55 protein-coding genes (1 of these 55 cut by a window edge) are annotated in these 56,911 nt (G+C 71.8%); 41 read left to right on the forward strand and 14 right to left on the reverse strand.

All coding sequences use genetic code 11. The annotated features are described in order from the left end of the window. From rho to ABD841_RS23845, 9 genes are all read left to right on the forward strand, one after another. Positions 1–1,338: transcription termination factor Rho (rho, locus tag ABD841_RS23805; RefSeq protein ID WP_344975886.1), on the forward strand; the 1,338-nt coding region annotated here is incomplete at its 5' end. A gap of 288 nt (positions 1,339–1,626) precedes the next feature. Beyond that, positions 1,627–2,946 (forward strand): sensor histidine kinase, encoded by a 1,320-nt coding sequence (locus ABD841_RS23810; RefSeq protein ID WP_344975889.1) that lies wholly within the window; start codon positions 1,627–1,629, stop codon positions 2,944–2,946. Between the two features lie 11 nt (positions 2,947–2,957). Continuing rightward, positions 2,958–3,602 carry a response regulator transcription factor gene (locus tag ABD841_RS23815; protein WP_344975892.1) on the forward strand — a complete coding sequence of 215 codons (645 nt, stop codon included), beginning with the start codon at positions 2,958–2,960 and terminating at the stop codon, positions 3,600–3,602. 282 nt (positions 3,603–3,884) lie between these two features. Beyond that, the gene (gene rpmE, locus ABD841_RS23820) at positions 3,885–4,103 is read left to right on the forward strand and encodes a 50S ribosomal protein L31 (RefSeq protein WP_344975895.1); all 219 of its coding nucleotides are present in this window, start codon (positions 3,885–3,887) and stop codon (positions 4,101–4,103) included. A gap of 110 nt (positions 4,104–4,213) precedes the next feature. Continuing rightward, positions 4,214–5,266 (forward strand): peptide chain release factor 1, encoded by a 1,053-nt coding sequence (gene prfA, locus ABD841_RS23825; RefSeq protein ID WP_344975898.1) that lies wholly within the window; start codon positions 4,214–4,216, stop codon positions 5,264–5,266. An 8-nt stretch (positions 5,267–5,274) separates the two neighbouring features. Further along, positions 5,275–6,129: a peptide chain release factor N(5)-glutamine methyltransferase gene (gene prmC / locus ABD841_RS23830; protein ID WP_344975901.1), complete on the forward strand. Its 855-nt coding sequence runs from the start codon at positions 5,275–5,277 to the stop codon at positions 6,127–6,129. A 132-nt stretch (positions 6,130–6,261) separates the two neighbouring features. Next, entirely contained in the window at positions 6,262–6,939 is a 678-nt protein-coding gene (locus ABD841_RS23835; RefSeq protein WP_344975904.1) for an L-threonylcarbamoyladenylate synthase, read from the forward strand. Beyond that, positions 6,936–8,162, forward strand: a complete 1,227-nt coding sequence (locus ABD841_RS23840; RefSeq protein WP_344975907.1) for a carboxylate--amine ligase — start codon at positions 6,936–6,938, stop codon at positions 8,160–8,162. Before ABD841_RS23835 ends, ABD841_RS23840 begins: the two co-directional genes overlap by 4 nt. A 133-nt stretch (positions 8,163–8,295) precedes the next feature. After that, complete coding sequence (locus ABD841_RS23845; RefSeq protein ID WP_425582030.1) at positions 8,296–9,768, forward strand: sugar transferase; 1,473 nt, start codon at positions 8,296–8,298, stop codon at positions 9,766–9,768. A gap of 14 nt (positions 9,769–9,782) precedes the next feature. On the opposite strand, the gene ABD841_RS23850 is transcribed toward ABD841_RS23845, so the two are convergent. Next, positions 9,783–10,793: an LCP family protein gene (locus ABD841_RS23850; protein WP_344975912.1), complete on the reverse strand. Its 1,011-nt coding sequence runs from the start codon at positions 10,791–10,793 to the stop codon at positions 9,783–9,785. 122 nt (positions 10,794–10,915) lie between these two features. On the opposite strand from ABD841_RS23850, the gene ABD841_RS23855 reads away from it, so the two are divergent. The 5 genes from ABD841_RS23855 to ABD841_RS23875 are packed head-to-tail and all read left to right on the forward strand — an operon-like array spanning position 10,916 to position 17,112. After that, on the forward strand, positions 10,916–12,073 hold the full coding sequence (locus tag ABD841_RS23855) for a glycosyltransferase (protein ID WP_344975914.1): 1,158 nt from the start codon (positions 10,916–10,918) through the stop codon (positions 12,071–12,073). 8 nt (positions 12,074–12,081) lie between these two features. After that, positions 12,082–13,131, forward strand: coding sequence for a glycosyltransferase family 4 protein (locus ABD841_RS23860; protein ID WP_344975917.1), 1,050 nt, complete (start codon positions 12,082–12,084; stop codon positions 13,129–13,131). After that, positions 13,128–14,426 (forward strand): hypothetical protein, encoded by a 1,299-nt coding sequence (locus tag ABD841_RS23865; protein WP_344975920.1) that lies wholly within the window; start codon positions 13,128–13,130, stop codon positions 14,424–14,426. Before ABD841_RS23860 ends, ABD841_RS23865 begins: the two co-directional genes overlap by 4 nt. Further along, positions 14,423–15,679: an MATE family efflux transporter gene (locus tag ABD841_RS23870; RefSeq protein WP_344975923.1), complete on the forward strand. Its 1,257-nt coding sequence runs from the start codon at positions 14,423–14,425 to the stop codon at positions 15,677–15,679. Before ABD841_RS23865 ends, ABD841_RS23870 begins: the two co-directional genes overlap by 4 nt. Then, on the forward strand, positions 15,676–17,112 hold the full coding sequence (locus ABD841_RS23875; RefSeq protein ID WP_344975926.1) for a tyrosine-protein kinase domain-containing protein: 1,437 nt from the start codon (positions 15,676–15,678) through the stop codon (positions 17,110–17,112). Before ABD841_RS23870 ends, ABD841_RS23875 begins: the two co-directional genes overlap by 4 nt. Here ABD841_RS23875 and ABD841_RS23880 read toward each other — a convergent pair. Both ABD841_RS23880 and ABD841_RS23885 read right to left on the reverse strand, forming a co-directional pair. After that, a complete protein-coding gene (locus tag ABD841_RS23880; protein WP_344975929.1) occupies positions 17,075–17,635 on the reverse strand; it encodes an arsenate reductase/protein-tyrosine-phosphatase family protein in 561 nt (186 codons plus the stop codon). The genes ABD841_RS23875 and ABD841_RS23880 overlap by 38 nt on opposite strands. Before the next feature lie 10 nt (positions 17,636–17,645). Further along, positions 17,646–18,368 (reverse strand): polysaccharide deacetylase family protein, encoded by a 723-nt coding sequence (locus tag ABD841_RS23885; RefSeq protein ID WP_344975932.1) that lies wholly within the window; start codon positions 18,366–18,368, stop codon positions 17,646–17,648. Positions 18,369–18,461: 93 nt separating this feature from the next. Here ABD841_RS23885 and ABD841_RS23890 point away from each other — a divergent pair, with 93 nt between their 5' ends. From ABD841_RS23890 to ABD841_RS23970, 17 genes are all read left to right on the forward strand, one after another. Further along, complete coding sequence (locus ABD841_RS23890; protein WP_344975935.1) at positions 18,462–19,349, forward strand: glycosyltransferase family 2 protein; 888 nt, start codon at positions 18,462–18,464, stop codon at positions 19,347–19,349. 81 nt (positions 19,350–19,430) lie between these two features. Beyond that, positions 19,431–21,659 (forward strand): hypothetical protein, encoded by a 2,229-nt coding sequence (locus ABD841_RS23895; protein WP_344975938.1) that lies wholly within the window; start codon positions 19,431–19,433, stop codon positions 21,657–21,659. Positions 21,660–21,890: 231 nt separating this feature from the next. Beyond that, positions 21,891–22,271: a hypothetical protein gene (locus ABD841_RS23900; RefSeq protein ID WP_344975941.1), complete on the forward strand. Its 381-nt coding sequence runs from the start codon at positions 21,891–21,893 to the stop codon at positions 22,269–22,271. 115 nt (positions 22,272–22,386) lie between these two features. Then, entirely contained in the window at positions 22,387–23,652 is a 1,266-nt protein-coding gene (locus ABD841_RS23905; protein ID WP_344975943.1) for a serine hydroxymethyltransferase, read from the forward strand. 57 nt (positions 23,653–23,709) lie between these two features. After that, entirely contained in the window at positions 23,710–25,296 is a 1,587-nt protein-coding gene (locus ABD841_RS23910; RefSeq protein WP_344975946.1) for an undecaprenyl/decaprenyl-phosphate alpha-N-acetylglucosaminyl 1-phosphate transferase, read from the forward strand. Between the two features lie 152 nt (positions 25,297–25,448). Further along, positions 25,449–25,874 carry a Cg1360 family ATP-synthase-associated protein gene (locus ABD841_RS23915; RefSeq protein ID WP_344975949.1) on the forward strand — a complete coding sequence of 142 codons (426 nt, stop codon included), beginning with the start codon at positions 25,449–25,451 and terminating at the stop codon, positions 25,872–25,874. Positions 25,875–25,952: 78 nt separating this feature from the next. Continuing rightward, positions 25,953–26,168 carry an AtpZ/AtpI family protein gene (locus tag ABD841_RS23920; RefSeq protein WP_344975952.1) on the forward strand — a complete coding sequence of 72 codons (216 nt, stop codon included), beginning with the start codon at positions 25,953–25,955 and terminating at the stop codon, positions 26,166–26,168. A gap of 67 nt (positions 26,169–26,235) precedes the next feature. Next, entirely contained in the window at positions 26,236–27,027 is a 792-nt protein-coding gene (gene atpB / locus ABD841_RS23925) for a F0F1 ATP synthase subunit A (protein WP_344975955.1), read from the forward strand. Positions 27,028–27,106: 79 nt separating this feature from the next. Continuing rightward, a complete protein-coding gene (gene atpE, locus ABD841_RS23930) occupies positions 27,107–27,334 on the forward strand; it encodes an ATP synthase F0 subunit C (RefSeq protein WP_155347320.1) in 228 nt (75 codons plus the stop codon). Between the two features lie 34 nt (positions 27,335–27,368). Continuing rightward, complete coding sequence (locus ABD841_RS23935) at positions 27,369–27,917, forward strand: F0F1 ATP synthase subunit B (RefSeq protein WP_344975958.1); 549 nt, start codon at positions 27,369–27,371, stop codon at positions 27,915–27,917. A gap of 85 nt (positions 27,918–28,002) precedes the next feature. After that, positions 28,003–28,812 (forward strand): F0F1 ATP synthase subunit delta, encoded by an 810-nt coding sequence (locus ABD841_RS23940; RefSeq protein WP_344975961.1) that lies wholly within the window; start codon positions 28,003–28,005, stop codon positions 28,810–28,812. 23 nt (positions 28,813–28,835) lie between these two features. Then, the gene (gene atpA, locus ABD841_RS23945; RefSeq protein ID WP_344975964.1) at positions 28,836–30,485 is read left to right on the forward strand and encodes a F0F1 ATP synthase subunit alpha; all 1,650 of its coding nucleotides are present in this window, start codon (positions 28,836–28,838) and stop codon (positions 30,483–30,485) included. A 3-nt stretch (positions 30,486–30,488) separates the two neighbouring features. After that, complete coding sequence (locus ABD841_RS23950) at positions 30,489–31,388, forward strand: F0F1 ATP synthase subunit gamma (protein ID WP_344975967.1); 900 nt, start codon at positions 30,489–30,491, stop codon at positions 31,386–31,388. Position 31,389: 1 nt separating this feature from the next. After that, entirely contained in the window at positions 31,390–32,817 is a 1,428-nt protein-coding gene (gene atpD, locus ABD841_RS23955; protein WP_344975970.1) for a F0F1 ATP synthase subunit beta, read from the forward strand. A 65-nt stretch (positions 32,818–32,882) separates the two neighbouring features. After that, the gene (locus ABD841_RS23960; RefSeq protein ID WP_344975973.1) at positions 32,883–33,290 is read left to right on the forward strand and encodes a F0F1 ATP synthase subunit epsilon; all 408 of its coding nucleotides are present in this window, start codon (positions 32,883–32,885) and stop codon (positions 33,288–33,290) included. 41 nt (positions 33,291–33,331) lie between these two features. Then, entirely contained in the window at positions 33,332–33,745 is a 414-nt protein-coding gene (locus tag ABD841_RS23965; RefSeq protein WP_344975976.1) for a DUF2550 domain-containing protein, read from the forward strand. Between the two features lie 230 nt (positions 33,746–33,975). Beyond that, positions 33,976–34,692, forward strand: a complete 717-nt coding sequence (locus ABD841_RS23970) for a DUF642 domain-containing protein (RefSeq protein ID WP_344975979.1) — start codon at positions 33,976–33,978, stop codon at positions 34,690–34,692. Positions 34,693–34,959: 267 nt separating this feature from the next. Here ABD841_RS23970 and ABD841_RS23975 read toward each other — a convergent pair whose 3' ends face one another. Then, positions 34,960–35,553 (reverse strand): cob(I)yrinic acid a,c-diamide adenosyltransferase, encoded by a 594-nt coding sequence (locus ABD841_RS23975; protein ID WP_344975983.1) that lies wholly within the window; start codon positions 35,551–35,553, stop codon positions 34,960–34,962. Between the two features lie 66 nt (positions 35,554–35,619). Between ABD841_RS23975 and ABD841_RS23980 the strand changes: the two genes are divergently transcribed. From ABD841_RS23980 to ABD841_RS24005, 6 genes are all read left to right on the forward strand, one after another. Further along, complete coding sequence (locus ABD841_RS23980) at positions 35,620–38,790, forward strand: S41 family peptidase (RefSeq protein ID WP_344975986.1); 3,171 nt, start codon at positions 35,620–35,622, stop codon at positions 38,788–38,790. 91 nt (positions 38,791–38,881) lie between these two features. Further along, the gene (locus tag ABD841_RS23985; RefSeq protein ID WP_344975989.1) at positions 38,882–39,940 is read left to right on the forward strand and encodes an ABC transporter ATP-binding protein; all 1,059 of its coding nucleotides are present in this window, start codon (positions 38,882–38,884) and stop codon (positions 39,938–39,940) included. A 91-nt stretch (positions 39,941–40,031) separates the two neighbouring features. Continuing rightward, a complete protein-coding gene (locus tag ABD841_RS23990) occupies positions 40,032–40,829 on the forward strand; it encodes an ABC transporter permease (protein ID WP_344975992.1) in 798 nt (265 codons plus the stop codon). Positions 40,830–40,869: 40 nt separating this feature from the next. After that, entirely contained in the window at positions 40,870–42,078 is a 1,209-nt protein-coding gene (locus tag ABD841_RS23995) for a sensor histidine kinase (protein ID WP_344975994.1), read from the forward strand. A gap of 73 nt (positions 42,079–42,151) precedes the next feature. Continuing rightward, complete coding sequence (locus ABD841_RS24000) at positions 42,152–42,745, forward strand: response regulator transcription factor (protein ID WP_344976102.1); 594 nt, start codon at positions 42,152–42,154, stop codon at positions 42,743–42,745. A gap of 195 nt (positions 42,746–42,940) precedes the next feature. Next, positions 42,941–43,258 (forward strand): STAS domain-containing protein, encoded by a 318-nt coding sequence (locus ABD841_RS24005; RefSeq protein WP_344975997.1) that lies wholly within the window; start codon positions 42,941–42,943, stop codon positions 43,256–43,258. 151 nt (positions 43,259–43,409) lie between these two features. Here ABD841_RS24005 and ABD841_RS24010 read toward each other — a convergent pair whose 3' ends face one another. From ABD841_RS24010 to nucS, 8 genes are all read right to left on the reverse strand, one after another. Continuing rightward, on the reverse strand, positions 43,410–44,681 hold the full coding sequence (locus ABD841_RS24010) for a polysaccharide deacetylase family protein (protein ID WP_344976000.1): 1,272 nt from the start codon (positions 44,679–44,681) through the stop codon (positions 43,410–43,412). A 57-nt stretch (positions 44,682–44,738) separates the two neighbouring features. After that, positions 44,739–45,344 carry a TetR/AcrR family transcriptional regulator gene (locus ABD841_RS24015; protein WP_344976002.1) on the reverse strand — a complete coding sequence of 202 codons (606 nt, stop codon included), beginning with the start codon at positions 45,342–45,344 and terminating at the stop codon, positions 44,739–44,741. Positions 45,345–45,467: 123 nt separating this feature from the next. Further along, positions 45,468–46,952, reverse strand: a complete 1,485-nt coding sequence (locus ABD841_RS24020) for an aldehyde dehydrogenase family protein (RefSeq protein WP_344976004.1) — start codon at positions 46,950–46,952, stop codon at positions 45,468–45,470. A gap of 97 nt (positions 46,953–47,049) precedes the next feature. After that, entirely contained in the window at positions 47,050–47,673 is a 624-nt protein-coding gene (locus ABD841_RS24025; protein ID WP_344976007.1) for a response regulator, read from the reverse strand. Positions 47,674–47,675: 2 nt separating this feature from the next. Then, complete coding sequence (locus ABD841_RS24030; RefSeq protein ID WP_344976010.1) at positions 47,676–48,911, reverse strand: sensor histidine kinase; 1,236 nt, start codon at positions 48,909–48,911, stop codon at positions 47,676–47,678. Then, positions 48,869–49,711, reverse strand: coding sequence for an ABC transporter permease (locus tag ABD841_RS24035; protein ID WP_344976013.1), 843 nt, complete (start codon positions 49,709–49,711; stop codon positions 48,869–48,871). Before ABD841_RS24035 ends, ABD841_RS24030 begins: the two co-directional genes overlap by 43 nt. Continuing rightward, entirely contained in the window at positions 49,708–50,553 is an 846-nt protein-coding gene (locus ABD841_RS24040; protein WP_344976015.1) for an ABC transporter ATP-binding protein, read from the reverse strand. The genes ABD841_RS24035 and ABD841_RS24040 overlap by 4 nt, the downstream gene beginning before the upstream one ends. A gap of 96 nt (positions 50,554–50,649) precedes the next feature. Continuing rightward, positions 50,650–51,312 carry an endonuclease NucS gene (gene nucS / locus ABD841_RS24045; RefSeq protein ID WP_344976018.1) on the reverse strand — a complete coding sequence of 221 codons (663 nt, stop codon included), beginning with the start codon at positions 51,310–51,312 and terminating at the stop codon, positions 50,650–50,652. A 223-nt stretch (positions 51,313–51,535) separates the two neighbouring features. Between nucS and ABD841_RS24050 the strand changes: the two genes are divergently transcribed. The 4 genes from ABD841_RS24050 (at position 51,536) to ABD841_RS24065 (ending at position 55,016) form a co-directional block, all read left to right on the forward strand. Next, complete coding sequence (locus ABD841_RS24050) at positions 51,536–53,014, forward strand: 3-hydroxyacyl-CoA dehydrogenase family protein (RefSeq protein WP_344976021.1); 1,479 nt, start codon at positions 51,536–51,538, stop codon at positions 53,012–53,014. Further along, complete coding sequence (locus ABD841_RS24055) at positions 53,011–53,331, forward strand: ATP/GTP-binding protein (RefSeq protein ID WP_344976023.1); 321 nt, start codon at positions 53,011–53,013, stop codon at positions 53,329–53,331. Before ABD841_RS24050 ends, ABD841_RS24055 begins: the two co-directional genes overlap by 4 nt. Before the next feature lie 8 nt (positions 53,332–53,339). After that, on the forward strand, positions 53,340–54,053 hold the full coding sequence (locus tag ABD841_RS24060; protein ID WP_344976026.1) for an alpha/beta hydrolase: 714 nt from the start codon (positions 53,340–53,342) through the stop codon (positions 54,051–54,053). Positions 54,054–54,224: 171 nt separating this feature from the next. After that, positions 54,225–55,016 (forward strand): alpha/beta fold hydrolase, encoded by a 792-nt coding sequence (locus tag ABD841_RS24065; protein WP_344976028.1) that lies wholly within the window; start codon positions 54,225–54,227, stop codon positions 55,014–55,016. On the opposite strand, the gene ABD841_RS24070 is transcribed toward ABD841_RS24065, so the two are convergent. Further along, positions 54,976–56,265: an AI-2E family transporter gene (locus ABD841_RS24070; RefSeq protein WP_344976030.1), complete on the reverse strand. Its 1,290-nt coding sequence runs from the start codon at positions 56,263–56,265 to the stop codon at positions 54,976–54,978. The genes ABD841_RS24065 and ABD841_RS24070 overlap by 41 nt on opposite strands. Before the next feature lie 174 nt (positions 56,266–56,439). After that, on the reverse strand, positions 56,440–56,911 hold the final stretch of the coding sequence (locus ABD841_RS24075) for a DivIVA domain-containing protein (RefSeq protein WP_344976033.1). 824 nt of this gene lie beyond the right edge of the window; 472 of the gene's 1,296 nt are visible here — the last part of the coding sequence; the start codon falls outside the window, past its right edge; it ends in the stop codon at positions 56,440–56,442.

Raw genomic sequence — 56,911 nt, forward strand, 5'->3', positions numbered from 1 at the left:
GAGCGCGGCGACCGCGGCGAGCGGACCAGCGACCGCGGTGAGCGCGGCGACCGCGCCGGCGACCGCGGCCCGCAGGGCCGCAACGACCAGCACGGTGTCGGCGAGGACGACGACCGTCGCGGGCGTCGCGGCCGGTTCCGCGAGCGCAACCGCCGTGGCCGTGACCGCTTCGACAGCAACGAGCCCGTGGTCGGCGACGACGACGTCCTCATCCCGATCGCCGGAATCCTCGACATCCTGGACAACTACGCGTTCGTCCGGACGAGCGGCTACCTGCCGGGCGCCAACGACGTCTACGTCTCGCTGGCCCAGATCCGCCGTCACGGCCTGCGCAAGGGCGACGTCGTCACCGGTGCCGTCCGCCAGCCGCGCGAGGGCGAGCGCCGCGAGAAGTTCAACGCCCTGGTCCGCCTCGACACCGTCAACGGCATGGACCCGGAGCAGGCCCGTCAGCGGCCCGACTTCAACAAGCTCGTCCCGCTCTACCCGCAGGAGCGCCTGCGCCTGGAGACCGAGCCGAACATCCTGACCACCCGGATCATCGACCTGGTGGCTCCGATCGGCAAGGGCCAGCGCGGTCTCATCGTCTCCCCGCCCAAGGCCGGAAAGACGATGGTGCTCCAGGCGATCGCCAACGCGATCACCCGTAACAACCCCGAGTGCCACCTGATGGTCGTCCTCGTCGACGAACGTCCGGAAGAGGTCACCGACATGCAGCGGTCGGTCAAGGGCGAGGTCATCCACTCGACCTTCGACCGCCCGGCCGAGGACCACACCACCGTCGCCGAGCTCGCCATCGAGCGTGCCAAGCGCCTGGTCGAGCTGGGTCACGACGTCGTCGTGCTCCTCGACTCGATCACCCGCCTCGGCCGCGCGTACAACCTGGCGGCCCCGGCCTCCGGCCGCATCCTGTCCGGCGGTGTCGACTCCACGGCGCTCTACCCGCCCAAGCGCTTCTTCGGCGCCGCCCGCAACATCGAGAACGGCGGCTCGCTGACGATCCTCGCCACGGCGCTGGTCGAGACCGGCTCCAAGATGGACGAGGTCATCTTCGAGGAGTTCAAGGGCACCGGCAACCTGGAGCTCAAGCTCAACCGCCAGCTGGCCGACAAGCGGATCTTCCCCGCGGTGGACGTCGACGCGTCCGGCACCCGCAAGGAGGAGATCCTCATGTCGAAGGACGAGCTCCAGATCGTCTGGAAGCTCCGCCGCGTGCTCCACGCGCTGGACATGCAGCAGGCCCTGGAGCTTCTCCTGGAGAAGATGAGGGAGACCAAGTCCAACGCGGAGTTCCTGCTCCAGGTGCAGAAGACGACGGTCAGCTCCGACCGCGACTGATCATCCCGCCGCGCGCCGAGCGCCCCGGCCCCTCACGAGGGGCCGGGGCGCTCGGCGTTTCGCGTGGAGCGCTCTCCGCCGGTGCCGTGACCGGCCGGCCGGTTGCGGTGACCCGGCCGGCGCCCGGCGTTTCGCGAAAGCGCTTGTCCGGCCTTCGACTTCGGGATATCCCTACCCCTGGACGTCCCGTCCGCCCCGTTCCCGCCCGTCCGCGCCCGCGGCATGCCGGGCGGCCGGGGCGGCGGGTGACGAGCACGCCCGGCGGCGCGTGGGGGGACGGAGGGGCGCATGGCGGCCGAGACGGTGGCGGGCACGCCGGTGGCGCGGACACCGCTGCGCCGGCGCGTGCCCTTCGGGCCCAACGGGCCGCTGGGCGTGCTCGTCGACCCGGCGACCTGGCGCGCCGTGCCGTACCTGCTGGTGAGCCCGTTCCACGCCCTGGTCTGCTCCGGGTTTCTCGCGACGGTGATCCCGCTCTCGCTGCTGCTGGCGATCGTGTGGGTCGGGGTGCCGCTGCTCGCGCTGTCGATGCTGGCCTGGCGCGGCGCCGCGATGCTCGAACGCAGGCTGCTCCGGCTGGCCTTCGGCGTCCGCATCCCCGACCCCTACCGCCCCTCGGAGGGACACAACCTCTTCCAGCGCTGGAAGGACATGTTCGTCGACCCCGCGACCTGGAAGGACCTGCTCTACCTGCTGCTGTTGCTGCCCGTCGGCCTGGGGGAGTTCGTCGTCTCCGCCGTCCTGTGGTTCCTGGCGTTCGGTCTGGTCTTCCTCCCGCTGCCCCTGGTGCTGGCCGGGGATCCGATGACGGTTCTCGACGGGTTCTCCTTCGACACGGTGCCGAAGGCGCTGCTGTGCCTGCCGGCCGGGATCGCGTTCCTCCTCGTCGCGTTGTACGCGACCCGGGGGATGGCGTGGCTGCACGGCATGTTCGCCGCCGGGCTGCTGGACGCCGGGGAGCGGAGCCGGTTGGCCGCCCGCGCCGCCCACCTGCGGGCCAGCCGGGCCAGGGGAGTCGACGCGGCCGAGGCGGAGCGGCGCAGGATCGAGCGCGACCTGCACGACGGCGCCCAGCAGCGGCTGTTGTCCGTCGCGATGGACCTGGGCCGGGCCCAGGCCAAGATGGACTCCGACCCCGAGGGCGCCCGTGAGCTCCTCGCCCAGGCGCACAGCGGCACCAAGGCGGCCATCGCCGAGCTGCGCGACCTGGCCCGGGGTATCCACCCGGCGATCCTGACCGACCGGGGGCTGAGCGCGGCCCTGTCCTCGCTCGCGGCCCGCGCGCCCGTGCGCGTGGATCTGTCGGTGGAGATGTCCCACCGCCCGCCGCCCGCGGTGGAGAGCATCGCGTACTTCATCGTGGCCGAGTCGCTGACCAACATGGCCAAGCACGCCGAGGCCACCGAGGGGTTCGTCCGGGTCAGCCGGCACGGTCAGCGGGTGGTCGTCGAGGTCTTCGACAACGGGGTCGGCGCCGCCGTGCCCCGCCCCGGGGGCGGCCTCGCCGGGCTGGCCGACCGGGCGGCGACCATCGACGGCACCCTGAGCGTCGACAGCCCGCTCGGCGGCCCCACGACGATCCGCGCCGTGCTGCCCTGCGAATGGTGAGGACTTGACCCGTGCGCGTGGTGATCGCAGAAGATTCGGTCCTGCTGCGCGAGGGGTTGGCCAGGCTCCTCGCCGACGGGGGGATCGACACGGTGGGGTTCGCCGGTGACGGCCCCGGGCTGGTGGCGGCCGTCGCCGAGCACGAGCCCGATCTGGCCGTCGTCGACGTGCGGATGCCGCCGACCCACACCGACGAGGGCCTGCGCGCCGCCCTGGAGGCGAGGTCCCGGCGGCCCGGGTTGCCGATCCTCGTGCTGTCGCAGTACGTCGAACAGCAGTACGCCACCGAGCTGATCGGCGGGGGTGCCGCGGCGGTGGGTTACCTGCTCAAGGAGCGGATCGCGGACGTGGCCGAGTTCCTCGACGCCGTGCGCCGGGTGGCGGCCGGGGGCACCGTCATCGACCCGGACGTGATCGTGCAGTTGCTGAGCCGTCAGCGTCGCGGCGGCCCGCTGGAGTCGCTGACCGCGCGGGAGCGCGAGGTCCTGGCCCTGATGGCGGAGGGCCGCTCCAACACCGCGGTCGCCGCGCGCCTGCTCGTCACGGAGGGCGCGGTGGAGAAGCACATCTCCAGCATTTTCGCCAAACTCGGTCTCGGACCCGCCACCGACGACCACCGCCGGGTTCTCGCCGTCCTCGCCTACCTCGGCCGGTGACCGCGGTCCCACCTGCGGGAGAGCGTGGTTTCCCGCCCGGAGGGCACCACCGCCTTCCCGCCCGGAGAACACGGCGGTCCGGTGCCGTACGCGGACGCGGGCCGGCGGGGCGGGGAATGTTCGGTGGCCTGTGATGGTTGGAGGATCTGGCACACTGGTAGCCGAACCGTAGCGGTTCCGGTTCCCGCCCGCGCGCACCCCGGTGTGCTTCGCGCGCGAGACGCCTTGCAGGCGAGAGACAGTGGCGACCCGGCGACCGCGCTTTGGAGAGGAACACGACGCATGAAGCCCGACATCCACCCGGAGTACGTCACCACTCAGGTGACCTGCACCTGCGGTAACTCCTTCACCACCCGCAGCACCGCCACGAGCGGCGTGATCCACGCCGACGTGTGCTCGGCCTGCCACCCGTTCTACACGGGCAAGCAGAAGATCCTCGACACGGGCGGCCGGGTGGCGCGCTTCGAGAAGCGCTTCGGCAAGAAGCCCGCGGGCAAGTAGCCCCATCCCGACGCCGGCTCGGAGCGTGCCCCTCGTCGCCGAGGGGTGCCCCGGGTCGGCGTTCGTGATGATGAGGCAGGCTTACAGGGCTTTTGAAGGAAGGACGCACGGTGAATCTCGACGAGCTGCTCAGTGAGTACGCCGAGCTGGAACTCAAGCTCGCCGACCCCTCCGTGCACGCCAACGCGAGCCAGGCGCGCACTCTGGGCAGGCGGTACGCGGAGCTCACCCCGATCATCGCCACCTACCGGGAACTCGAGGGCGTCCAGGCCGACCTCGCGACGGCCAGGGAGCTGGCGTCGGAGGACGAGGCGTTCGCCGACGAGGCCAAGGAGCTGGAGGCGAGGGTTCCCGAGCTGGAGGACAAACTCCGGCACCTGCTGATCCCGCGTGATCCCAACGATGACAAGGACATCATCATGGAGATCAAGGCGGGCGAGGGCGGTGAGGAGTCGGCGCTGTTCGCCGGTGACCTCCTGCGGATGTACCTGCGCTACGCCGAGCGGGTCGGCTGGAAGACCGAGATCATCGACGCCACCCACTCCGACCTGGGCGGTTACAAGGACGTCACGGTCGCGCTGAAGGCCAGGGGCGACGAGGGCGTCTGGTCCAGGCTCAAGTTCGAGGGCGGCGTCCACCGCGTCCAGCGGGTCCCGGTCACCGAGTCCCAGGGCCGCATCCACACCAGCGCGGCCGGCGTGCTGGTCTACCCGGAGGCCGAGGAGGTCGACATCCAGATCGACCCGAACGACCTGCGCATCGACGTCTACCGGTCCAGCGGCCCCGGCGGGCAGAGCGTCAACACCACCGACTCGGCGGTGCGCATCACGCACCTCCCGACCGGCGTGGTCGCCTCCTGCCAGAACGAGAAGAGCCAGCTCCAGAACAAGGAGTCGGCCATGCGCATCCTGCGGGCCCGCCTGCAGGCCATCGCGGAGGAGGAGGCCAACGCCGCGGCCATGGCCGAGCGCAAGTCCCAGGTCCGCACGGTCGACCGTTCCGAGCGGATCCGCACCTACAACTTCCCCGAGAACCGCATCTCCGACCACCGCGTCGGCTTCAAGGCCTACAACCTCGACCAGGTCCTCGACGGCGACCTCACGGCCGTCATCCAGGCCCTGCTCGACGCAGAGATGGCGGAGAAGCTCGCCGCACACGCATAGAACGCGCCATGACATTCCTGCTGGACGAGATCGCCCTCGCCACCGCCCGGCTCGCCGAGGCAGGTGTCCCGTCGCCGCGCACCGACGCCGAGGAGATCGCCGCGTATGTCCACGGCGTACGCCGCAGCGAGCTGCACACGGTCAAGGACTCGGACTTCGACGCCCTGTTCTGGGAGGGCGTCGCCCGCCGGGAGTCCCGTGAGCCTCTCCAGCACATCACCGGGCGCGCCTACTTCCGCTACCTGTCCCTGGAGGTCGGGCCGGGGGTCTTCGTGCCGCGCCCGGAGACGGAGGTGGTGGCGGGGTGGGCCATCGACCGGCTGCGGGAGATGGACGTCGCCTCGCCGGTGGTCGTGGACCTGGGCACCGGCTCCGGCGCCATCGCGCTGTCCATCGCCCAGGAGGTCGCCCTGGCCACGGTGCACGCGGTCGAGATCGACCCGGACGCCTACCGCTGGGCCAAGCGCAACATCATCGAGCACGGTCAGGGGCGCGTCCACCTGCACCCGGAGGACCTGGCCGACGCCCTGCCCGAGCTCGAGGGGCAGGTCGACCTGGTGATCTCCAACCCGCCCTACATCCCGCCGGGCGCGGTCCCGCGCGACCCCGAGGTCCGCGACTACGACCCGCGCCGGGCGCTGTACGGCTCGGGCAGTGACGGTCTCGACGAGGTCAGGGCGGTCGAGCGGACCGCCAGGCGGCTGCTGCGCCCCGGCGGCTTCGTCGCCGTGGAGCACGCCGACCAGCAGGGCACCCCGGTCTACCTGATCTTCTCCGAGGAGAACGGCTGGCGTGACATCCGCAGCCGTCAGGACCTCACCCGCAGGGACCGCTTCGTGACCGCCCGTTTCGGCCAGGAATAAGAGCAGGAATAAGATGGCACGCCGTGGGCCGGGAACGCGTCGGCGGACGCCGTCCCCGGCCTGCCGCGGGCCGGTCAACGACCACAGTGGCCTGCGGCCCGCCGATGTCGAGCCGCCGGGTGAGGAGGCAGAATGAGCCGACGTTATGACTGCGCCGACGCCGAGCAGCGGGCCGCCGGCCTGACCGACGCCGCGTCCGCCGTGCGGCGGGGTGAGCTCGTGGTGCTCCCGACCGACACCGTCTACGGGATCGGAGCCGACGCCTTCACGCCCTCGGCGGTGACCGCGCTGCTGGAGGCCAAGGGCCGCGGGCGCGACATGCCGGTGCCGGTGCTGGTCGGGACCGTGCGGGCGGCGAACGCCCTGGTGGAGAGCCTCGGCCCGTACGGCCAGGATCTCGTCGACTCCTTCTGGCCGGGCCCGCTGACGCTCGTCTGCCGCGCCAACCGGTCGCTCTCCTGGGACCTGGGTGACGCGAAGGGCACCGTCGCGCTCCGGATGCCGCTGCACGCGGTCGCCCTCGACCTGCTCAAGGAGACCGGCCCGATGGCCGTCTCCAGCGCCAACCGCTCCGGCGCGCCGCCCGCCACCACCGCCGCCGACGCGGAGAAGCAGCTCGGCGACTCCGTCGCGGTCTACCTCGACGCCGGGCCGTCGGGTGACGACGTGCCGTCCACCATCCTCGACCTGACCACGGCCGTGCCACGCCTGTTGCGCCGCGGAGCCGTCCCGGTGGAGAAGTTGCGCGGGGTGATCGGTTACGTGGCGACCGACGCCGAGCCCGAGGCCCCGTCCGCGTCCGACGGGTGACCGTGGACCCGAGCGTCCCGGTTCTCCTTGTCAGGATCGGGCACTACCCGCTCCACCACGGTGCCGTCGGCGCCGTCCGGACACTGGGGCGTCTCGGGGTTCCCGTGCACGTCATCGCCGAGGGGCGTTTCACCGCCGCGGCACTCTCCCGGCACCGGGCCGGCCGGATCGTCTGGCCGACCACCGGGTCCGAGCCGGTGGAGCACCTCGTGCGGGGGCTGCGGGAGATCGCCTCCTCGCTGCCGGGGCGGCCGGTGGCCGTGGCGACGGACGACGAGGCGGCGATCCTGCTGGCCGAGCACGCCGGGGTCCTGTCGGAGCATCTGCTGCTGCCGCCGGTCCCGCCCGGCCTGCCGCGCCTGCTGGCCAGCAAACACGAGATGTTCCGGCTGTGCCGGCGCCACGGCATCCCGGCCCCGGAGTCGCGGCTGGTCACCTCGCGCGACCACGTCGACGAGATCGCCCGGGAGTTCGCCTTCCCCGTGGTGGTCAAGAACTCCGAGCCGTGGGTCCGGCTGGCCGCGCCGGTCGTGGAGCGTTCCACCGTCGTGGACACGCCGCGGGAGCTGCGCGAGCTGGCCGCCGGGTGGCCCGACGCGCCGTACGCGCTCGTCCAGGAGTACCTGCCGCGTTCGGAGTCGACGGACTGGATCGCCCACGTCTGCTGCGACGCGCGGGGCGGCATCGTGGCCGGTTTCACCGGCGTGAAGGTGCGGTCGTGGCCGCCGCACGTCGGGGTGACGACGTACGCCTACTCGGTGCGCAATCCGGAGCTGGCGGAGCTGACCGCCCGCCTGTGCGGGGAGAGCGGCTATTCGGGCATCGCCGACCTGGACTGGCGGCTGGACCACCGGGACGGCAGGTACAAGCTGCTGGACTTCAATCCCCGGGTGGGGGCCCAGTTCCGGCTTTTCGAGACCGACGCGGGGATCGACGTGGTCCGGGCCCACTACCTCACGCTGACCGGCCAGGCGGTGCCTCCCGGCGTGCAGGTCGAGGGGCGCAGGATCATCGTGGAGAACCTGGACATCCCAGCTCGGATCGCCTACCGGGGCGGGGGGGAGCGGCGGCACCGGGTTCCCGAAGGGGGCGGGCGGGAGTTCGCCTGGCTCACCGCCGACGACCCCCTGCCGGGACTGGTCACGGCCGCCCGCAGCGCCCGCCCGGTGATGCGGCGTGTCGCCCGGCTGTTCGGGGGGATGCGTCGGCCGCGTCAGGGGTGAGAACCTTCATCGCTTATGCGGTGTAAGCGAATTTTTCGCCTCTTGTTACTTTCGGGGTTTTTGTTAGTCAAGTAAACCCATGGTGCAGACCGTACGTCTTGCCTGTGCTTGTTGGGCAAGAAGGTGAGATCGTATGGGTGCGTCGCCGATTGAGCGCACAGCGGGGTACTCCGCCGCTCCTGGGAGTCCGGGGAGTGAAGGGCATCCGCGCAGCCCGGGAAGCGGGCGGAAGCGGTCGGTCACGCGGGTGCTCGTCGCCGGTGATCTCGGCTGTGCTCTGCTGGCCCACCAGGTGGTGCTCGGCGCCAGGTGGTGGTGGGGCGGCTACGTCCCCTGGTTCGAGATGGTGTTCTCCGCGGGGCTGGTGCTGGCCTGGCCGGTGGCGATGTCGTTCGTGGGCGCGTACCGGCGTCGGGTCCGGGCGGGCGGCGTCGAGGAGATCCGGCTGGTGCTCAACGGAGGTCTGGGCCTGGCCGCGGTCGTCGCGATCGGTGCCTACGTCACCAAGCTGATGATCGCCAGAAGCATCGTCATCGCCATGCTGCCCCTGGCCATCGTGCTCACTCTCGTTTTCCGGCGTTGCCTGCGCCGCCGGTTGCGGCGGAGGGATCCGGACCGGTGGGCCGAGCACGCCGTCGTCGCCGTCGGGCACCGGGCGTCGGTACTGGACCTGGCGATGGAGCTGTCGTCCCAGCCCCGGTACGGCATGCGGGTGGTCGCGGCCTGCCTGCCCGGCGGCGCGGCACCCGGGCAGGTCCTCGACGTCGACGGGGTGCCGGTCCTCGGAGATCTCACCGACGTGGCCGACGCGGTGGCCAGGACGTCGGCCGACGCCGTGGCCGTCCTGGCCTGTCCCGAGCTGGACGGCGCCACCCTGCGCAGGCTGGCCTGGAGCCTGGAGGCCACCGACACCGACCTGTTCGTCGCCTCCTCGCTGATGGACGTCGCCGGGCCGCGCATCAGCGTCCGCCCGGTCGCCGGGATGACGTTGCTGCACGTCGACCACCCCGCCTTCGGAGGGGTCAACCAGCTCGTGAAGAACGTGTTCGACAGGGTGGCGGCCGCCACGGCCCTGGCCGTCCTGGCGATCCCGATGCTGGTGATCTTCGTCGCGGTCCGTGCCACGAGCGAGGGGCCGGGCCTGTTCCGGCAGACCCGCGTCGGGCTCGGCGGGCGCGAGTTCCGGATTCTCAAGTTCCGGAGCATGGTGAACGGCGCCGATCGGCTGGGGGGCGCCGGCTCCGGGGCGGTGCCGCCCAAGACGAGGGACGACCCGCGGGTCACCAACGTTGGAGCGTTCCTGCGACGTTACTCCCTCGACGAGCTTCCACAGCTCGTCAACGTGCTGCGGGGTGAGATGTCCCTCGTCGGGCCGCGCCCGCTGCTGCCCACGGAGTTCGCCCTGTACGGCTCCGACGTCCACCGCACGTTGCTCGTCCGGCCGGGGATGACCGGCCTGTGGCAGGTCAGCGGCCGTGCCGATCTCTCCTGGGACGAGCGGATGCGGATGGACCTCCGCTACGTCGAGAACTGGTCCCTGACCCTCGACCTGCAACTGCTCTGGAAGACATGGGGAGCGGTCGCCCGGGCGAGGGGGGCCTATTGATCCCGGCCCGGTCGTCAGCGGACCTCCTCGACGTCGTTGCCGCTGTCGTTCTGCCGGATGTAGGCGTCGACGCGGTCGTCCCGGATCGCCGCGCTGAGCGCTTCGACCTGCCGCCTGTCCAGGTAGACGACGCTCTGCGACCTCTCCATGCCGGTGCCTTTCACCGGCATGGTGGTGAATTCGACCGCGTCGATGCCGGCCAGTTCGAGCATCCGCGACCTGAGGACGCCGGGGGTGACCCCGGAGTCGACGCTGATGGCCTTGGTTATGGCGCGCAGCAGGTTGTTGACCTTCACGGGGTTGGCGAGGGTCTCGGCGCTGAGCACCTTGTCGGAGATGGAGTTCAGCAGGGCCTGCTGGCGTTTGATCCGGTCGAAGTCCCCGCCGGGGAGGTTGACGCGCTGGCGCACGAACTGCAGGGCCTTCTCGCCGTCGAGGTGCTGGCGGCCGGCCTTCCAGGTGACGCCGCTGAGCGGGTCACGCACGGTCTGGGCCACCTCGACGTCGACCCCGCCGATCGTGTCGACGGCCGAGGAGAACCCCTGGAAGTCGATCGCCGCGTAGTGGTCGATCCGGACGCCGGTGAGTTTCTCGATCGTCTCGATCAGCAGGGCGGGACCGCCCCAGGAGAAAGCAGCGTTGATCTTGGCTCTGCCCTTCCCCGGGACGGCGACCCACGAGTCCCGGGGGATGGAGATGACGGAGACCCGGTTACCGCCTTCGGCGAGATGGATGAGCATGATCGTGTCGGTGCGCTGCCGGCCGGGCCGCCACAGCCGGGCCTCCGCCTCCTCGCCGGTGGTCGTCTTCTCCGACCGGCTGTCGGTCCCGACGAGCAGCCAGTTCTCGCCCACGCCGACCTCGGCCGGGGGGCGCTCGGCCCCGGCGGTGGGCAGGGCGTCGGGGAGGCGGACGATCTCGCTGTCGAGGCTGCTCTGGAAGGCGTAGAGCGTTCCAGCGGCGCAGGCGCCCATCAGGATCCCGGCGGTTCCGGTGATCAGTAGGAGGCGCAGGGCGCGGTGCATGGGGGTGCCCCTAACGAGTCATGTACGCCAAAAAAAATGGTATGCAACCTGCGATACTTTATGTCGCATCAGTAGCCATTGGCACTACTGGCTCGTTCATCGCTCATGTCACGGAGGTCACGGTGGAGCTTGACGCCGTGGAGCGGGAGACGCCCGGTGGCGTCCCCTCGGAGGGGGCGGTGCGGGTGCTCCACGTGACCGAATGCTGGGGCGGCGGGGTCGCCAGCGCCGTCCACGCCTACATCGAGGCCACGCCCGGCCACGATCACTGGCTGCTGATGGCGCGCGACGCGGCCGACCCCCTGCTGGACCAGGAGAGCCTGCTGCGGGGGCTCCGGGTGTTCGCCGACGGGCACCTGGCCAGGATCCGGGACGTGGCCGCCGCCTACCGGGAGATCCGCCCCGACGTCGTGCACGCCCACTCCTCCTACGCGGGCTTCTACGTCCGGTCCTGCCCGCAGGTCCCCGGGGAGCGGATCGTCTACACCCCGCACTGCTACGCCTTCGAACGGACCGACGTCGGCCGCCCCCTCCGGTACGGCTTCCGCCTGGCCGAGGCGCTGCTCGCCCCGCGCACCGGCGTCGTGGCGGCGGTGAGCCCCCGGGAGGCCGAGCTCGCGGCCCGGATCCGCGCCGGGCAGCGCGTGGTCTACGTCCCCAACGCCGTCCCCCGGATCCCCGCGGAGCAGGGCGTGCGGGAACGCTCCGGCGCCACCCCCGGAATCCCCGCGGAGCCGGGATCCACGGGAACTCCGGCGGAGCGGGGCACGCCGGAACGCTCCAAGCTCGTCGCGGTCACGGTCGGCCGTATCTGCGCGCAGAAGGACCCGGCCTTCCTCGCCGCCGCCGCCCGCGCCGGCGACGCGTCCACCAGATGGGTCTGGATCGGCGACGGAGATCCCGCCCTGCGCCGCGTCCTGCGGGACGCGGGGGTCGTCGTGACGGGCTGGCTCCCCCGGGACGAGGTGCTGGCCATGATCCGCACCGCGGACGTCTACGTTCACACGGCGAGCTGGGAAGGCGCACCCGTCTCCGTGCTGGAGGCGGCCGGAGCCGGGCTGCCCGTGGTGGCGAGGGACATCCCCGCGCTACGCAGCCTCGGAGTGCCCGATCTGGTGGCGACGCCCGCCGAGTGCGCGCGGGCCGTACGGGACCTCCGCGACGACCGGCGGCGCGAGGACGCGAGGCTGCGCCTGGCCGACGTGCTCGCCGGGCACACCCCCCGGCTCCAGGCCGCCCGGCTCGCCCGCGCCTACGCCCTCGCCCTGGGCGCGGCGTGAGAGTCGCGGTGAGCGGCAAGGTCCTCCGCCGCAACGTGGGTGGCAACACCTCCTACACGCGGACCCTCTACGCCTCCCTGACGGCGTTCGGAATCGAGCACGAGGCGCTCGTCCCGCCCGGCGACGGACTCGGCGGGGCCGCCCGGCAGCTCGCCTACGCCGTCGCCGACGGCCTGCTGTGGCCGGCCCGTCCGGGCCGGGCCGACCTGCTGCACTTCCCGGCCGACACCGGGGCGCTCGTCGGTTCCCGGGTGCCGATCGCGGCCACGGTGCACGGTGTCGAGGACGCGCCCGTCCCCGGGCTGGCCCGCGCGCTCTGGAAGCGCACCTGGATGGCCAGGGTCGGTCGGCTCACCCGGGTCGCCGACGCGGTGATCACCGTCTCGCGCCACTCGGCGGGTGAGATCGGCAGGGCCTTCGGCGTCCCCGCGGCGCGGTTGCACGTGATCCCGCACGGGCTGGACGCGGGCCGCTTCCACTCCCGGGACGACGGTGACGCCGCCCTCCTCGCCCCTCTGGGCCTGCCGGACCGGTTCGTGCTCTACCTCGGCAACCTCGACCCGCGCAAGAACGTGACCGCCCTCGTCGAGGCGACCGCGCGCCTGGGGATCCCCCTGGTGGCCGCCGGAGGCGGGTTCCTCGGCTCGGGGCAGGTCGAACGGGTGCTGGCCGAGGCGCCGCATGCCCGGTACCTCGGCCAGGTGCCGCACGAGCTCGTGGCGCCCCTGATGCGGGCGGCCGCGGTGTTCGCCTTCCCCTCCGGGCACGAGGGCTTCGGGATGCCGGTGCTGGAGGCCATGGCCTGCGGCACCCCGGTGGTCACCTCCGACCGGGCGGCGCTGCCCGAGGTCGCGGGCGACGCCGCCGTGCTCGTCTCCGACCTCGACGCGCGAGGCATCGCGGCGGGCCTGCGGAGCGTCCTGTCCGACGGCGCCGCCGCGGCGGACCTGCGCGCCCGGGGAATCGCCCGGTCGGCCCTGTTCTCCTGGGAGGAGTCGGCGCGGCGTCACGCCGAGGTGTTCACGGCGCTGGCCGAGGGCGGGGGCGCCGGGGCATGAGCACCCTGCGGCTGCCGCTGCGCGAGGGCGCCTGGTGGCTCCACCCGGCCTGGACGGCGATGCTCGCCACCCTGCCCGGCCTCCTGGCGGCCTGGACGATCGGTGACGACCGCTTCCGCGAGTGGTGGCGCACACCGAAGATCTTCGACGACGGCAAGGCGCTCATCGTCCTGGCGTTCGTCGGCGTCTTCGTCGTGGGCTGCATGCTGCCCTCGCTCGCCAGACCGGTGCGGGCCACCGGCATAGCGGTCAACGCCCGCCAGCGCCGGATCCTGCTCCTGACCGGCCGCTCGGCAGCCGCGCTCACCGTGGTGGGGTACGCGGTCTGGCTGGCCTCGGCGGTCTCCGGCGGGCTCAGCCTCGCCGACCTCGGGGCGGTCTTCGCGCTGAGCCCCGGTTCGGCGGACGCGGTCAAGTCCGAACTCGCCACCATCGGCGGGGTGACGACGCTGACCCAGCTGGGGCCGCTGGCCATGGTGTGCCTCTTCCTCGACCGGCGGCTCGGCGGCCGGCCGCACACCGCGGCGTTCACCGTGCTCACCGGGCTGACGCTGGCACGCGTCGTGCTCAACTCCGAGCGGCTCGCCCTGATGGAGGTCGTGCTGCCGATCCTCGCCGTGATCTCGACGCTGCGGCCGGGCGACGGGCGGCGCCACCACCGCTGGCTGTGGGCCGGGCTCCCGCTGCTCGCCCCGTTCGCCCTGGTGACGCTCTTCGGCACGTTCGAGTACGTGCGCAGCTGGTCCCACTACTCCACGACGATGCAGATCGACTACTCCGAGTTCGTGCTGCGCCGGCTGACCGGTTACTACGCCACGGCGTACAACAACTCCGCCATCGTGGTCGACGAGATCGGACCCGGCCTCGTCTGGCCGTACTACACCGTGGGGTTCCTGTGGAACTTCCCCGGCCTGTCCGCGGTGCTGACCCCGGAGTCCGTGCTGGGCTTCGACCCCGCCCGGGTCTGGCCCGGCCTGCTGTGGCGGTTCGGCAACCCCGAGTACAACAACACGGGCGGCCTGCTCGCCCCCCTCGCCGACTACGGGCTGGCGGGCGGCATGGTCTTCTGGGGCGCGACGGGGCTGGCCATCGGCGCCTGCCACCGCTGGATGCGCTCGGGCGAGGTACGGGGCCTGGTCCTCTACCCGGTGCTGTACGTGGGCCTGGTCGACCTGGCCAGGTACTTCTACTGGGGCGAGGGCCGGGCCTTCCCCAGCCTCGTCGGAGCGGTCCTCCTCGCCCTGTTCCTGCACCGGCGGCGGGCTCCGGGGGAGAACCCGGCGGAGCGGACATGACCGCGGCCCGCCGGGGGATGTGGACCCTCGCCGACCACGTGATCTGCAGCGGGAGCAACTTCGTTCTCATGATCCTCGTGGCCGGCAACGTCTCGGTCGTCACCCTGGGGCACTTCGCCCTCCTCTACGGGTTCTACGTGGTGGTCGTGGAGCTGTCGCGGGCGGCGGTCAGCGAGCCGCTCCTGGTCCGGCGGCCCGAGGGAGACGCCGCGGTGCGCCAGGCGCTGGCGGACAGTTCCGGCTCCGCGGCCGTGTTCGGCGCCCTCGCCGGGGTGCTGCTGCTGGCCGTGTCCCCCCTCCTGGTCGGCCCGTACTGGCACTCCGCCGTGGTGCTCGCCGCGCTGCTGCCGGTCCTGCTGGTCTGGGACGCGCTCAGGCTGGCCTTCATCGCGGTCGGGCAGCTGCGCCGCGCGGTGCTGGTCGACGCGGTGGGTGGGGCGGTGCAGGTCGCGGCGGCGCTCGCCGCGCTCCGCGTGGAGCCGAGCCTGACCTGGCTGATCGTGGGCTGGGGATTCGGCGGCCTGGTCGCCGCGGTCCTGGCGACGGCCCAGGCGGGGACGCTGCCCCGGCTCGGAGCGCCGCGCCGGTGGCTGGCCGAATACGGCAGGCTGGTCCGGCCGTACTTCGTGGAGACCGGAGCACTCTCCCTGGCCGGCTACGCCGTGCTGATCGTCCTGGGCCACGTCGCGGGCCCGGCGGACGTGGGCGCGTGGCGGGCCGCGCTGACGCTTTTCGGCCCGGCGAACGTGGTGATGGCGGCCGGCCGGGTCGCGGTGGTCAGCGAGGTCTCCCGGCTCAGGGACGCGGAACCGGGCCGGATGTTCCGGTTCGCGGCCATGGCCGGGCTGCTGTGCGGGGCCGTGGGCGCCGGGGCGGGCGCCGCCGTGGCGATCCTGCCGGACCCGGTCGGCCGGGCACTGCTCGGCGAGTCGTGGGCGGGCGTGGAACCGCTCGTCCCCGCCTTCACCGCCCTGCTCGTCATCGAGGGACTGGGCCTGGGACCCTACGGCGTGCTGCGCGCCATGGAACGGGTCCGCATGCTCTTCTTCCTGCGGGTGGCGGTCGCCGGAGGACGCGTTCTGGCGGTCACCGTGGGAGCGGCGCTGGCCGGCGCGGTGGGCGCGGCCACGGCGAGCTCGCTGGTCGAGGCCGCAGGATTCCTGACCGCCCTGGCCCTCCTTGCCGCAGTATTCACCACCATGCCGTCCCGTACGCAGCCGACGACGCCCCGAGAGTCGAGAGGGCATCCGTGAACACCAGAGACCTGATCGCCGGAGTCCGCAGAAACCTGCTGCTCGTGATCCTGCTCGCCGTCGCGGGGACGGGCTCCGGGCTCGCGATCGCCCTGCTGCAGCCGGAGGAGTACAAGACCACGACGACCCTGTTCGTCTCCGTCGCGCAGGGCGGCCAGTCCAGCATCGACCAGCGGTACCAGGGCACCCTGTTCACGCAGGAGAGGGTGCGCTCCTACGCCGCGCTCGTCACCACCCCGACGGTGACCAGACCGGTGATCAGGTCACTCGGGCTGCCGCTGAAGCCCGACGAGCTGGCCGAGAGGCTGCAGGTGGACGTACCGGTCGACACCGTCCTGCTCAACATCACCGCCCGGTACGGGGACGCCGCCACCGTGGCGAAGATCGCCAACGCGGTGACCGCGCGGCTCGTCGCGGTGGTCGCCGACCTGGAGGCGCCGGACGAGACCCAGGCCTCGGCGATCCGGGTGAAGGTGGTCAGGGACGCCGCGGTGCCGGAGCGGCCGAGCAGCCCCCGGATCGTCCTCGACGTGGTGCTGGGACTCGCACTCGGGCTCGTCGGGGGCGTCGGCGCGGGCATCCTGCGCGAGACGCTCGACACCCGCCTCCACAGCGCCGCCGACCTGACCCGGGTGAGCGACCACCCCATCCTGGCCATGGTGCCCAAGGACCCCGGCACGCAGGCCACCCCGCTCGTCGGCGACCGGTTCGGCCCCCGCGCCGAGGCGTACCGCAAGCTGCGCACCGCCCTGCGCTTCGTCGGCGTCGACCGGCCCGCCAAGGTGTTCCTGGTCACCAGCCCGCTCATGGGGGACGGGAAGTCGACGACCGCGGTCAACCTGGCCGCGGCGCTGGCGGCGGAGGGGGCCCAGGTGGCCCTGGTCGAGGCCGACCTGCGCCGCCCGGCGCTCGCCTCGATGCTCGGGCTCGTCGGCGAGGCGGGCCTGACCAGCGTCCTCAGCGGGAGGGCCGAGCCGGCCGAGGTCGCCCAGGCGACGGCGGGACCGCACCGGATCACCGTGCTCACCAGCGGGCCGCTCCCGCCCAACCCCAGCGAACTGCTGGGCAGCCGGCGCATGCGGGACCTGCTGGGGCGACTGGCCCAGAGCTTCGACTACGTCATCCTCGACGCCCCGCCCCTGCTGCCCGTCACCGACGCGGCCGTGCTCGCGTCCGAGGTCGACGGGACCATCCTGGTGGCGCGGGCGAAGAAGACCAGGCGCGACGAGCTGCGTGAGGCCCTGACGGCCCTGGAGACGGCCAGGAGCCGCGTCGTCGGAACGGTCTTCAACTGCGGGGCGGCCCCCGGCGCCGACCGGTACGGCCCCTACACGCGGGACACCGCCCAGGACCGGACGGCCGGGGGCCGGAAGGCGAAGAGGGGCGACTCGCCGGTCAGCGGGGACCGAGCAGTTCCCCCAGCGCGCGGCTGAGCGAGTGCCCGATCGCCCGGGCGCACTCCGCGTACCCCTCCGGGGGCCCGCCGTACGGGTCGGCGATCTCGACCGGGCGACCGGCGGGAGACCCGCGGCGCCGCGCGACGGCGCGGACCGCGGCGTGCGCCCGTCCGACGGTGTCGGAGCGGTGGCGGAGTCTCCTGCCCTCCGCGAGATGGGCGAACTCGCGGAGGGTGAAGGTCTTGTGCACCGCGGCCGGTTCCATCGTCACCGCCGAGCCGCGGTGCGCCGTCTCCATGGTGAGGATGAGGTCCGCGTCGTTGACGAGGACGCCGTCGAGCGGTCGCGCGCGGTGAGCGGAGCCGTCCAGGCCGAGGTTCGCCAGCGCGGCGAGGGCGTACGGCGCCATGGGAAGCCCCGCCCGGGCATGAGTGCCCGCGCTCGCCACCGCGATCGGGCAGGGAGAGGAACGCAGCATCGCCTTCGCGATCGTCTCCGCCATCGGGGAGCGGACGATGTTCGCCGTGCAGACGATCAGAATCCGGAAATCCTCCCTCACCCCGGATACTTTAGCCGCGAGCCTGCAGGTCAAGGCCGAAGCGATCTTTGAGGATGCCCCGAATGTTGGGATAGGTCTTGTTCAATTGATGCGCGAGCACCCGGCCCCGCAACCCCGCGGGTCCCGTCTCGTCGAAGGGCTCGATGCGCGGCATCGCGAACAGCCCCGCGTGCTCGGTGTGCCAGAGGGCGCAGGCGTAGCCGAACCCCGCCTCGGCGACGGCCTCCACCTCGCGGGTGCCGTGCTGCCCGTACGGGTAGCAGAACCCGTCGACGGCCTCACCCGTCAGATCCTCCAGCATCGTCCTGCTCGTCACGAGCTCCTCGACCAGCCGCCGGCCGCCGTCCACCGTCGGCAGCCGGGGATGGGTGAGGGAGTGCGAGCCGATCTCCATGCCCGCGGCGGCCGCCTCGCGAAGCTGCTCGGGCGTCATCACGTCCCGGGGGACCCCGGGATCCCACGAACTGTCACCGCCCACGTGGCCGGCGACGACGAACACGGTGGCGGTGAAGCCGTACTCCGCCAGGGCGGGCACGACGGTCGTGGCGAAGTCGGCGTAACCGTCGTCGAAGGTGAGCCCGACCAGCCCGGCGGCCTCGCCCCGCGCCTCGGCGGCCCGGAGCTCCCGCATCGTGACCCCGCGCAGTCCCCGGTCGCGCAGCCAGCGCATGTGGCGGTGGAAACTGCCAGGAGAGACCGTGATGCGCAGCGGATCACGGTCGAATTCCGCCACGGAGTGGTACACCCACACCATTGGCGATTTGTTCCGGCGGATCATTTGGGAAGGCTCCAATCGCACTTATTCGTGCTGGCCTACCATATCGGCGTGAACTCCGCCCCGCGGGTCGCTCTGGTGGTCACGACGATCGGCCGACCCGAGACCCTCGACCGCCTGTTCCGCTCGGTGCTCGGGCAGAGCCCGCCGGTCGCCGAGATGATCGTCGTCGACCAGAGCGGGGAGACGGGGACGGCGGAGGTCGTCGAGCGCTGGAAGGACCGGCTGCCGGTCCGGCGGGTGACCACGCCGCGCGGGCTGTCCGCCGGGCGCAACGCGGGGATGGCGGCGCTCGGAGACTACGACGTCGTCGGCTTCCCCGACGACGACACCTGGTACGCCCCCGACACCCTCACCCGGGTGTGCGAGGCGATGGGCGGGCACGGGGTCGTCTCCGGCAAGCTGCTCGACGCGGCCGGGCGCCCGGCCCAGCTGGCCTTCGGCACCGAACCGGCGGTCCTCGACCGCACCACCGTGTGGTCCCAGGCCATCGAGGCGACGTGTTTCTACACGGCGGCCTTCATGAACGCCGTGGGCCGCTTCGACGAGGGGCTCGGGGCCGGCTGCCCCACGCCGTGGCAGTCGGGAGAGGGGACCGACCTGCTCCTGCGCGGCATGCGGGACGGCTGGTCGGTCGTCTACGACCCGCGTGTCACCGTCTACGAGGACAACCCTTTCGTCCCCGCGGCCGGCACCAGGGAATTCCGCGCCAGGGCACGCCGGGTGGCGCGGGGGACGGGCAGGGTGTACCGCAGGCACTACGGCCGGCGGGCCCGGCTCAGGACGCTGGTCAGACCCCTCGGCGGCGCGTTGCTGAGCGCCGCCCGGGGGCGCTGGCCGGAAGCCGGCTGGCACCTGCAGCGGCTGGTCGGACGGCTGGAGGGCGTCACGGGGGTCGTGCTTCCGCTCCGCCCCGTACGTTCCAAGGCGCCCGCATGATCCATACCGTCTGATTATCACCGTGACGGGGGGCGGCCTCCCCGGTACCGTGAGGTGGGCCGACACTTCCGGGAGACCTCCATGGGAAAGTTCGAAGGAATGGACCCCCAGCTGGTTCGCGACCTGTTGTCCGAGGTGAAGCGGGCGGCGGAGCAGATGCGGAGCGTCGAGGGCAAGGTCGCCCAGGTCATGGGCGGGGCCGGTCTGTCCTCCCAGTCCACCCACCGGCCGGCCCAGATCGCCGACGCGTGCGACGGGATGGTCCGCGACGTCTCGGCCAGAGTGGCCCTGCTCGAGAAGAAGATCGAGCAGAGGACGGGCGACGCCGCCGGGCCGAAGGCCACGGACACCGGGGCCGGGGCGCCCGGGTCCGACGACAAGGACTCGAAGGCGGACGACAAGCCCCGGGTCGGTGAACAGTCGGCCGACGCCGTCCGGCGCGACGACCCCAAGGGCTCCCAGGATTCCTCGAAGGGCGAGGAGGCCAAGCCGGAGACCGGGTCGAAGGGTGAGGACGGTAAGACCGGCAAGGATTCTTCGAAGGGCGGTGAGGCCAAGCCCCAGACTGGGTCCAAGGGCGAGGAGGGCAGGCCCGAGGCCGGGTCCAAGAGCGAGGAGGCCAAGCCCCAGACCGGGTCCAAGGGTGAGGAGGGCAGGCCCGAGGCCGGGTCCAAGGGTGAGGAGGCCAAGCCCCAGACCGGGTCCAAGGGCGAAGAGGGCAGGCCCGAGGCCGGGTCCAAGGGCGAGGAGACTTCCCCGCGCGGCGAGTCCAGGGAGATCCTCAAGCCCGGTACGGGGCCGGAGGGCGCCAATGATCCCAAGCCGGAGACCGGCTCGAAGGGTGACGAGGTCTCCCCCCGCGACGGAGGCGGCGCCGGGAATCCGGAGGAGGCCGTCGAGCCGGAGACGCCGGAGCCCGAACCCGTCCCCGAGGCTCCCAGAGCCGATGAGAGCCGTCCGGAGGAACCCGGGTTCGAGGATGTCGACCCACCGGCCCCGGAGCCGGACGATGGCTCTCAGCGCGGCGAGCGGCCTGTTGACACGGCACCGCCGGAGACACCGGAGCCCGAGACCGCCCCCCGGATGCCCGAGGGCGAGGGGAGCCGTCCGGAGACGCCCCGCGTCGAGGATCTGAAACCGGCGGTTCCGGGACCGGGTGACGGTCACCAGAACGGCCAGCAGCCCGCCGACACCGTGCGGCCGGACATCATCTCGGCCAACGACAGGTCACCGGGCACGGGTGACACCGGGTCCAACGTCTCGAACACCGGGAACGACACGGGGGCGAACACCCCCGCCAACGACCCGGATGCCAAGGGCGACGCGGGTGTCAAAGGTGATGAGCGTTCGCCGAGGGAGGGCGGTGGTGTGTCCGCCGCTGATCCGGATGCCAAGGGTGACGCGGGTGCCAAGGGTGATGAGCGTTCGCCGAGGGAGGGCGGTGACGCGTCCGGTACCGACGATGTCTACGACACCCCGCGCAAGGAGCACCCCGACGACGTCGACCAGACCGGCGATCCCAAGGCGAAGATCGTGGAAGTCGACGGGGCGAAGGTGCTGCAGATCCCGCTCGACGCGCCCACGGCGGCCGAGGTGGAGGAACTGCTCAAGAACATCGAGGACATCCCGCCGCTGGACATGCCCGTGGTCGACGGTGTCTCCGGGACCACCGGAACCCCCGGCCAGGTCGAGCCGCACAGTCCGCTGCCGTCGGCCAAGCCCGACCACCCCGTTCTCGACACCGCGGGACCGGCCACGGACCAGACCGTCCAGCCGCCGGGCACCGGTGACGTCACCCCCCAGCCCGAGGTCACCGCCTCCGGCGAGCCCGCGGCCCCGTCGCCGCAGTCCGTTCAGGACACCCAGGACACCCGGGCTGCCCAGGACACCCGGCCCGCCCAGTCCGGCCAGTCCGCCGGGGCGCAGGCGTCCGCTCCGGTGCCGTCGATCGGCGAGGCCGCGTCCGGGGAGGAGCCGAAGCGGTCGGACGCACCGCCCCCGCAGGCCGGGGCGGCTCCCGGGGGCGGTGCGCAGGCGGCGGGTGAGGGGTCGGTCGCGAGGTGGGCCGGCGACGGCGACGACGTCGTCACCGTGGAGGCGCGCCCGCTCGACCTGGACGCGCTCAAGACGCTCGCCGACAACGTCCGCGAGATCGAGCCGCTGGAGACGCCGGGCGTGCAGGTCCCCGACGGCGAGACATGGGGGCGGGGTGCCTGGGCGCCCATGGACGTCGGGCCCGACGGCCCGGCGGGCGACGTCGACCCGGGGGATCCGTTGCGGCCCATCCCGCCCCCCGGTGGCGGCCGATGAGCCGGACCCGGCGGGCGACACGGCGTACGGCGCCCGCGTCCGCGGTCCCGGAGCACCGGGCGTGGGGCGAGGTCGCCGGCTCGGGGCACCGGAAGCGGGGCGAGGCCGCCGGCTCGGCACGGCGGACGCGCGCCCGGGGCCGCGGGTCCGGCGCGACGTGCGGGAGGCCGTCCGGGTCCGACGCGACGAGCAGGAGGCAGGGAGCGTGACAGCGAGCGTGAGGAGCCTGTGATGTTCGTGGATCCACCCGCACCGCAGCCGTTGCAGCCGGGGGAGACCCCGCCGTCGTCGGCGACCGCCGGGCTGCCGTCGCCCGACGCCGCGACGTCGTGGGAGTTCAACCCCGACTACCAGCGGCTGGTCATGGCGTGGAAGCAGGTCCTGCCCGTGCTCGACACGCTGACCAGCAGTCTCGACAGGGCCTACCAGCTCGCCAGGAGCCGGGACGTCTGGGACGCCCCCGTCTCCGGTCGTTACGTCGAGGACATGGCCGAGTGGCGCACCCGCCTCGGCCTGTACCGGCAGGCCATCCTGACCTCGATCAGCGACCAGGCGGCCGACACGCCGAGGTGGGTGCCGACCAACGCCGGAGCGCCGCACGCCTTCTCCTGACGGGCCGGGCCGCCTCCGCGCGGGCGGTTCCGCCGCGCCGAGGCGGCCCTGACATGGGAGAGCCGGGGATGCCGGGCTTACAGTGGGGTGGAGTCGTCATCCCGGGGTGTGAGCCATGGGCGCAGAGCCTTACTACGGGCCTGATTTCGGTCTCCTCAGCAGCGAAGATCCTCAGATCGCGAGTGTGCTCCTCGACGAGCTCGACCGGCTCCGCGGCGGAATCCAGCTGATCGCGAGCGAGAGCTTCGCGTCGCCCGCCGTGCTGGCCGCGCTCGGCTCGACGCTGAACGGCAAGTACGCCGAGGGCTACCCCGGCAGGCGCTACTACCCGGGGTGCGAGGTCGTCGACCGCGCCGAGGAACTCGCCGTGGACCGCGCCAAACGGCTCTTCGGCGCCGAGCACGTCAACGTCCAGCCCCACTCGGGCACCTCGGCCAACCTCGCGGCCTACGCGGCCCTGCTCCAGCCGGGCGACACCCTGCTGGCGATGGCGCTGTCGCACGGGGGCCACCTCACGCACGGCTCCCGGGTCAACTTCTCCGGCCGCTGGTTCGACGTCGTGGCGTACGGGGTGCGCAGGGACACCGAGCTGATCGACTACGACGAGGTCAGGGAGCTCGCGCTGCGGCACCAGCCGAAGATGATCATATGCGGCGCCACCGCCTACCCCCGCGAGATCGACTTCTCGGCCTTCCGGGGGATCGCCGACGAGGTCGGCGCCTGGCTGATGGCCGACGTGGCGCACACCGTGGGTCTCATGGCGGGCAAGGCCCTGCCCTCCGCCGTGCCGTACGCCGATGTGGTGACCTTCACCACGCACAAGGCGCTGCGCGGCCCCAGGGGCGGCGGCATCATGTGCACGGCGGAGCTGGCGGCGAAGATCGACCGGGCGGTCTTCCCGTTCGTCCAGGGCGGCCCGCTCATGAATGCGATCGCGGCCAAGGCGGTGGCCTTCGGAGAGGCGCTGCGGCCGGAGTTCGCCGAGTACGCGCACCGGGTGGTGAGCAACGCCCGGGTGCTGGCCGACGCGCTGGCGGCAGAGGGCATGCGGCCGGTCTCCGGCGGCACCGACAGCCACCTCGCCCTGATCGACCTGCGTGATGTCGGGGTCTCCGGCGCGGTGGCCGAGCAGCGCTGCCGGTCCGCAGGCATCACGCTGAACCGCAACGCGATCCCGTACGATCCGGAGCCCCCCACCGTGACCTCCGGCATCAGGGTCGGCACCCCCTGCGTCACGACGCAGGGGATGGGGTCGGAGGAGATGAAGGAGGTGGCGTCGATGACCGCTCAGGTGATCCGCAATCCCGACGCGGCGGCGGAGACCCGTGAGCGCGTCGCGGCCCTCACGAGGGCCCATCGCATATATCCCAGCGAACTATGAGCTGTTCTGTGTTGTTTTCCGGTCACAGCTGGCCGGACTATCCGCGAAACTAGGTCCGTGCGCGAATACCTACTCATGGCACTGGTGGCGGCGGCGGTGACCTATCTGCTGGTCCCGCTGGTCCGCGTTTTCGCCATCCGCATCGGTGCCATGCCCGAGGTCCGCGACCGCGACGTGCACACCACGCCGACTCCCAGGCTCGGCGGCCTGGCGATGTACGGCGGGCTCGTCGCGGGTCTGCTGATCGCCGGAGAGCTGCCCTACGCGGGCGGCAAGCTGGCGGCCGAGGGCGACGGCAAGACGGTGATCGCGCTCATCGTCGCGGGTGGCGTCATCACGCTGACCGGCTTCCTGGACGACTGGTGGGGGATGGACGCCCTCATCAAGCTCGCCGGCCAGATCGGCGCGGCGGGCGTGCTCGTGGCCTTCGGCGTCAGCCTCCCCTGGCTGCCGTGGCCCTCACAGCTCGGCGGGACCATCGTCCTCGACTCGACGCTGAGCGCGCTGATCACGATCATGATCGTGGTCGTCATGATCAACGCGGTGAACTTCGTCGACGGACTCGACGGTCTGGCGGCCGGCATCGTGGGCATCGCCGCCATGGCCACGTGGACGTACTCCGTGGCCCTGTCGAGGGACTTCGGCGACACCAGCATCAACGTCACCGCGGCGATCACCTCGGTGCTCATCGGCGTCTGCCTGGGCTTCCTGCCGCACAACTTCCACCCGGCGAAGATCTTCATGGGCGACACGGGGGCGATGCTGATCGGCCTGGTCCTCGCCTCCACGATGATCACCGTGACCCCCCTCGAGACCAGCAGCATCAACCGCTTCCCGGTGATCCTGCCCCTCCTCGTGCCGGTCGCGATCCTGGTGCTCCCGCTGCTCGATCTGGTCATGGCGGTGATCCGGCGCACCTCCAAGGGCCTGTCGCCCTTCGCCCCCGACCGTGGGCATCTGCACCACCGCCTGCTCGACATCGGCCACTCGCACCGCCGCAGCGTCCTGATCATGTACGCGTGGACGTTCCTGTTCGCCTTCGCGGTCGTGGCGCTGTCCATCGAGGGCGTACCGCTGATCCTGTTCCCGCTGACCGTGCTGCTGGCCGTCGGCGTCCTGGTCACGATGGCGCTGCCCCGCTGGCGGGCCCGCCGCGATGTCGCCAACGCGGCCGACGCCAGGGGGACCGGCGCCGGGCCGGCCCCGGCCCCGCAGGCGGGAGCGGCCGGGCCGTCCGCTTTCGACCGGCCGGCTCCCGAGCGTTCCGTCTTCGACCGGCCCGTCCCCGGGCCCTCGGCTTTCGACCGGCCCGTTCCCGGTTCGTCCGCGTTCGACCGCGCGGGCCCTGAGCGTTCCGTCTTCGACCGGCCGGCTCCCGGTTCGTCCGCGTTCGACCGGCCCGTCGCCGGTCGCCCCGCCGCCGACCGGCCCCTCTCCGAGCGGCCCGGTCCCGACCAGGCCGGCCCCGGCCGGTCCGTGCCCCCCGGCGGTGCTCCGTCACCGTCCCGCCCGCACCCGTATCCGCCGGGGACCCCCGGCCGCCGCCCGCCCGGCGGAGACGACACGGCCGCGCTGTCGACGCTGTCCGACCTGTCACTCAGCGCGCCGCGCCCCGGTTTCTCAAACCCTGAGACACCAGGCTGAGCACCATGCCGTCACCTGTTGATCGTTTACTTGAAACGGCAGGTAAAGGCGGCCTTCTGTGAGCTTGTGATAGCTTTCACTAGCAGGTGGTCGATCGAATGAGACCTGCAAGGTAGCAATCGCTCGCTTGATAACAGTTACTTGGAGTGCCGATGCAGGCCAACGACGTGCGCCTTCTGAAGGGAGCGGCGATACCCACGCTGCTCGTGGGCCTGGTCGTGGTCCTCGTCGCGACCCTCTTCGCCGGTGTCAAGGGGGCGCTCGGCGCCGCGATCGGGCTGCTGGTCGTCTGCGCCTTCTTCTCCCTCGGCATCGTCGCGGTCTCCTACGCCAGCCGGGTCTCGCCCATGATGATGATGACCGCGGCGGTGCTGAGCTACGCGGTCAAGATCATCATTATCATGGCGCTGCTCAAGACGTTCGAGGACGCCACCGCCTTCGAGCCGAAGGCCTTCGGGTGGGCGGCGATCGCGTGCACGCTCGCCTGGACGGTCGGCGAGATGCGGGGCTTCATGAAGCTCCGGATGCTCTACGTCGATCCCGACGGTGAGCTTCCCGGCCGGGGTGGTTCCCGATGAGGCGTATGATCTCGCTGACGCTTCCGACCCCGCCCGATATGACTAGTCGATACAGCGACTGCTATCGTCATGCCCGCGATGAGCGAAAAGAAAATCCGGCCCGAAGACGACGGCCGCGACTTCGCCAACGCCGCCTGGTCCATTCCCAGCTATCTCCTGTCAGGGATGATCCTGTACGGCGGTGCGGGCTGGTTGCTGTCCAAGTGGACTGGCGTGGTCGCCTTCACTCCGATCGGATTGATCCTCGGGGTCGCTCTAGCCATCTACCTGGTCTACCGGAAGTACGGTCGCTAGCCTTCGGCAGCGGTCGCTTCGCTGACGAAGCCATTTCGATCCACTACCACGCTGAAGGGAACGCCGCGTGAGCACGCTGACGCTCCTCGCTCCCGGGGACGAGTTCACGCCTCCGGGCCTCGAACTCTTCGACACCCCCCCGATCATTCCCGGCGTCGACTGGTTCACGAAGCCGGTGCTGCTGGCCCTGCTGAGCACGGTCATCGTCGTTGCCTTCTGCTGGTCCGCCTTCGCCAACCCGAAGATCGTGCCCCGGGGCGTGCAGAACGTCGCCGAGGTGGGTTACATGTTCGTCCGCGACCAGGTCGCCCGGCCGTTCCTCGGTAAGGACGCCGACCGGTGGATGGGCCTGCTGCTCAGCATCTTCTTCCTGGTCTGGGTCTGGAACCTGATGGGGGTCATCCCCGTCGTGCAGTTCCCGGTCGCCTCGCATATCGCCTTCCCGGTCGTGCTCGCGCTCAGCATCTACGTTCTCAAGGTCTACCTTGGCATCAAGCACCAGGGCGCGGTCGGCTACTTCAAGAACATGATGTTCCCGCCGGGGCTGCCCAAGCCGATCTACGTGCTGCTGGCCCCGATCGAGTTCCTCTCGAACCTGATCATCGCGCCCTTCACCCACGCGGTGCGACTGTTCGCCAACATGTTCGCCGGCCACATCATCCTGGCCTTCTTCAGCCTCGTCGGCTTCTGGTTCCTCTTCGAGAAGCTCACCCCGCTGGGCGCCCCGCTCGGCGTGGTCGGGGTCATCATGACGATCGCCATGACCGGCTTCGAGATGTTCATCCAGTTCCTGCAGGCGTTCCTCTTCGCGATGCTCGCCGCGATGTACATCGGCAACTCGCTCCACGCAGAGCACTAGACCGCCGAGAACTAGACCTTCGTCGAATATCCAGACCGGTGAAGCCCTCACCGGCCGACCAGTAAAGGAAAAAGACACAATGAGCGTCCTCGCTGAGGTCACCGGCTCCCTCGGTTCCATCGGCTACGGCCTCGCCGCCATCGGCCCCGGCATCGGCGTCGGCATCATCTTCGGTCAGGGTGTGCAGGCCATCGCCCGCCAGCCCGAGGCCTACGGCCTGATCCGCCAGAACATGCTGCTCGGCTTCGTTCTCACCGAGGCGCTGGCCCTCATCGGCCTCGTTGCGCCGTTCATGTTCGGTCAGTAAGACGCACAAAAACCCCTGACGGAAGGCTGCACCCATGATTCAGGCAGCTTCGCTCCTGGCAGCGGAGGAGGGCACCAACCCCCTCCTCCCGCACGCTTACGAGCTTGTCGTCGGTGTCTTCGCGTTCTTCGTCGTTGTCCTCGTCGTCGGTCGCATCCTCACCCCGCGCATCCAGAAGACTCTGGCTGAGCGAACCGATGCGATCGAGGGCGGTATCAAGCGGGCAGAGGACGCGCAGGCAGAGGCCCAGGCGCTGCTCCAGCAGTACAAGGACCAGCTCGCCGAGGCTCGTCACGAGGCTTCCCGCCTGCGTGAGGAGGCCCGCGAGCAGGGCGCGCAGATCAAGGCCGAGCTCCGCGAGGAGGCTCAGGCCGAGGCCCGCCGCCTGGTCGAGGCCGCGCACGCCCAGATCGAGGCCGATCGTCAGCAGGCGTTCGCCCAGCTCCGTGCGGAGCTCGGCCGCCTCTCGATCGAGCTGGCCGGCCGCATCGTCGGTGAGTCCCTGGAGGACGAGGCGCGTCAGCGCCGCACCGTCGACCGTTTCCTCGACGAGCTCGAGTCGAGCAGCGCGGCGGTCCGCTGATGACGGAGCGAACCCGACGCAGTGAGCGCGGCGCCGCCCGCCGTACCGGCGGGCCGCGCGGCGAACGAGGCGCGGTGAGCGACCGATGAGGGGCCTGAGCAAGGCTTCGCTGGCCGAGGTCGAAGAGCGCTTCAACGCTGTCGCGGGGAGCGCCGACCTCGGCTCGCTGGCCGACGAGCTTTTCGCGGTCGTCGACCTGTTCGACCGTGAGCACGGCCTCCGCCGCAGCCTGTCCGACCCCGCCCGGCCCGCGGACCAGAAGGCGCAGGTCGCCCGGGTCCTGCTGGAGGGCAAGGTCAGTCCCGCGGCGTTGGAGACGGTCGTCACGGCCGTCTCCGTCAAGTGGACGCGCTCCGGTGACCTGGCCGCCGCCCTGGAGCGTCTCGGTGTCGTCGCCGCGGCGGCCGAGGCCGAGGCGCAGAGCAGGCTCGACGACGTCGAGGACGAACTGTTCCGGTTCGGCCGCATCGTCGCCTCGAACCTGGACCTGTCCCGGGCCCTGACCGACCCGGCCTCTCCGGAGGCGGCCAAGCGGGAGCTCCTGAGCTCCCTGCTCACCGGCAAGGTCGCCCCCACCACCCTCCGCCTGGTCACCCAGCTTGTGGTCCATCCGCGAGGACGTAGCCTGGAAGGTGGCCTGGAAGAGTTCGGCAAGCTGGTCGCCGCCCAGCGGCAGCGCCTGGTCGCGGTGGTGCGCAGCGCCGTCGAGCTCTCCGAGGTGCAGAAGCAGCGCCTCGCCGCGTGGCTGCGCACCTCGTACGGCCGTGACGTTCACCTGAACGTCGAGGTGGACCCGCGGGTTCTCGGTGGGTTCTCGGTGCATATCGAGGACGACCTCATCGACACCACCATCGCGGGACGAATCGAAGAAGTCCGCCGCCGGTTGGCCGGCTAGGCGAATAGGGAGACTGAAGAGAGATGGCGGAGCTTACGATCCGGCCGGACGAGATCCGGGACGCACTTGAGCGCTTCGTCCAGGCGTACGAGCCGGAAGGCGCCGCGCGTGAGGAGATCGGGACCGTCGTCGACTGCGGCGACGGCATCGCCCATGTCTCCGGCCTTCCCTCGGCGATGGCGAACGAGCTGCTTGAGTTCGAGGACGGCACGCGTGGCCTGGCACTGAACCTGGACGTCCGGGAGATCGGTGTCGTTATCCTGGGCGACTTCAGCAAGATCGAGGAGGGCCAGTCGGTCCGCCGGACGGGCGAGGTCCTGTCCGTGCCGGTCGGCGACAACTTCCTCGGTCGCGTGGTCGACCCGCTGGGCGTCCCCCTCGACGGTAAGGGCGCCATCGAGTCCGAGGGGCTGCGGGCCCTGGAGCTCCAGGCCCCCTCGGTGGTCCAGCGCCAGCCGGTGAAGGAGCCCCTCGCCACCGGCATCAAGGCCATCGACGCCATGACCGCGATCGGCCGGGGTCAGCGCCAGCTGATCATCGGCGACCGCGGCACCGGCAAGACCGCGATCGCCGTGGACACCATCCTCAACCAGCGGGAGAACTGGCTCTCCGGTGACCCCGCCCGGCAGGTGCGCTGCGTCTACGTCGCGGTCGGTCAGAAGGGCTCCACGATCGCCCAGGTGCGGGCCCGGCTCGAGGAGGCCGGCGCGATGGAGTACACCACCATCGTCGCCGCCCCGGCCTCCGACCCGGCCGGTTACAAGTACCTGGCGCCCTACACCGGTTCGGCCATCGGCCAGCACTGGATGTACCAGGGCAAGCACGTCCTCATCGTCTTCGACGACCTGACCAAGCAGGCCGACGCCTACCGCGCCGTCTCCCTGCTGCTGCGCCGTCCGCCGGGCCGCGAGGCCTACCCGGGCGACGTCTTCTACCTCCACTCCCGTCTGCTGGAGCGCTGCGCCAAGCTCTCCGACGACATGGGCGGTGGCTCGATGACGGGTCTGCCGATCATCGAGACCAAGGGCAACGACGTGTCGGCGTTCATCCCGACCAACGTCATCTCCATCACCGACGGCCAGGTCTTCCTGGAGACCGACCTGTTCAACGCGGGTGTCCGCCCCGCCATCAACGTCGGTGTGTCGGTCTCCCGAGTCGGTGGCTCGGCGCAGACCAAGGCGATGAAGGCGGTGGCCGGTACGCTGCGTCTCGCCCTCTCCCAGTACCGCGACCTGGAGGCGTTCGCCTCCTTCGCCTCCGACCTGGACGCGGCCTCCAAGGCGCAGCTGGAGCGCGGCCAGCGCCTGGTCGAGCTGCTCAAGCAGCCGCAGTACAGCCCGTTCCCGGTGGAGCAGGAGGTCGTCTCGATCTGGGCCGGCACGACCGGTGAGCTCGACGACGTCCCGGTCGAGGACATCCGCCGCTTCGAGAAGGAGTTCCTCGACTACATCGGCCGCGAGCACAAGGGCATCCTCGACGGCATCCGCGAGACCAAGACCCTGCCCGGTGACACGGTCACCGCGCTCAAGGACGCCATCACCGAGTTCAAGAAGAGCTTCGAGACCTCCTCCGGTGAGCTGCTCGTCAACGAGGAGCCGGTCGCCGCGCTCGGTGTCGAGTCGGTCGGCCAGGAGAAGATCAAGAAGCAAGTCCGCACGGTCGAGAAGAAGTAGCCGATGGGTGCCCAGCTAAGAGCGCTGCGGCGGCGGATCAAGTCGGTCAAGTCCACCGCCAAGATCACGCGTGCCCAGGAGCTCATCGCGTCGTCGCGCATCGTGCGGGCGCAGCTCCGGATGCAGGCGGCCGTGCCGTACGAGCGTGAGATCACTCGCGCCGTGACGGGCGTCGTCAGCAACACCGCCAGCGTCGACCACCCGCTGACGGTGGCGAAGGAGCGCCCGACCAAGGCCGCGGTGCTCATCGTCACCAGCGACAGCGGGTTCTGCGGCGGCTTCAACGCCAACATCCTGCGTGAGGCCGAGGCGCTCGGCGGCCTGCTGCGGAGCAGGGGCGTCGAGCCCGTACCCTTCGTGACGGGGCGCAAGGGTGTCGCCTGGCACTCCTTCCGCAACCGCGCGATGGGCGGGCAGTGGACCGGATTCTCCCGCAAGCCCGCGTACTCCGACGCCAAGGCGATCGCCGGCACGCTGATCGACGCGTTCTCGGCCGAGGACGGGGTGGACGAGATCCACATCGTCTCCACCGAGTTCGTCTCGATGCTGACGCAGGAGGTCGTGGTCAAGCGGATCCTTCCCCTGGTGGTCGAGGAGACCACGGAGAAGCCCGACACGCCGCTGCCCTACTTCGAGTTCGAGCCCACGGCGGGCGATGTGCTCGACTCGCTGCTGCCGCGCTACGTGGAGTCGCGCATCTTCACCGCGCTGCTCCAGTCGGCGGCCTCCGAGGAGGCCTCGCGTCGCCGGGCCATGAAGTCGGCGACGGACAACGCCAACGAGCTCATCCGCGTGTTCACCCAGCAGATGAACCAGGCCCGCCAGGCCGAGATCACCCAGGAAATCAGCGAGATCGTCGGTGGCGCCAACGCGCTGGCTGACGCCGCAGCGGGGAAAGAGTGAAATGACTGCACAGACTGTTGAGACCGGCGTGGGCCGCGTCGCGCGGGTCACCGGTCCCGTCGTCGACGTGGAGTTCCCCGTCGAGGCGATGCCCGATATCTACAACGCGCTCAACGTCGAGGTCACCCTCGGCGGGGAGACCAAGGTCCTGACCCTGGAGGTCGCCCAGCACCTGGGTGACAACCTCGTCCGCGCCATCTCCATGCAGCCCACCGACGGCCTGACCCGGGGCGCCCCGGTGACCGACACCGGCGCGGCCATCTCGGTGCCGGTCGGCGACGTCGTCAAGGGCCACGTGTGGAACGCCCTCGGTGAGGCGCTGGACGTCGAGACCGCCTCGCTCAAGGTCAACGAGCGCTGGGGCATCCACCGCCCGTCGCCGTCCTTCGACGCCCTCGAGTCGCGCACCGAGATGCTCGTCACCGGCATCAAGGTCATCGACCTGCTCACCCCGTACGTGCAGGGCGGCAAGATCGGCCTGTTCGGTGGTGCGGGCGTCGGCAAGACCGTTCTGATCCAGGAGATGATCCGCCGGGTCGCCCGCAACTTCGGTGGCACCTCGGTGTTCGCCGGCGTCGGCGAGCGCACCCGTGAGGGCAACGACCTCTGGCTGGAGATGGATGAGGCGGACGTCCTCAAGGACACCGCGCTCGTCTTCGGCCAGATGGACGAGCCCCCGGGCACCCGTCTGCGCGTCGCGCTCTCCGCCCTCACCATGGCGGAGTACTTCCGTGACGTGCAGAAGCAGGACGTGCTTCTGTTCATCGACAACATCTTCCGGTTCACCCAGGCCGGTTCCGAGGTGTCCACCCTGCTCGGCCGCATGCCGTCCGCGGTGGGTTACCAGCCGACCCTGGCCGACGAGATGGGCGTCCTCCAGGAGCGCATCACCTCCACCCGCGGTCACTCGATCACCTCGATGCAGGCGATCTACGTCCCCGCGGACGACATCACCGACCCGGCCCCGCACAACGCCTTCGCGCACCTCGACGCGCAGACCGTTCTGTCGCGGCCGATCTCGGAGAAGGGCATCTACCCCGCGGTGGACCCGCTCGACTCCACCTCGCGGATCCTCGACCCGCTGATCGTGGGTGAGGAGCACTACCGCGTGGCCCAGGAGACCAAGCGGATCCTGCAGAAGTACAAGGAACTGCAGGACATCATCGCGATCCTCGGTATCGACGAACTCTCCGAAGAGGACAAGGTCACCGTCAACCGGGCCCGCCGCATCGAGCGCTTCCTGTCTCACCCGATGTACGCCGCCGAGGCGTTCACCGGCCAGCCGGGCGAGACCGTCCCGCTGGACGAGACGATCGCCTCGTTCAAGGGCCTGTGCGCGGGCGACTACGACCACCTGCCCGAGCAGGCGTTCTTCATGGTCGGCGGCATCGACCAGGCCGTCGCCAAGGCCAAGGAACTCGCCCGCTAGTCGCCTTCGGTGCCGGTGCGGCCCGGCCGCACCGGCACCTGGTTCGACAAGGAACTGGAGAGAAAGTGGCGAAGCTGCGAGTAGGCGTCGTCTCCCCGGAGCGTGAGCTCTGGTCTGGCGAGGCCGACATGGTGATTGCCAAGACCGTCGACGGCGAGATCGGTATCATGCCTAAGCACGCGCCCGTGCTCGGTGTTCTCGTCGAGGGCGGCCTGCTGACGGTCAAGCGCGGTGACGGCGAGGCCGATCTCGTCGCCGCCGTCCACGGAGGTTTCCTCTCGGTGGCCAACGACGAGGTGTCGATCCTCGCCGAGGTGGCCGAGCTCGGCTCCGAGGTCGACATCCCCCGGGCCAAGAACGCCCTGGACCGGGCCCAGGCCTCCGTCGAGGCCAACCAGGCGGACGCGGACGCGGCCGCCGAGGCCAAGCGCGCGCGGGCCCGACTGCGCGCGGCGGGCGCGGAAGTCGGATAAATTCTGCTTCTCGGCGTTGGGGTTTTTGGGGGCGGGCAGACATGGTGGTGCTGGACGTACTCATCGTGGTGGGGCTGCTCGTCGCCCTACTGGCGTTCCGGGTGCTCTTCCTGATCCGCTCCCGCGGGTCGGTCCTGTGTTGCCTGCGCCCCATGTCCGGTGAGCGAGGCTGGCGGGTCGGGGCGGCCCGCTATGCCGACGGTCACCTCAACTGGATCCCGCTCATAGGTCTGCTGCCAAGGCCGCGCCACGTCATCGTGAGGCGCGGCCTTGTCATTTCCGGGCGTCGCAGGATCGGGCCCGGCGAGTTCTACGGGTTCCTGGAGGGTGTGACCGCGTTGGAGGTCCGCAACGGCGAGAGCGCCTTCGAACTCGCCATGGGCTACCGGGCGCTGACCGGTTTCGTGGCCTGGCTGGAGTCCGCCCCGCCGAGCGCCTATCTCGACGTGGCCTGAGTCCCGGGTGCCGGGCGGCTTTCTCGACATGACCTGACCAGGCGCTGAGCGCTTTTTCTCCGGTTCGCGCCGGGCGTGCCATCGCGGTGGGAACCGTCCTCTCGGCTACATTTGATCTTCCATCAACTACTCCGAGTAGCGAGTCGTGCGCGGAAGGTGTGTTCCTGTGCCTCTCCAGCACGCGAGCTGCTCCTTTGGCGTGCGCGAACGCGCACGGTAGGAGGAAGATCATGAGTGTTGTGTTGTCCCGTGCCGGCGGGCTGGCCCGGCTGGCCGTGGCGCTGCCGGCGGCCTGCGCCCTCGTCCTGACGGTCGGGGCGGCCGCTCCCGCGCCGGCCGAGGGACGGGCGGCCGTCCCGGCCGGGGCGCCGCTGGTGAACAACGGCAGCTTCGAGTGGCCGTGGAGCCCGGGCAGCACCGAACTGGGCGTCGGGAGCACCATCGGGGCGTGGCGGGTCACCGGCGGTTCCGTCGACCTGGTGGGTGTGAACAGTTTCTGGCCGGCCTTCAAGGGACGCCAGTCCGTGGACCTCACGGGCACCGAGCCCGGGACGATCCAGCAGGTCATCCCGACCCTTCCCGGGCGGTGCTACAACGTGGTCTTCGCCCTGGCAGGCAACACCTACGGGGGTCCGGTGATCAAGCGGGGGTACGTCCGGGTCAGCCAGGGCCCGCTCATCGTGCAGAAGAACTTCGCCTTCGACACCACCGACAAGTCGCCGCAGGACATGGGCTACGTCAAGGAGGGCTTCGGCTTCTGCTCGCAGGGTGAGCGGGCGATCCTGCGCTTCGTCTCGGCCACCGCGGGGGCGTACGGCCCGGTGATCGACGACGTGGTGGTCATGCCGAGGTTCCACCCCCTGGACCTCCACGCGGGCTCCATCAAGCTGGGGCCTGACGAGGCGGACCTCGACAACCACGTCGCGATCCCCGGCAACGGCGACTGACGTCCGGCGGTTCCGAGGCCCCGGAGCGCGCGCCGGGGCCTCCGGCCGGGGAGAGAGCCCCCCGGTGAACCGGATTCGAGCTCCCCCCGCGTCCCCCGAGGCGCATCCGGTGCCGAGCACCCGGTCAACGCCTCGGCGATCCCGCGCCCGGCGGCACGGAACCGTGAAACCGGGACCCCGGTGGTCCGTCACGCGACCCTGCGGAAACCCCGTCCCGGCAGGGGCCGGCCATCCGGCGGCGGGACCGGGCCGGCGTTCGGGGGCAGGCTACTTGCGGGTGCCACCCGGCTTCCAGAGGACCTCGTCGCCGTCGGCGGCGACCCGGCAGAGGATGAACATCAGGTCGCTCAGCCGGTTGAGATACTTGGCGGTCAGCGGGTTGACGTCGTCGTGGGCCTCCAGCGCCACCCAGACGGTCCGTTCGGCCCGCCGGACGACGGTCCTGGCGACGTGGAGCTGGGCGACGACCGGGGTGCCGCCCGGGAGGACGAAGCTGCGCAGCGGCTTGAGCCGCTCGTTGAACTCGTCGCACCGCGCCTCCAGCCACTCGACGTAGGAGGGCTCGACCCGCAGCGGCGGGAACTCGGGATCCGGCGTGACGGGGGTGCTCAGGTCGGCCCCGACGTCGAACAGCTCGTTCTGCACGCGTGCGAGCACCGCGGTGACGTCCTCCGCCAGGACACCCATGGCCAGGGCCACCCCGATCGCCGCGTTCGCCTCCTCCACGTCCGCGTACGCGGCAAGGCGCGGGTCGGTCTTGCGGGTGCGGCTCATGTCGCCGAGCGCGGTCGTGCCGTCGTCTCCGGTGCGGGTGTAAATCTTGGAGAGCACCACCGGGTTGTCTCTGTCTGCTCGCGTCATGTGCCTCAGCGTATCGACCCCAGAAATGGCCCTGATTAACCTGATAGCGGACAATATGATTTGCCGATGGCTTCTGGTTTTTACCTGCGATTCCCCCACATCTCCGGCGAGACGCTGACCTTCGTCGCCGACGACGACGTCTGGGTCGCCCCGGCGGACGGCGGCCGGGCGTGGCGCCTGTCCGCGGACCGGGCTCCCGCGGGCCACCCCCGCCTCTCGCCCGATGGTACGAAGGTCGCCTGGACCGGTGTCCGCGACGGCGCTCCCGAGGTCTACCTGGCCGATCTGGAGTCCGGTTCGGCCGAGCGGCTGACCTACTGGGGAGACGTCCGGACTCGCACGCGCGGCTGGACGCCGGACGGCAAGGTGCTCGCGATCAGCGCGACCGGCAGGCCGTTCGCCTCGCAGACCTGGGCCTACGAGCTGAGCGAGGGGCTCGCCGAGCCGCTGCCGTACGGGCCGGTCGTGGACCTGTCGGTGACCGGGGAGGCGGTGGCGCTGCTGGTCGCCGGGCTCTCCCGGGACCCGGCCACCTGGAAGCGCTACCGGGGCGGCACGGCCGGGCGCCTGTGGGTCCGGCGGGGGGACGAGGGCTTCACCCGGCTCCTGGCGGATCTCAACGGCCACCTCGCCGGCCCGATGCTCGTCGGCGGGCGGCTCGCCTTCCTCTCCGACCACGAGGGCGTGGGCAACCTCTACTCCTGCGAGCTGGACGGCACCGGCCTGCGCCGGCACACCGACCACGACGTCTTCTACGCCCGGCACGCCACCACCGACGGGACCAGGATCGTCTACCAGAACGCCGGCGACCTCTACCTCCTCGACGACCTCGGCGCCGAGACCCGCAAGCTCGACGTCACCCTCGGCTCCCCGGTCCGGGGACGGCAGCCCTACCAGGTCAACGCGGGCAGGCGGCTGCACGACCTGGCGGTGGACGCGACCGGGCGGGCCAGCGCGGTGGAGGTCCAGGGCACGGTGCACTGGGTGACCCACCGGGACGGCCCGGCACGCCAGCTCAGCACCGGCCTGTCGGCGGGGCGGCCCCGCCTGCTCGGTCCCGACCGGGTGGTGTGGGTCTTCGACGACGGCCTGGTGCAGGGGCTGGAGATCTGCCCGGCCGGGGGAGGCGAGACCCGCAGGATCGCCGCCGGTCTGCTCGGCGAGGTCGGCGACCTGGCCGTGGCGCCGGACGGGAACACGATCGCGGTGGCGGCCCGGGACGGGCGGCTGCTCCTGGTGGACGTGGCCTCCGGGGAGGTCGCCGAGCTGGCCGCGGCCGAGGGGCAGATCACCGGCCCGGCCTGGTCGCCCGACTCGGCCTGGCTGGCCTGGTCGCACCCGGACGGCGCGCAGCTGCGCAGGATCCGGCTGGCCAGGGTGGCGGACCGGACGGTGACCGACGTCACCGACGGCCGGTTCGTGGACATCTCGCCCGCGTTCGCCGGGGACTACCTGGCGTTTCTGTCGCGCCGCGGCTTCGACCCGATCTACGACGCGCACTCCTTCGACATGTCCTTCCCGTTCGGCTACCGCCCCTACCTGGTGCCGCTGGCCGCGGGCACGCCGTCCCCGTTCGCGCCCAGCTCCACCGGCCGGGCCGCCGACGACGGCGGGGACGACGACGGGCAGGAGGACGCCGCGCTCACCGTCGACCTGGACGGCATCGCCGCCCGGGTCGTGCAGGTTCCCGTGCCCGAGGGCCGCTACTCGGACCTGCGGGCGGTCAAGGGCGGGTTCGTCTGGTTGCGCGAGCCGCTGGCCGGGGAGCTCGGCGAGGACAGGGAGCAGGTGGGCGGCGAGGCGCCCCGCCCCGCGCTGGACCGCTACGACCTGGCCAAGCGCAAGTGGGAGGAAGTGGTCGACAAACTCGACTGGTACCGGGTGAGCGGCGACGGCACGCAGCTCGTCGTCAGCGACAAGGGCACGCTGACGGTCCGCCCGGCCACCGGCAAGCCGGGCGGGAAGAACGGCGACGACACGTCCGTCGACCTGTCCCGGATCCGGATCACCGCCGACCCGCGGGAGCTCCGCCGGCACGCCTACACCCAGATGGGCCGGCGTATGCGCGCCGACTTCTGGGTCGAGGACATGGCGGACGTCGACTGGGACGGGGTGCTGGAGGAGTACCGGCCGCTGGTGGACCGGGTCGCCACCGCCGACGACTTCGCCGACCTGCTCTGGGAGGTCGTGGGAGAGCTGGGCAGCTCGCACGCCTACGTCGGCGCAGCCCCCTGGGGGTACGCCGCCGCCGATCCGGTCGGCCTGCTCGGCGCCGACCTGTCCAGGAACGCCGACGGCCGCTGGCAGGTGGACCGGGTGCTGCCCGCGGAGTCCTCCGACGTGCACGCCCGCTCGCCGCTGGCCGCGCCCGGGGTGGGAATCCGGCGGGGCGAGGTGCTGCTCGCGGTCGACGGCCGCCCGGTGCCTCCGGAGGGGCCCGCGCGGCTGCTGGTGGGCGCCGCGGACAAGCCGGTCGAGCTGACCCTGGGCGGCGGGCGCCGGGTGGTCGTCACGCCGCTCGGCGACGACCGGCGGCTGCGCTACCAGAACTGGGTGGCCGACCGCCGGGCGCACGTCAGGGAACTCGGCGGCGGCCGTCTCGGCTACCTGCACATCCCGGACATGGTCGCCGAGGGCTGGGCGCAGTTCCACCGCGACCTGCGCAGGGAGATGACCTTCGAGGGGCTCGTGGTGGACGTCCGCGGCAACCGGGGCGGTCACACCTCCGAGCTGGTCATCGAGAAGCTGATCCGCCGGGTCGTCGCCTGGGACCTGCCCCGGGGCATGGCGCCGATCACCTATCCCGAGGACGCGCCGCGCGGCCCGCTGGTCGCGATCACCGACCACAACGCCGGGTCCGACGGCGACATCGTCACCGCGGCCTTCAAGATCCACAAGCTGGGGCCGGTGGTGGGCACCCGCACCTGGGGCGGCGTCATCGGCATCGAGGACAGCCACCGCCTGGTCGACGGGTCGAGCATCACCGTGCCCAAGTACTCCTTCTGGTTCGAGGGCCTCGGCTGGGGGGTGGAGAACTACGGCGTCGACCCCGACGTCGAGGTCGACATCACCCCCGACGACTGGGCCGCGGGCAGGGATCCGCAGGTCGAGGAGGCGGTGCGGCTCGCGCTCGCCGCCCTTGGGGAGCGCCCGGCGGCGACCCCGCCCGACCGCTCCACCCGGCCCTCCCGCCGCCGCCCCGCCCTCCCGCCGCGGTCGGAGGAGAAGCCGCGATGACATTTGTCATGCGCGCGACCTGACAGATCACTGGTTGCCTGGTGATATCGACGACTACCTGCTGAAACGCGGTAAGACGACGATTGTCGCCATGAGAACCCCACAGTTGGCGGGCGCGTCCGGCGCCGCGGCCGCCGACCTCGATCATGTGATCGAGGTCGACGGCCTCCGGCAGGCGTACGGTGATTTCGAGGCCGTGCGCGGTGTCTCCTTCCGCGTCCCGAGGGGCGAGCTGTTCGCCCTGCTCGGCACGAACGGCGCGGGCAAGACCACCACGATGGAGGTCCTGGAGGGCTTCCGGGCCGCCACCGGCGGCACCGTCCGGGTGCTCGGGCTCGACCCGGTCCGGCACCAGCGCAAGCTGCGGCCCCGTGTGGGGATCATGCTCCAGGAGGGCGGCTTCATCGGTGACCTCACGGTGGCCGAGACCGTCGACCTGTGGAAGGGGCTGAGCGAGGACGCCGGCCGCCCGGTCACCCTGGCCGGCACCGCCGAGCCGCCCCGGGGGCCGGCCCTCTTCGGCCGGGCCGGGGGCGTCAACCGGAACGTCATGGGCGTGCTGGAGCTGGTCGGGCTGGAGCGGAAGGCCAGGACCAAGGTCCGGCAGCTCTCCGGCGGCCAGAAGCGCAGGCTCGACCTCGCGCTCGCGGTGCTCTCCCGGCCGGAGGTGCTCTTCCTGGACGAGCCGACCACCGGGATGGACCCCGAGGCCCGCCGCGACACCTGGAAGGTGATCGAGGACCTGCGGGCCGCGGGCACCACCGTGCTGCTCACCACGCACTACCTGGAGGAGGCCGAGCGCCTGGCCACCAGGCTGGCCATCATGCACGAGGGCCGCATCCACGTCCACGGCACGGTCGAGGAGACGGTCGCCCGGTCGGGCGACGTGGTCTCCTTCCGCCTGGCCGGCACCTCCTGGTCCTTCGGCGACCTGCCCGCGCTGGACGGCGTCGTCCCCGTGCTGGCCTACGGCAGCGGCACGGAGGTCGCCTACACCCTGACCGGCGGGCGGGCCGAGAGCCGCGCGCACGCCGCGGTCCGGCGGCTGCTGGACTGGGCCGACGGGCGGGGCGAGACCCTGGAGCGGCTGACCGTGCGCCGGGGCACCCTGGAGGACGTCTTCATGCGGGTGGTCGGTGAGGCGAGATGAGGCGGGACGGCACCGGCGAGAGGGAGGACGCGACCCTGCGGGGCCGCGGCGGAGCGGCGGCCGGACGGCCGGAGAGGAACGGTGAACGATCGTGAGGACCGACGTCCTGCACGCCGTCCGGTTGGCCAGGCTCGACCTGACCCTGATCGGCCGGAACACCACGGTGCTGGTCAACGTGCTGCTGCTGCCGCTCCTGATGGCCTGGTTCCTGACCGAGTCCGTGGGGGACGTGGAGATCGCGGGCGTGGACGGGCGGCTGTTCGTGCTGACCGGTATGCCCGGACTGATTCCCGGGTTCGCGGTCTTCGTCAACCTGGTGAACTCCTTCACCGCCCGGCGTGAGGAGTTGGTGCTCAAGCGGCTGCGCGGGGGCCAGCCGTCCGCCGCGGCGGTCCTCGGCGGCAGCGCCCTGGGCGCGCTCGCGCTCTACCTGGGGCAGGTGGCGCTCGTCGCCGTCTGGGCCGGCCGGTCCGGCGGGCTCGTCCCGGCCAACGTGCCGCTGCTGCTGCTCGCCGCCGTGCTGGGCGTGGTGCTGTTCTGCCTGCTCGCCGCGGCCTTCTCGGGCATCACCCCGAACGCCGAGCTCGCCCAGGTCACGGTGCTACCGGTGCTGCTGGTCATGCTGTTGGGGGCGCCGATCGCCTTCCCCGCCGACACGCTGCCCGGCGTGCTGGGCACGGTCTCCCACCTGCTCCCGGCGACCCCGCTCGTGGAGATCATGCGCACCGCCTTCCTCGGCGGGGACCACGTCTCCGGAGACGGGGCGGCGCTGAGCATGGCCGGCCAGTGGCTGACGGCCCTGCCCTCGTTCGCGGTCCTGCTGATCTGGATCGCGGTGGCGGGGGTGCTGGCCAGGTGGCTGTTCCGCTGGGAACCCCGGCGCGGCTAACGTCTGTCACGACATGTTTCTCAAAGCGCGCGAAGAGGGGATGAGACGCCTCAGACGTCTCGTCCCCTCGGGCGTTCCCCGGCGGGAGAGGCAGTCGCACCTCCAGCGGGTCCGCCGGATGACCTTCCTCTCGCTGACCGCCGGCCTCTTCTTCGCCTGGGCCGGCCCGCTGGCCGGATTCGGGGAGAGTGGCGGGCAGGTCCGGCCGGTCCTGCTGTTCGTCGGGATGCCGGGCCTGGCGGTCTTCAGCGTCCTCTACCTGAGGATGATCCGGGCGGCCATGGCCGGGACCTCCGCCTGGGGCGAGATGTTCGGCTCGGCCGCGGTCGTGGTGCTCCTGCTGCTGACCCAGGGCGGCGAACCGTGGTCCTGGGGGCTGCTCGCCCCGGCCTGGGCGACGGGTGTCGCGCTCCTGCTGAGCCGGTCCGCCACGGTCCTCGCCTGCCTCGCCGCGGCCGGCACCGGTCTGCTCCTCGTCCCACCGGGGGACGACCCCACCCCTGTCCTCACCGTCCCGTTCGTTCCGCCGTCCGGCGACTCCGGGCCCGCCGTCGTCGCCTTCCTCCTGGTGACCGTGATGATGCCGTGGGCGAACCGGTTTCAGTTCTGGTTCTGGCAGGTCATGAGGAGCGCGGAGGAGGGCCGGGAGGCGCAGGCCCGGCTGGCCGTCACCGAGGAGCGGCTCCGCTTCTCCCGGGACCTGCACGACCTGGTCGGGCACAGCCTCTCCGCGATCGCCGTCAAGAGCGAGGTGGCCGCCAAGCTGTCGGCCGTGGACGCCGGGCGGGCGGCGGCGGAGATGGACGAGGTGCGCGGCCTGGCACGGCAGGCGCTCAAGGAGATCCGCGCGGCGGTACGCGGCTACCGGACGGTCGACCTGGCCGCCGAACTGCGCAGCATGACGGCGGTGCTGGAGGCGGCCGGCATCCGCTGCACCCTCCGGACGCCGCGCGAGCCGGTGCCGGAGGAAGCGGGCGCCCTGCTGGCCTGGGTGGTCCGGGAGGGCACCACCAACGTGCTGCGGCACAGCTCCGCCACCCGGTGCCGCATCGCGATCACGCTCCACGACGGGACCGCCGCGGTGGAGATGACCAACAACGGCGCGGACGCGGTGGACGGGCGCGGCGGCACCGGCCTCGTCGGCCTGTCGGAGCGGGTGGCCGCCGCCGGGGGCGTCCTGACGGCGGGCCCCGCGAGCGCGGAGGAGTTCACGTTGCGGGCTGCGGTCCCGCTGGAGGGAGTGCGATGATCCGGGCGAGCGCCGGGGCGTGCGGCTGTGCCGGAGGAACGCCGTGACCGGGGCGGCGGCCGGGAGCGGCCCGGTGATCCGGGTGCTGCTGGCCGACGACGAGCACCTCATCCGGGAGGCCATCGCGACCCTGCTGGGCCTGGAACCGGACATCGAGGTGGTGGCCCAGGTGGCCAGGGGCGACCTGGTGGCCGATGCCGTGCGGGAGCACCGGCCGGACGTGATCGTGCTCGACATCGAGATGCCGGGGGCGGACGGGCTGAGTGTCGCCGAGACACTGTCCGGGCACGCGGTGCTGATGCTGACCAGCTTCGGGCGCCCCGGCTACCTGCGGCGGGCTCTCGCCGCGGGAGTGCGCGGCTTCGTTCCCAAGGACGCCTCCGCCGACGAGCTGGCGACGGCGATCCGCAGAATCCACTCCGGCGGGCGCTACCTCGACCCGGAGATGGCCGCCTCGGCGATGATGGCGGGGGAGAGCCCCCTCACCGAACGCGAGCGCGACGCCCTGCGGCTCGCCGCGCGGGGCGCCCCGGTGGCCGAGATCGCCGCCGCGCTCCACCTGACCGAGGGCACCGTACGCAACTACCTGTCCAACGCCATCACCAAGCTGGGCGCCACCAACCGGATCACCGCGATCCGGGCGGCTCAAGAAAAAGGTTGGCTCTAAACCGCATTTTCTCCTTTGATACGGGCAAGAGAATCCCATGGTCGTAAGAAGTGTGAATTCGGGGGCGAGGGAAGGTCGCGTCCCCTTTCGCGCTGTGGCACCGTACGAATGCGGTGCGTGACCGGCTGGCTGCGGTGACGCACCGCCGTTGAGCCCGGCCGTGCCTCGGCGTGCGGCAGGGCGTGAGGAGGAGGCATGCGCGTCCCTGGTAACCCGAAGGCCCAGGTCGTCAGCGTCGGGAACCGTCTCGACGCGGGCACCGTGGCCGGAGTGCGCCCGCGGCTGCACGAGGCAGTCGACTCCGGGCACGACGACCTCATCGTGGATCTTTCCGGTCTGGAAATGATCGATGCCACCGGTCTCGGGGTGCTGGTGGGCACGCATCGCCGCGCTGTGGGCGCGGGACGCCGCCTCATTCTGCGGGGGGTGCCGCCAAGGATCATGCGGGTGCTCGCGGTGACCCGGCTCAACCGTATCCTCACCGTCGAGCTTCCCATGGCCGCGGTGGCCTGATCCCGGTCACCGCCGGCCTGCGGGGCGGTCGCGATGCCGGGTCATATCGGGGGACGGGCCCGTCCGGGCCCGTCCCCGCACGCGCGCCGGAACCCCCGGCCGTTCCGCGATCGCCGGGGCCCTTCGGCGCCGGGCGCCCGGCCCCGCGTGTTCAGCCCTCGGCGCGGGCGCGCAGGCGCTCCACGGTTCCCGGATCCTGGGCGTCGAGCCAGTCGGCGAGCTGTTCGAACGACACGCAGCGCACCTCGTCCCGGGTGCAGACCTCGTCCATCAGGCTGATCAGCGCACGCATGTAGATACCGCCGTTCCAGCTCTCGAAGTGGTTGCCGATGAACACCGGAGCCCGGTCGCCGGCCAGTGACTCCTGCACGGCGGCCACGTAGGTCGAGACGGTCTGCCGCTTCCAGCGCGACCACATGTGCGGCCGCCGGGTCTTCGCCCCGCTGTGGAGGGTGAAGAAGTCGTAGTCCATGCCGAGCACCCTGCGCCGGGTGCCGGGGATGGTCACGCTGGGTATCGGGAACTGCCACAGCCCCGCCCGTTTCCCGGGCCACGCCACCCAGCCGATCCCGCTGGCGTCGTAGCGCCAGCCGTAGGCGGAGAACGCCTGGAACATCTGCTCACGGTCGCCTTCGAGGCACGGCGTGCGTCCGCCGATCACCGTGTCCCGGATCCGGAACGGCAGATCGGGCAGGTGGGTCAGCGAGGCGTTCTCCCGCCAGCGCTCCACCATGCCGTAGAACTGCTCCAGCTCCTGGCGCCAGTCGTCGGCCGTCCATGTGCGCACTCCCCCGGCGCCGCAGAAGTGGCCGTTGAAGTGGCTGCCGATCTCGTGCCCCTCCCGCCACGCGGCGCCCAGCTGCGCGGCCTGCGCGGCGATCCGCGAGCGGCGCTGGAAGCCGATCCGGGAGGTGCCCCGCGGGTGACGGGGCGGGTCGTAGAGGTGGCGCCGGTCCTCCGGCAGCAGGTAGACCCCCGACAGGAAGAACGTGAGCGTGGCGCGGTTCCGCCGGGCCGCCTGCCGGAAGATCGGGAACCAGCCCTGGCTGTCCACTCCCGCGCCGTCGAAGGAGATCACCACGAACTGCGGCGGGCGCTCCCCGGGGCGCAACCGGCACCGCCCCGAGCCCGGGGCGGCGAGCTGCCCGCGCACGGCCACCGGGACCGGGCCGCCCGCCAGCTCCGGGCACCAGGGCGCCCCGGCCGCGGGCCGCCCGGCCCGCGCGCGCGTCCTCGTGTTTTCCGCCCCGCGTGCGGCGACGCGGCCCACGGCCTCCTGTCCGGGCTCCCGGCCCGCCTCCGGTCCGGAGGACTCCTGGACCGTCTCGTTTCCGGCGTCCCCGACCTGTGTCACCTGGGCGCAGGCCGCGACACCCAGCGCCACCGAGATCCCCAGAGCCGCCGCCGGCATCCCGCGTGTCATGGGGTCAGGAAATCACGCTGAGTAACTGCATCTTCGGCGAATCGTGCCAAAGAACGGTCATGTTATGAAAGACCGGTAGAAGATATGCGTGGCGGTGTTGATCAGGTGGTCGACCGCGGGCGCCTCGTCGGCCAGCACCCATTCGATGAGCAGCTCCTGGATCATTCCGATCATGCCCAGCGCGAGCAGGTGCCGGTTGGCCTTGACCGCCTCCGGCAGGTCGGCGACGCTCGACGCGAGCATGTCCTTGAAGGCGGTGACGGCCCGCTGCCGCGAGGTGATGAGGCAGTCGCCCGCCCGGCGAACCTCCAGGTGCATGATCCGGGCGCGGCGCCGGTCCTCGGTGACGAAGGTGATGTACCCCGCGATCCCCGCTCTGACCCGGTCGGCCGGCGTGTCGGGGGCCTGTTCGATCGATTTCGTGACCGACTGCAGGGTCTCCTGCACACAGCGGTCGTACAGTGCCTGCATCAGCTCGTCCCGTCCGGAGAAGCACTCGTAGAAGGCGCGGTTGGAGATGCGGGCCGAGGCGCAGAGTTTCTCGATCGTGGTGTCCGGGAACCCGGGGTCGGCGTAGAGCGTGTACGCCGCGGAGAGCAGGCGTTCCCGGCGTTCCGCCAGCCGCTCCTCCGCGGACATTCCCCGGTATGACCGTCCGTTCATGTCAAGCCCCTGTCAACCCCTGCGGGGTTGACAAACCCTCGCGTTATCACTTCCACCTCATGATCTGGCCCCCGGAATCCCCCATTATGGGTGCAAGATCCTTTTTGTGGAAGAGTTAAGGCGTCACCGCTTGCGTCGTCCATGCAAGAAGGTCACAACCCTGACCAGCCGGTCAAGTTCCGCCTGCCCGCGGGTGAACGAGGTGAGGTTCATCCCGGGCAGCGCGAAGCGCTGCCGCGAGACGGCCTTGGGCCGGGAGAACTCGCGGAGCCCGTCCGCGCCGTGGATACGGCCGAAACCGGAGGCGCCGATCCCGCCGAACGGCAGGGCGGGGATCGCCGCGAACGAGATGACCGAGTTGATCGAGGTCATCCCGCTGCGCATCCGGCGGGCGAGGTCCATGGCCCGCCGGACGTCGCCCGAGAAGACGGTCCCGGCCAGGCCGTACGCGGCGGCGTTGGTCATCCGCAGGGCCTCTTCGGCGTCGGCGACCCGCTTGACCGTCACGGTCGGCCCGAACGTCTCCTCGCGAACCGCCGCGGAATCCTCGGGCACGTCCTCGACGATCACCGGGTCGACGAAGGGCGCCCGGACCGACTCCGGCCCGCCCACCACGGCCCTGCCACCCGCCACCGCGTCGTCGATGTGCCGCCGGATGACGTCGAGCTGGGCGGGCATGGTGATCGGCCCGTAGTCGCGACCGGCCCGCACCGCCGCGGCCCGCCGGGTGAGCTCCCCCATGAACTCGTCGTAGACCGCGTCCACCACGTAGATCCGCTCCACGCCCGCACATGTCTGGCCCGCGTTGGACAACGCGCCCCACAGCGCCGCGTCCGCCGCGGCGGGCAGATCGGCGTCGGCGTCCACGATCAGCGCGTCCTTGCCGCCGCACTCGGCGACCAGCGGCGTCAGGTTCGCCGCGCACGCGGCCATCACCCGCTTGGCGGTGGCCGTGGAGCCGGTGAAGGCGATCTTCCCGACCCCCGGGTCGCCGGCCAGCGCCGCGCCGGTCTCGCCCAGCCCGGTGATGGTGCGGAACACCGGCTGCTCCGGCACGGCCTCGGCGAACAGCTCGGCCAGCAGCACCCCCACGCCCGGGGTCAGCTCGCTCGGCTTGAACACCACCGCGTTCCCGGCCGCCAGCGCGTAGGCGATCGACCCCATCGGGGTGAACACCGGGTAGTTCCACGGCCCGATCACCCCGACCACCCCGAGCGGCAGGTACTCCAGGGTGGCGGCGACGTTGGCGGCCACCAGGCCGGGGAAGAGCCGCCTGGGCCCCAGCACCCCGCGCGCGTTCCTGGCGGCCCAGTCGAGGTGGGTGATGGCCAGCACCACCTCCAGGGTGGCGTCGGCCTTGGGCTTGCCCGTCTCCCGGTGCACGACGCCCACGATCCTGGCGAGGTCGCGGGTGATGACCGCCTTGTAGTCGAGCAGCCGCCGCCTGCGCTCGGCCCAGCCCAGCCCGGCCCACCACGTGGCGGCGACCCCGGCCTCCGCCACAGCGGCACGTACCTCCACCGCGTCGTGGATCGGGTGAGTGCCCACGACGGCGCCCGTGGCGGGGTCGAAGGAGTCGAAGGTGCGGTGTCCGGTCGTCGTGGTCATCGCGGTCTCCTCTACGCCGTACGGGCACGGTTCGCCCACGATAGACCGGGACGCGCCATCCGGTAAACCATCACTTACACGGCGGCCCGCCGGACGCCTACCGGGTGAGCAGGCCGCGGTCCAGGGCGGTGGTGACGGCCGCGGTACGGTCGGAGACACCGAGCTTGCCGAAGACGCGCAGCAGGTGGGTCTTGACCGTGGTCTCGCTGATGAACAGGGCCCTGCCGATCTCGGCGTTGGTCAGCCCCCTGGCCACCAGGGCGAGCACCTCCGTCTCACGCGGCGACAGCGACTCGACCGCGGGTGCCCGCATCCGGGTGACCAGCTTGGTCGCCACCGACGGCGACAGCACGGTCTCCCCGCGCGCCGCGGCGGCGATCGCGGCCAGCAGGTCGGCCCTGGAGGTGTCCTTCAGCAGGTAGCCCGCGGCGCCCGCCTCGACCGCCCGGACGATGTCGGCGTCGGTCTCGTAGGTGGTCAGCACGACCACCCGGCTCTCCGGCCGGGCGGCGAGGATGCGGGAGGTCGCGCTCACCCCGTCGCCACCCGGCATGCGCAGGTCCATCAGGATCACGTCCGGAGCCAGGTCCCCGGCCCGCACGACGGCCTCGTCTCCGGAGGCCGCCTCGCCCACCACGGTGATCCCCGGATCGGCCTCCAGCATCCCCCGCAGCCCCTCGCGGACCACCGGGTGGTCGTCGACGATCATCACACGTAGCACGGTCACACTCCCCGCTCGGCAGGTTCGGCGGGCACGGTGATCTCCAGGCACGTCCCCGCGCCCGGGGCACCGGTCACGCGGAGAACCCCGCCCACCTGCTCCACGCGAGCGCGCATGCCCCGCAGCCCGTACCCCTGACCGCCCGCCGGGTCGAACCCGCGCCCGTCGTCGCGGACCTCCAGCCGCACCGAGCCGTCCCGGTAGGCGATCGAGACGGCGACGGTGCCCGCCCCCGCGTGCTTGCGCACGTTGGCCAGACCCTCCTGGGCGGCGCGGAGGAGCACCACCTCGACGGGCGGGCTCAGCGGCCGGGACTCCCCGGAGATCTCGAACCCGGCGGCCAGCCCGGTCTCCTCGCCGAGTCGCCTCGTCAGCCGCCGCAACGCCTCGTCCAGCGACGAGCCGTCCAGCGGCGCCGGGCTCAACGTGGTCACCAGCAGGCGGGCCTCGGCCAGGTTCTCCCGCGCCGTCCGCACGGCCAGCTCCAGGTGACGGGACGGGTCCGGCTGGGCCTGCGCCGCCTGGATCAGCATGATGATGCTGGTGAAGCCCTGCGCCAGGGTGTCGTGGATCTCCCCGGCGAGCCGCTCGCGTTCGGCCTGCGCCCCGCGCTCGGCCGAGAGCCGGGCCACCTCGGCCCGGCTGCTCTCCAGCTCCTGGATGAGGGCCGCCCGCTCCTCGCTCTGCCGCATGATCCGTTCCATCCAGACACCGAACACGGCGGAGAAGAACAGGATGATGGTGACGACCATCAGGAAGTTGAACGGCTCCGTATCGCCGCCCAGGAACATGTAGCGGATCGCCGGAGGGAGGTTCAACGCGATCACCGCGACCATCGCCCGCCTGACGGGGAAGACCATGAAGCACTGCGGGCAGAGCCCGAACAGGGCGAACGTGGTGTGCGGCGCGGTGAGCCCGACGGGAAGGAACAGCAGGACCAGCGCGGCGATGTAGACCGCTCCCCGCCGCCGGTCCTCGGAGAGGATCGCCGGGCGGCCGAACAGGAAGTAGAGCGGCAGGACCGCACCCAGGCAGCCCGTCACGATCGCCTTCTCGCGCGGCGGCGCCTCGCTGAACAGGGTGGACGCGACGGGCGCGAGCGTCCCGGCGGCCAGGAGCACCTCCCAGACGCGCAGCGACTGCCAGGCGTGGATCCTGGCCCTCCCGAGGACGGGGCCCGGCCGGTCGGCGTACGTCATCCGTCGCTGCGGCTCTTCCAGCGGAACGTCATCAGGCACAGCAGCAGTCCTCCGACCACCCAGGCTCCCAGAACCAGGGCGACCCGGTCGAGCTCGTACGACCCCGCGATCTCCAGTGCGGCGCCGGTGTCCCCCAGGAAGACCGAGCGGAAACCCTGGCACATCCACTTGAGCGGGAACACGGCGGAGACGTTCACCAGCCAGGACGGGAGCTGGGTGGCGGGGATGAAGACCCCGGAGATGAACTGCAGCACCACGAACGGCATCGTGATCACCGCGGTGGCGCTCTTGCGTGAGCGGGGCAGGCTGCTGACCGCGATGCCGAGCAGGGACGAGCCGAGGACACCGAGCACGAACACCCAGGCGAAGGTGGCCCACCTGGACGCCTCCGACGGCAGTTCCAGGTCGAACAGCACGACCCCGATGGCCAGCAGGATGACGACCTGGACGGAGGAGACGAGCAGGGTGACGAGGGCCTTGCCGACGAAGTACGCGGCGGGGGGCAGCGGCGTGCCCCGCAGCCGCTTGAGCGTGCCGTCGTCGCGCTCCACCGCGATGCTGATCCCGAGGTTCTGGAAGCCCGTCATCGTGGCGGCGCCGATCAGCCCGGCCACGTAGAGCTGGGAGACGGTGATCCCGGTCCCCTCCAGAGCGCCCGAGAAGATCGAACCGAAGATCACCAGCAGGACGATCGGGAAGGCGAACGTGAAGATGACCGCGTCCTTCTCGCGGAAGAACATCCTGGTCTCAAGGGCCGCCCGGGACAGCCCCAGCCGCACGGCGGAGGGCTGCGCCGCCGCGCGGCGGGCGGCGGGGGTCTCGGTCACGGACGTGGTCATCGCGCACCTGCCCCGATGAGGCGGAGGTAGATGTCCTCCAGGGAGGGGCGGATCACGGTCAGCCCGGGAACCTCGCCGTCGAAGCGGCCGGTCAGCTCCAGCACGGTCCCGGTCGGCGCGTCCGTCTCCAGGGAGCGGCGCTCGTCCCCCTCGGACCAGCTCACCGTGGCCTTGGCGGTGGCCCGGCCACCCAGGGTCCCGGGCTCGCCCTCGGCCACGACCCGCCCCCCGGCGACCACGGTCACCCGGTCGGCCAGCGCCTCGACCTCGTCCAGGTAGTGGGTGGTCAGCACGATGGTCGTGCCGTCGTGGGCCAGGCTCCTGATCAGGTCCCAGAACTGCCTGCGGGCCTCGGGGTCGAACCCGGTGGTCGGCTCGTCCAGGAAGAGCAGCTCCGGATCGCCGATCACGCCCAGCGCGACGTCCACCCGGCGCCGCTGACCGCCGGAGAGCTGCCGGATGCGCTTGCCGGCCTTCTCCGTCAGCCCGACCTGCTCGATCACCTCGTCCGGGTCCTTGGCGCGCGGGTAGTAACCCGCGACGTGCCGCACGGCCTCGCGCACGGTCACCTCGGCCGCGTCCTCGGCCGTCTGGAGCACGATGCCGATCCGCGAGCGCCACTCCCGGGTGGGCCGCCCCGGGTCCGCCCCCAGCACGCTGACCTCGCCGGCGTCGCGGGTGCGGTACCCCTCCAGGATCTCCACCGTGGTCGACTTACCCGCCCCGTTCGGGCCGAGGATCGCGAACACCTCGCCCTCCCGGATGTCGAGGTCGATCCCCCCGACCGCCTGGACGTCGCCGTAGCGCTTGGCCAGGCCTCTCACTCTCACCGCTGTCGTCATGCCTCAAGCGTCGCGTCCGCGGGGTTCCCACGGCACCGACGTTCGACGGAACCGGGTGTCCACCGTTCGGAGGACACCGCCGCGCGGGCCCCGCGCTCAGAAGAGGGTGGGGTTCTCCGGCTCGATGCCGCGCAGGGCGTCGTAGTCGAGGGTGACGCAGCCGATGCCGCGGTCGGCGGCGAGCACGCGGGCCTGCGGCTTGATCTCCTGGGCGGCGAAGACTCCCCGCACCGGGGCCAACAGCGGGTCGCGGTTGAGCAGCTCCAGGTAGCGGGTGAGCTGCTCGACGCCGTCGATGTCGCCGCGCCGCTTGATCTCCACCGCCACGGCTGCGCCGTTCTGGTCGCGGCAGAGGATGTCGACCGGACCGATGGCCGTCATGTACTCGCGCCGGACGAGCGTGTAGCCCGCGCCCAGCGTGGTGATGTGCTCGGCCAGCAGCTCCTGCAGGTGGGCCTCGACGCCGTCCTTGATCAGGCCCGGGTCGACGCCCAGCTCGTGACTGGAGTCGTGGAGGATCTCCTCCATGGTGAGGACGAGCTTCTCGCCGGTCTTGCCGTGGGTCACCGTCCAGGTGCCCTCCTCCTCGCGGAGCTTGCACGGCGGGTTCATCCAGTTCAGCGGTTTGAAGGCGCGGTCGTCGGCATGGATGGAGACGCTGCTGTCGGCCTTGATGAGGATGAGGCGGGGTGCCATCGGAAGATGGGCGGTGAGCTTCCCGACGTAATCCACGCTGCACCGCGCGATGACCAAACGCATGACCGAACCCTACCGGCAGGGCGAGGTCCCGGCCCCTCGATCCGGAGGCCGCGCCTCCCGACGCCTCCCGACGCCTCCCGACGCCTCCCGACGCCCACCGGTGCCCCACCCGCCCTTTGGGGTGGCCTGCCCCTCTCTGGGACACTGTTGCCGGTGCCGGAACGGGCGGTCGCCGGCCCGGACCGGAGTTCACGGCCGTGACGCAGGCGTGGTGGGGAGAGTGATGGCGAGCACTTTTGAGACGGTCGGAGTGGTCGGCCTCGGCACGATGGGTGCGGGGATCGCCGAGTCCTTCGCCCGGGCCGGGCTGGGCGTGATCGGCGTGGAGGCCGACCCGGAGGCGCTGGCGCGCGGGCGGGGGCACCTGGAGGGCTCCGTCGGCCGCGCGGTCGCCAAGGGCAAGCTGACCGAGGCCGAGAGCGCGGCGATCCTCGGCCGGGTGACCCTCACCACCTCCCTGGAGGATCTCGCCCAGGTGGATCTGGTCATCGAGGCCATCCCCGAGGTGATGGAGTTCAAGCAGGCGCTCTTCACCGACCTGGACCGCGTCTGCAAGCCGTCGGCGGTGCTGGCCACCAACACCTCCTCGCTCTCGGTCACCGCGATCGCGGCCGGTACCACCCGCCCGGGGCGGGTGATCGGCATGCATTTCTTCAACCCCGCGCCGGTCATGCGGCTGGTCGAGGTGATCCACACGCTGGTCACCGAGGAGGGCCTGGCCGCGGAGGTGGCCGACCTCGCGCGGCGGCTCGGCAAGACCCCGGTGACCGTCGGCGACCGCGCCGGGTTCGTGGTCAACCGGCTGCTGCTGCCGTACCTCAACCACGCCGCCCTCCTGCTGGAGGGCGGGATGGCCACCCGCGACGGTATCGACACCGCGATGCGGCTCGGCGCCCGCCTGCCGATGGGCCCCTTCGCCCTGCTCGACCTGATCGGCCTGGACACCTCCTACGAGGTGCTGAGCGTCCTGTTCCAGGAGAGCCGCGACCGCCGCCACGCCCCCGCGCCGATCCTGCGCGAGCTGGTCAGCGCGGGTCTGCTCGGCCGCAAGGCCCGCGGCGGCTTCTACCCCACCGCGGACGGCGGGCCGGAGGCGGCCAAGCCGCCGGCCGGCAAGTCGTCGGCGCACACGGTCGCGTTCCTGGGCGAGGGGGGCGACGCCTTCGGCACCCGGCTCGCCGAGGCGGGTTTCAAGATCGTTCCTGCCGAGGACGCCGAGGCGGTCATCGCGCTGTCCAGCACCCCGGTGATCGAGCTGGCCGCCGGCCTGCCGCATCCCGAGCGCCTGGTCGGCCTGCACCTGGTGGGCGAACGGGTCGCCGAGGTCGCGTCCACCGTGCTCACCGCGCCCGAGGTCGCCCAGGCGGTCGAGGGCCTGGTCCGCATCGCCGGCCGGGTGCCGGTGGCGTGCAAGGACCGGGCCGAGTTCGTGGTCGACGCCCTCCTGTACCCGTACCTCAACGACGCCGTGCGCATGTACGAGTCCGGTTACGCCTCCGCCGACGACATCGACACGGCCATGCGGCTGGGCTGCGGTTACCCGGCCGGACCGTTCGAGACCCTCGACGAGCTGGGCCTTCCGGCCGTCCGCGACGGCCTGCGCGCCCTGTACGCCGAGTACCGGGAGCCGTACCTGGCGCCGGCGCCGCTGCTGGAGCGGCTCGTCGTGGCCGGGGTGCGAAGCTTCCGTGATCTGCCGTGAGCCCTCGCAGGTCCCGCCGGCTGGACCCCTTCGACCGCGGCGGCAACCGGGGTGCCTCCCGGCCCGTCGGCGGGTCCGTGCCAGGGGTCGACCGGATCGAGGAGTGGCCCGACGGAGACTGGCGGGTGCGCCGCGTCACCGGGGCCGGAACGGACAAGGTCTACCGCTGCCCGGGTTGTGACCAGGAGATCAGGGCCGGCCTGCCGCACCTGGTCAGCTGGCCCGCCTGGCCGGGCGGCGAGGACGAGCGCAGGCACTGGCACACCGCGTGCTGGCGCAACCGGGTCAAGCGTGGTCCCGGCCGGAGCAGATATTGAGGAGAGACATGGAGATCAGGGCCTCTACGGTGCTGCCCGCGCGCCGGGAGCCGATCGAGCTGCACACCGGTGACGGGCTGACGCTCGTCGGCGAGCTGGCCCTCCCGGCGGACAGGCCTCCCGTGGCCACACTGGTGTGCCTGCACCCGCTGCCCACCCACGGCGGCATGATGGACAGCCACGTCTACCGCAAGGCCGCCAACCGGCTGCCCGCTCTCGCGGACCTGGCCGTGCTGCGGTTCAACACCCGCGGCACCACCTCCGAGCGGGGCGCCTCCGAGGGCGCCTTCGGCGGTGGCGAGGACGAGCGCCTGGACGTCGTCGCCGCCCTGGAGTACGCCGACTTCCACGACCTGCCCCGGGTCTGGCTGGTCGGCTGGTCCTTCGGCACCGAGCTCACCCTCAAGTGGGGCCGCGACCCGCTCGTGGAGGGCGCCGTCCTGCTCTCCCCGCCGCTGCACCGGGCCACCGACGCCGACCTGGACGGGTGGGCGGAGTTCGGCCGGCCGCTGACCGTGCTGGTCCCCGAGTTCGACGACTACCTGCGGCCGGACCAGGCTCGCGAGCGCTTCGCCCGGGTGCCCCAGGCCGAGGTCATCGGGGTGGACGACGCCAAGCACCTGTGGGTCGGCGAGCCGTACGTGCGGATCGTCCTCAACGAGATCGTCCGCCGGGTGAACCCGGCCGCCTACCCCCTCCCCACCGAGATCGCCGGCTCGTAGCACTCCGTCCGGGCCCGCCCCGGCGGGCCCGGGGAGACGGCCCTCCCCGGGCACCCGGCCGGCGTGCGCCGCCGGCCCGGTGCCCCCGTGGTGACGGGAGGCCGCCACCGTGTCACGGCTCGTTGCGGATCCGGGGTGCCAGACGGGGATCACGGGATTACGGTGGACGGCGTGCAGCTGTACACCCGATCGGCGGGCGAGGGACTTCCGGTCGTCCTCCTCCACGCCTTCCCCCTGTCATCGGCCATGTGGCTGGCCCAGCGCGAGGGTCTCGCGGCCGTCTGCAAGGTCATCACCCCCGACCTGCGCGGTTTCGGCGGCTCGGTGCTCGGCGACGACGAGCCTTCCGTGGACGTGATGGCCGACGACGTCGTCCGCCTGCTCGACCACGAGAGCGTCGACCGCGCCGTCGTCGGCGGGCTGTCCATGGGCGGCTACGTCACGATGGCCCTGTGCCGCCGCCATCCCGACCGGGTGCGGGGGGTGATCCTCGCCAGTACGAAGGCGACCGCCGATCCGGAGGCCGTCCGGGTCAACCGGGAACGGATCGCCGCCGCCGTGCTCGACGCGGGCCCGGCCATCCTGCTGGAGGAGGTGCTTCCCGGGCTCGTCGGGCGGACCACCGCCCAGCGCAGGGCGATGGTGTTCGGGCGGGTGCGCGGGCTGGTCCAGTCGGCCCCGCCCGCGGCCGTCGCCTGGGCGCAGCGCGCGATGGCCGCCCGCCCCGACTCCCTCGACACCCTGCGCGGGCTCGAGGTTCCTGCCCTGGTGATCGCGGGGGAGGAGGACGAGCTCATCCCGCTCGCCACCGCCGAGGCGATGGTCGACGCCGTGCCCGACGGCCGGCTGGCCGTGATCGAGAAGGCGGGTCACCTGAGCGCGGTCGAGCAGCCCGAGGCGTTCAACCGGGCGGTGGCCGGCTTCACAGCCGAGCTTGCCGGGGGATCACCACCTCACGGATGATCAGCGCCAGCGCGGCGGCCACCGGGATGGCCAGCAGCGCCCCGACGATGCCGAGCAGCGTGCCGCCGAACAGCGCGGCGACCACGGTGACCGCCGGGGCGACGTCCACCGAGCGCTTCATCACGCGCGGGTAGATCAGGTAGTTCTCCACCTGCTGGTAGATCAGGAAGAAGATCCCGCAGGCGATGCCGAGGGTGCCCGACTGCAGCAGGGCCACCCCGGTCACCAGCACCGCGCCGATGATCGCGCCGACCAGCGGGACGAGGTCGGTCACCGCCACCACCAGGGCCAGGGCCAGGGCGTACTCGACGTTCAGCACCGCGAGGAACACCCAGGTCACCACGCCCGCGATCACCGAGATCAGCAGGTTCCCGGCGACGTAGCCGCCGATGCCGTTGAGGATCTCGTCGCCGAGCGCCCGGGTGCGCGTCCTGCGGCTGCTCGGCACGAGCGCGAAGAGATAGTCCTTGATCGAGGGCAGTGAGCCCAGGAAGTACAGCGTCAGGACCAGCAACGTCAGGCCGGAGAAGAACGCGTCGAACACCACCGCTCCCGCGCCCACCAGGCCGCCCGCCACGCTCTGGGCCAGGCCGCCGCTGGTGATGTAGTCGCCGAGCCTGGTCAGGATCTGGTAGTCGGTGTCCAGCTGCTTGAGGGTGGGGTTGGCGAGCAGTTCCTGGACGTAGCCGGGGACCGCGCCGACGAACGAGGCGGCCTCCTGGCTCACCGGCGGGACGATGGCCAGGCCGAAGAGCACGAAGAACAGGATCACCGCGCCGAAGACGATCGAGATCGCCCAGCGTCTGGCCATCCGCCGCCGCTGCAGCGCCTCCACGGCCGGGTTGAGCCCCACGGCGAGGAACATCGCCACCACGATCAGCACGATCACGCTCCGCGCGGTGACCAGCGCCTGGGAGAGCGCCCACGCGGTCAGCAGGCCCATCCCGGCGGTCAGGCCCACCACGAACGGGCTTCTGGCCAGGGGCTTGCCCGGCCGTCCGTACGGGGCCTCGCCCTCTTCCCGGGCTCCGGGCGGGCCGCCGGCCTCCCGGGCGTCCGGGGGGAGGGCTGTGGGCTCCGGCGCGGCGGCCGGGACCCCGGCCGGGAGGTCCCGGGCGTCGCGTGCGGGGACCGGGGCCTCGGACCGGGGGCGCCGAGCTTCCGGGGAGCCGTCCACGGGCTCGGCGAGAGCGCGGGGAGCCGGGGCAGGGGCCTTGGGGTCGTCGGATACCGGGGACGCGTCGGGCACGGTTGCTGCTCCTGGCGGTCGGGGTGCTGGGTCGGGGAGCGGGGGAGAGACGAGGGCGGGGGACGAGGAGCTAGGGACGAGGGCAGACGGAAAAGAGCCTAGCGACCGTCACGGTCGCCAGGCTCTTTCGCAGCCGTCGTCAACGCCCCGGAGTCAACGCCTGTCCATCGCCTGCTACTCCTGCCACCACTCCGCGTCGTCGTCCTTGGTCTCGGCCCTGGCGGGCGCCGGGGCCGGGGCGGGTGCCGGCTTGTCGGCGATGCCGTTGGCGGCGGGAATGGCCGGCTTCGGCGGGGCCGCGACGATCGCGGGCTCCGGGTCGGCGGCCGGGAGCGGCGCACCGCCGAGCAGCTGGCGCAGCTGCGCGAGGTGGCTGGTGATGCTGTCACGCTGACGGGTCAGCTCGTCGACCTGGCGCTGGGCGACCGAACGACTCCGCTCGGCCTCGGCCTTGGCCTCGGAGACGATCGACTCGGCGCTCGTCTTGGCCTCGGAGACGATCTGGTCGGCGTTCTTGCGGGCGTTGGCCAGCAGCTGCTTGGCGTGCGTGTCGGCCTCGCGACGGGTCTGCTCGGCCTGCTGGGTGGCCTTGGTGGCCCGCTGCTCGGCGGTGGCCGCCCGCTGCTCGGCCTCGGCGACCAGCTTC

The sequence above is a fragment of the Streptosporangium fragile genome, assembly GCF_039534445.1.
GTDB classification, from domain to species: Bacteria; Actinomycetota; Actinomycetes; order Streptosporangiales; family Streptosporangiaceae; genus Streptosporangium; species Streptosporangium fragile.

What these genes read in the sequence shown, in the direction of transcription:
- rpmE (WP_344975895.1), top strand. Translation starts at nt 3,885, where the DNA reads ATGAAGCCCGACATCCACCCGGAGTACGTCACCACTCAGGTGACCTGC.
- ABD841_RS23835 (WP_344975904.1), top strand. Translation starts at nt 6,262, where the DNA reads ATGAGCCGACGTTATGACTGCGCCGACGCCGAGCAGCGGGCCGCCGGC.
- ABD841_RS24040 (WP_344976015.1), bottom strand. Translation starts at nt 50,553, where the DNA reads ATGACGACAGCGGTGAGAGTGAGAGGCCTGGCCAAGCGCTACGGCGAC.
- ABD841_RS24035 (WP_344976013.1), bottom strand. Translation starts at nt 49,711, where the DNA reads ATGACCACGTCCGTGACCGAGACCCCCGCCGCCCGCCGCGCGGCGGCG.
- atpA (WP_344975964.1), top strand. Translation starts at nt 28,836, where the DNA reads ATGGCGGAGCTTACGATCCGGCCGGACGAGATCCGGGACGCACTTGAG.
- ABD841_RS23975 (WP_344975983.1), bottom strand. Translation starts at nt 35,553, where the DNA reads ATGACGCGAGCAGACAGAGACAACCCGGTGGTGCTCTCCAAGATTTAC.
- prmC (WP_344975901.1), top strand. Translation starts at nt 5,275, where the DNA reads ATGACATTCCTGCTGGACGAGATCGCCCTCGCCACCGCCCGGCTCGCC.
- ABD841_RS23980 (WP_344975986.1), top strand. Translation starts at nt 35,620, where the DNA reads ATGGCTTCTGGTTTTTACCTGCGATTCCCCCACATCTCCGGCGAGACG.
- ABD841_RS23920 (WP_344975952.1), top strand. Translation starts at nt 25,953, where the DNA reads ATGAGCGAAAAGAAAATCCGGCCCGAAGACGACGGCCGCGACTTCGCC.
- ABD841_RS23850 (WP_344975912.1), bottom strand. Translation starts at nt 10,793, where the DNA reads ATGCACCGCGCCCTGCGCCTCCTACTGATCACCGGAACCGCCGGGATC.
- ABD841_RS23810 (WP_344975889.1), top strand. Translation starts at nt 1,627, where the DNA reads ATGGCGGCCGAGACGGTGGCGGGCACGCCGGTGGCGCGGACACCGCTG.
- ABD841_RS23985 (WP_344975989.1), top strand. Translation starts at nt 38,882, where the DNA reads ATGAGAACCCCACAGTTGGCGGGCGCGTCCGGCGCCGCGGCCGCCGAC.
- ABD841_RS23845 (WP_425582030.1), top strand. Translation starts at nt 8,296, where the DNA reads ATGGGTGCGTCGCCGATTGAGCGCACAGCGGGGTACTCCGCCGCTCCT.
- ABD841_RS23940 (WP_344975961.1), top strand. Translation starts at nt 28,003, where the DNA reads ATGAGGGGCCTGAGCAAGGCTTCGCTGGCCGAGGTCGAAGAGCGCTTC.
- ABD841_RS23900 (WP_344975941.1), top strand. Translation starts at nt 21,891, where the DNA reads ATGTTCGTGGATCCACCCGCACCGCAGCCGTTGCAGCCGGGGGAGACC.
- ABD841_RS24060 (WP_344976026.1), top strand. Translation starts at nt 53,340, where the DNA reads ATGGAGATCAGGGCCTCTACGGTGCTGCCCGCGCGCCGGGAGCCGATC.
- ABD841_RS23865 (WP_344975920.1), top strand. Translation starts at nt 13,128, where the DNA reads ATGAGCACCCTGCGGCTGCCGCTGCGCGAGGGCGCCTGGTGGCTCCAC.
- ABD841_RS24015 (WP_344976002.1), bottom strand. Translation starts at nt 45,344, where the DNA reads ATGAACGGACGGTCATACCGGGGAATGTCCGCGGAGGAGCGGCTGGCG.
- ABD841_RS23895 (WP_344975938.1), top strand. Translation starts at nt 19,431, where the DNA reads ATGGGAAAGTTCGAAGGAATGGACCCCCAGCTGGTTCGCGACCTGTTG.
- ABD841_RS23995 (WP_344975994.1), top strand. Translation starts at nt 40,870, where the DNA reads ATGAGACGCCTCAGACGTCTCGTCCCCTCGGGCGTTCCCCGGCGGGAG.
- ABD841_RS23965 (WP_344975976.1), top strand. Translation starts at nt 33,332, where the DNA reads ATGGTGGTGCTGGACGTACTCATCGTGGTGGGGCTGCTCGTCGCCCTA.
- nucS (WP_344976018.1), bottom strand. Translation starts at nt 51,312, where the DNA reads ATGCGTTTGGTCATCGCGCGGTGCAGCGTGGATTACGTCGGGAAGCTC.
- ABD841_RS23915 (WP_344975949.1), top strand. Translation starts at nt 25,449, where the DNA reads ATGCAGGCCAACGACGTGCGCCTTCTGAAGGGAGCGGCGATACCCACG.
- ABD841_RS23970 (WP_344975979.1), top strand. Translation starts at nt 33,976, where the DNA reads ATGAGTGTTGTGTTGTCCCGTGCCGGCGGGCTGGCCCGGCTGGCCGTG.
- atpE (WP_155347320.1), top strand. Translation starts at nt 27,107, where the DNA reads ATGAGCGTCCTCGCTGAGGTCACCGGCTCCCTCGGTTCCATCGGCTAC.
- ABD841_RS23870 (WP_344975923.1), top strand. Translation starts at nt 14,423, where the DNA reads ATGACCGCGGCCCGCCGGGGGATGTGGACCCTCGCCGACCACGTGATC.
- ABD841_RS24020 (WP_344976004.1), bottom strand. Translation starts at nt 46,952, where the DNA reads ATGACCACGACGACCGGACACCGCACCTTCGACTCCTTCGACCCCGCC.
- ABD841_RS24050 (WP_344976021.1), top strand. Translation starts at nt 51,536, where the DNA reads ATGGCGAGCACTTTTGAGACGGTCGGAGTGGTCGGCCTCGGCACGATG.
- atpD (WP_344975970.1), top strand. Translation starts at nt 31,390, where the DNA reads ATGACTGCACAGACTGTTGAGACCGGCGTGGGCCGCGTCGCGCGGGTC.
- ABD841_RS23935 (WP_344975958.1), top strand. Translation starts at nt 27,369, where the DNA reads ATGATTCAGGCAGCTTCGCTCCTGGCAGCGGAGGAGGGCACCAACCCC.
- ABD841_RS23905 (WP_344975943.1), top strand. Translation starts at nt 22,387, where the DNA reads ATGGGCGCAGAGCCTTACTACGGGCCTGATTTCGGTCTCCTCAGCAGC.
- ABD841_RS24010 (WP_344976000.1), bottom strand. Translation starts at nt 44,681, where the DNA reads ATGACACGCGGGATGCCGGCGGCGGCTCTGGGGATCTCGGTGGCGCTG.
- ABD841_RS23950 (WP_344975967.1), top strand. Translation starts at nt 30,489, where the DNA reads ATGGGTGCCCAGCTAAGAGCGCTGCGGCGGCGGATCAAGTCGGTCAAG.
- ABD841_RS24005 (WP_344975997.1), top strand. Translation starts at nt 42,941, where the DNA reads ATGCGCGTCCCTGGTAACCCGAAGGCCCAGGTCGTCAGCGTCGGGAAC.